46 protein-coding genes (1 of these 46 running past the window's edge) are annotated in these 57,671 nt (G+C 48.2%); 16 read left to right on the top strand and 30 right to left on the bottom strand.

Going from position 1 to position 57,671, the window contains the following annotated elements:
* Both CWB98_RS20155 and CWB98_RS20150 read left to right on the top strand, forming a co-directional pair.
* Positions 1 to 167 carry the 3' portion of a hypothetical protein gene (locus tag CWB98_RS20155; protein ID WP_138546468.1) on the top strand. It extends 106 nt beyond the left edge of the window, so 167 of the gene's 273 nt are visible here — the last part of the coding sequence; its start codon lies beyond the left edge, outside the window; the stop codon is at positions 165 to 167.
* Position 168: 1 nt separating this feature from the next.
* Positions 169 to 942 carry a Zn-ribbon-containing protein gene (locus tag CWB98_RS20150; protein ID WP_138546463.1) on the top strand — a complete coding sequence of 258 codons (774 nt, stop codon included), beginning with the start codon at positions 169 to 171 and terminating at the stop codon, positions 940 to 942.
* Between the two features lie 51 nt (positions 943 to 993).
* Here the strand turns inward: CWB98_RS20150 and syd are convergent, their stop codons facing one another.
* Complete coding sequence (gene syd, locus CWB98_RS20145; protein ID WP_138546462.1) at positions 994 to 1,539, bottom strand: SecY-interacting protein; 546 nt, start codon at positions 1,537 to 1,539, stop codon at positions 994 to 996.
* A 61-nt stretch (positions 1,540 to 1,600) separates the two neighbouring features.
* Between syd and queF the strand changes: the two genes are divergently transcribed.
* Complete coding sequence (gene queF, locus CWB98_RS20140) at positions 1,601 to 2,446, top strand: NADPH-dependent 7-cyano-7-deazaguanine reductase QueF (RefSeq protein WP_138546461.1); 846 nt, start codon at positions 1,601 to 1,603, stop codon at positions 2,444 to 2,446.
* Here queF and CWB98_RS20135 read toward each other — a convergent pair.
* From CWB98_RS20135 to CWB98_RS20120, 4 genes are read right to left on the bottom strand one after another with little or no spacing between them, the layout of a single operon-like run.
* On the bottom strand, positions 2,433 to 3,353 hold the full coding sequence (locus CWB98_RS20135; RefSeq protein ID WP_249364728.1) for a peptidylprolyl isomerase: 921 nt from the start codon (positions 3,351 to 3,353) through the stop codon (positions 2,433 to 2,435). The two genes, queF and CWB98_RS20135, sit on opposite strands and share 14 nt — an antisense overlap.
* A complete protein-coding gene (locus tag CWB98_RS20130; protein ID WP_138546460.1) occupies positions 3,250 to 4,188 on the bottom strand; it encodes a transporter substrate-binding domain-containing protein in 939 nt (312 codons plus the stop codon). The genes CWB98_RS20135 and CWB98_RS20130 overlap by 104 nt, the downstream gene beginning before the upstream one ends.
* Complete coding sequence (gene tamB, locus CWB98_RS20125; RefSeq protein WP_138546459.1) at positions 4,188 to 7,904, bottom strand: autotransporter assembly complex protein TamB; 3,717 nt, start codon at positions 7,902 to 7,904, stop codon at positions 4,188 to 4,190. The genes CWB98_RS20130 and tamB overlap by 1 nt, the downstream gene beginning before the upstream one ends.
* Positions 7,904 to 9,640: an autotransporter assembly complex protein TamA gene (locus tag CWB98_RS20120; protein WP_138546458.1), complete on the bottom strand. Its 1,737-nt coding sequence runs from the start codon at positions 9,638 to 9,640 to the stop codon at positions 7,904 to 7,906. The genes tamB and CWB98_RS20120 overlap by 1 nt, the downstream gene beginning before the upstream one ends.
* A 182-nt stretch (positions 9,641 to 9,822) precedes the next feature.
* On the opposite strand from CWB98_RS20120, the gene CWB98_RS20115 reads away from it, so the two are divergent.
* Positions 9,823 to 10,149 (top strand): ribonuclease E inhibitor RraB, encoded by a 327-nt coding sequence (locus tag CWB98_RS20115; RefSeq protein ID WP_138546457.1) that lies wholly within the window; start codon positions 9,823 to 9,825, stop codon positions 10,147 to 10,149.
* Positions 10,150 to 10,189: 40 nt separating this feature from the next.
* On the opposite strand, the gene CWB98_RS20110 is transcribed toward CWB98_RS20115, so the two are convergent.
* The 16 genes from CWB98_RS20110 to CWB98_RS20035 all read right to left on the bottom strand — a co-directional run bounded on the left by CWB98_RS20110 (position 10,190) and on the right by CWB98_RS20035 (position 28,586).
* Entirely contained in the window at positions 10,190 to 11,926 is a 1,737-nt protein-coding gene (locus tag CWB98_RS20110) for a DEAD/DEAH box helicase (protein WP_138546456.1), read from the bottom strand.
* A 143-nt stretch (positions 11,927 to 12,069) separates the two neighbouring features.
* Positions 12,070 to 12,375 (bottom strand): H-NS family nucleoid-associated regulatory protein, encoded by a 306-nt coding sequence (locus CWB98_RS20105; protein WP_054015450.1) that lies wholly within the window; start codon positions 12,373 to 12,375, stop codon positions 12,070 to 12,072.
* A 189-nt stretch (positions 12,376 to 12,564) separates the two neighbouring features.
* Positions 12,565 to 15,642 (bottom strand): ligand-binding sensor domain-containing diguanylate cyclase, encoded by a 3,078-nt coding sequence (locus CWB98_RS20100; RefSeq protein WP_138546455.1) that lies wholly within the window; start codon positions 15,640 to 15,642, stop codon positions 12,565 to 12,567.
* 28 nt (positions 15,643 to 15,670) lie between these two features.
* Positions 15,671 to 16,156 carry a phosphatidylglycerophosphatase A family protein gene (locus CWB98_RS20095; RefSeq protein ID WP_138546454.1) on the bottom strand — a complete coding sequence of 162 codons (486 nt, stop codon included), beginning with the start codon at positions 16,154 to 16,156 and terminating at the stop codon, positions 15,671 to 15,673.
* A gap of 11 nt (positions 16,157 to 16,167) precedes the next feature.
* Positions 16,168 to 17,127, bottom strand: a complete 960-nt coding sequence (thiL, locus tag CWB98_RS20090) for a thiamine-phosphate kinase (protein ID WP_138546453.1) — start codon at positions 17,125 to 17,127, stop codon at positions 16,168 to 16,170.
* A 44-nt stretch (positions 17,128 to 17,171) separates the two neighbouring features.
* Positions 17,172 to 17,582 carry a transcription antitermination factor NusB gene (gene nusB, locus CWB98_RS20085; protein ID WP_010382792.1) on the bottom strand — a complete coding sequence of 137 codons (411 nt, stop codon included), beginning with the start codon at positions 17,580 to 17,582 and terminating at the stop codon, positions 17,172 to 17,174.
* A gap of 11 nt (positions 17,583 to 17,593) precedes the next feature.
* Positions 17,594 to 18,058, bottom strand: coding sequence for a 6,7-dimethyl-8-ribityllumazine synthase (ribH, locus tag CWB98_RS20080; RefSeq protein ID WP_054015454.1), 465 nt, complete (start codon positions 18,056 to 18,058; stop codon positions 17,594 to 17,596).
* A 116-nt stretch (positions 18,059 to 18,174) separates the two neighbouring features.
* On the bottom strand, positions 18,175 to 19,287 hold the full coding sequence (ribBA, locus tag CWB98_RS20075; protein WP_138546452.1) for a bifunctional 3,4-dihydroxy-2-butanone-4-phosphate synthase/GTP cyclohydrolase II: 1,113 nt from the start codon (positions 19,285 to 19,287) through the stop codon (positions 18,175 to 18,177).
* 33 nt (positions 19,288 to 19,320) lie between these two features.
* Positions 19,321 to 19,977: a riboflavin synthase gene (locus CWB98_RS20070; protein ID WP_138546451.1), complete on the bottom strand. Its 657-nt coding sequence runs from the start codon at positions 19,975 to 19,977 to the stop codon at positions 19,321 to 19,323.
* Between the two features lie 6 nt (positions 19,978 to 19,983).
* Entirely contained in the window at positions 19,984 to 21,102 is a 1,119-nt protein-coding gene (ribD, locus tag CWB98_RS20065) for a bifunctional diaminohydroxyphosphoribosylaminopyrimidine deaminase/5-amino-6-(5-phosphoribosylamino)uracil reductase RibD (RefSeq protein ID WP_138546450.1), read from the bottom strand.
* Positions 21,099 to 21,551: a transcriptional regulator NrdR gene (gene nrdR / locus CWB98_RS20060; RefSeq protein ID WP_010382799.1), complete on the bottom strand. Its 453-nt coding sequence runs from the start codon at positions 21,549 to 21,551 to the stop codon at positions 21,099 to 21,101. Before nrdR ends, ribD begins: the two co-directional genes overlap by 4 nt.
* Before the next feature lie 166 nt (positions 21,552 to 21,717).
* Positions 21,718 to 22,974, bottom strand: a complete 1,257-nt coding sequence (gene glyA / locus CWB98_RS20055) for a serine hydroxymethyltransferase (RefSeq protein ID WP_138546449.1) — start codon at positions 22,972 to 22,974, stop codon at positions 21,718 to 21,720.
* Positions 22,975 to 23,230: 256 nt separating this feature from the next.
* Positions 23,231 to 24,517, bottom strand: a complete 1,287-nt coding sequence (gene thrC, locus CWB98_RS20050; protein ID WP_138546448.1) for a threonine synthase — start codon at positions 24,515 to 24,517, stop codon at positions 23,231 to 23,233.
* A 1-nt stretch (position 24,518) separates the two neighbouring features.
* Complete coding sequence (gene thrB / locus CWB98_RS20045; protein ID WP_138546447.1) at positions 24,519 to 25,457, bottom strand: homoserine kinase; 939 nt, start codon at positions 25,455 to 25,457, stop codon at positions 24,519 to 24,521.
* Positions 25,458 to 25,465: 8 nt separating this feature from the next.
* Positions 25,466 to 27,883, bottom strand: coding sequence for a bifunctional aspartate kinase/homoserine dehydrogenase I (gene thrA / locus CWB98_RS20040; RefSeq protein WP_138546446.1), 2,418 nt, complete (start codon positions 27,881 to 27,883; stop codon positions 25,466 to 25,468).
* Positions 27,884 to 28,220: 337 nt separating this feature from the next.
* Positions 28,221 to 28,586, bottom strand: coding sequence for a response regulator (locus CWB98_RS20035; protein ID WP_138546445.1), 366 nt, complete (start codon positions 28,584 to 28,586; stop codon positions 28,221 to 28,223).
* Between the two features lie 217 nt (positions 28,587 to 28,803).
* On the opposite strand from CWB98_RS20035, the gene CWB98_RS20030 reads away from it, so the two are divergent.
* Together CWB98_RS20030 and rdgC are read left to right on the top strand one after the other, a co-directional pair.
* Positions 28,804 to 30,564, top strand: coding sequence for a sensor histidine kinase (locus CWB98_RS20030; protein ID WP_138546444.1), 1,761 nt, complete (start codon positions 28,804 to 28,806; stop codon positions 30,562 to 30,564).
* 104 nt (positions 30,565 to 30,668) lie between these two features.
* Positions 30,669 to 31,577 carry a recombination-associated protein RdgC gene (rdgC, locus tag CWB98_RS20025; RefSeq protein WP_138546443.1) on the top strand — a complete coding sequence of 303 codons (909 nt, stop codon included), beginning with the start codon at positions 30,669 to 30,671 and terminating at the stop codon, positions 31,575 to 31,577.
* Positions 31,578 to 31,622: 45 nt separating this feature from the next.
* On the opposite strand, the gene CWB98_RS20020 is transcribed toward rdgC, so the two are convergent.
* On the bottom strand, positions 31,623 to 32,462 hold the full coding sequence (locus CWB98_RS20020; RefSeq protein ID WP_054015464.1) for an HDOD domain-containing protein: 840 nt from the start codon (positions 32,460 to 32,462) through the stop codon (positions 31,623 to 31,625).
* A 328-nt stretch (positions 32,463 to 32,790) separates the two neighbouring features.
* Here CWB98_RS20020 and CWB98_RS20015 point away from each other — a divergent pair, with 328 nt between their 5' ends.
* Positions 32,791 to 34,479, top strand: a complete 1,689-nt coding sequence (locus CWB98_RS20015) for a dipeptidyl-peptidase 3 family protein (protein ID WP_138546466.1) — start codon at positions 32,791 to 32,793, stop codon at positions 34,477 to 34,479.
* Positions 34,480 to 34,503: 24 nt separating this feature from the next.
* Here the strand turns inward: CWB98_RS20015 and CWB98_RS20010 are convergent, their stop codons facing one another.
* Positions 34,504 to 34,908: an HIT domain-containing protein gene (locus CWB98_RS20010; RefSeq protein ID WP_138546442.1), complete on the bottom strand. Its 405-nt coding sequence runs from the start codon at positions 34,906 to 34,908 to the stop codon at positions 34,504 to 34,506.
* A 189-nt stretch (positions 34,909 to 35,097) separates the two neighbouring features.
* Between CWB98_RS20010 and CWB98_RS20005 the strand changes: the two genes are divergently transcribed.
* Complete coding sequence (locus CWB98_RS20005; protein WP_249364729.1) at positions 35,098 to 37,314, top strand: S9 family peptidase; 2,217 nt, start codon at positions 35,098 to 35,100, stop codon at positions 37,312 to 37,314.
* 206 nt (positions 37,315 to 37,520) lie between these two features.
* A complete protein-coding gene (locus tag CWB98_RS20000) occupies positions 37,521 to 39,155 on the top strand; it encodes a methyl-accepting chemotaxis protein (protein WP_138546440.1) in 1,635 nt (544 codons plus the stop codon).
* On the opposite strand, the gene CWB98_RS19995 is transcribed toward CWB98_RS20000, so the two are convergent.
* The 3 genes from CWB98_RS19995 to dinB form a co-directional block, all read right to left on the bottom strand.
* On the bottom strand, positions 39,152 to 40,684 hold the full coding sequence (locus tag CWB98_RS19995) for a M17 family metallopeptidase (protein WP_138546439.1): 1,533 nt from the start codon (positions 40,682 to 40,684) through the stop codon (positions 39,152 to 39,154). The genes CWB98_RS20000 and CWB98_RS19995 overlap by 4 nt on opposite strands.
* A gap of 157 nt (positions 40,685 to 40,841) precedes the next feature.
* Complete coding sequence (locus tag CWB98_RS19990) at positions 40,842 to 42,533, bottom strand: carbon starvation CstA family protein (protein WP_138546438.1); 1,692 nt, start codon at positions 42,531 to 42,533, stop codon at positions 40,842 to 40,844.
* A gap of 481 nt (positions 42,534 to 43,014) precedes the next feature.
* The gene (dinB, locus tag CWB98_RS19985; RefSeq protein ID WP_138546437.1) at positions 43,015 to 44,085 is read right to left on the bottom strand and encodes a DNA polymerase IV; all 1,071 of its coding nucleotides are present in this window, start codon (positions 44,083 to 44,085) and stop codon (positions 43,015 to 43,017) included.
* 192 nt (positions 44,086 to 44,277) lie between these two features.
* On the opposite strand from dinB, the gene CWB98_RS19980 reads away from it, so the two are divergent.
* The 5 genes from CWB98_RS19980 to CWB98_RS19960 all read left to right on the top strand — a co-directional run bounded on the left by CWB98_RS19980 (position 44,278) and on the right by CWB98_RS19960 (position 50,561).
* Positions 44,278 to 45,330 carry an aldo/keto reductase gene (locus CWB98_RS19980; RefSeq protein ID WP_138546436.1) on the top strand — a complete coding sequence of 351 codons (1,053 nt, stop codon included), beginning with the start codon at positions 44,278 to 44,280 and terminating at the stop codon, positions 45,328 to 45,330.
* Positions 45,331 to 45,426: 96 nt separating this feature from the next.
* The gene (locus tag CWB98_RS19975) at positions 45,427 to 45,945 is read left to right on the top strand and encodes an NUDIX hydrolase (protein WP_138546435.1); all 519 of its coding nucleotides are present in this window, start codon (positions 45,427 to 45,429) and stop codon (positions 45,943 to 45,945) included.
* A gap of 71 nt (positions 45,946 to 46,016) precedes the next feature.
* Positions 46,017 to 46,742, top strand: coding sequence for a hypothetical protein (locus CWB98_RS19970; RefSeq protein WP_138546434.1), 726 nt, complete (start codon positions 46,017 to 46,019; stop codon positions 46,740 to 46,742).
* Between the two features lie 156 nt (positions 46,743 to 46,898).
* On the top strand, positions 46,899 to 49,574 hold the full coding sequence (locus CWB98_RS19965) for a bifunctional acetate--CoA ligase family protein/GNAT family N-acetyltransferase (RefSeq protein ID WP_138546433.1): 2,676 nt from the start codon (positions 46,899 to 46,901) through the stop codon (positions 49,572 to 49,574).
* A gap of 39 nt (positions 49,575 to 49,613) precedes the next feature.
* Positions 49,614 to 50,561, top strand: a complete 948-nt coding sequence (locus CWB98_RS19960) for an ion transporter (protein WP_138546432.1) — start codon at positions 49,614 to 49,616, stop codon at positions 50,559 to 50,561.
* Positions 50,562 to 50,609: 48 nt separating this feature from the next.
* On the opposite strand, the gene CWB98_RS19955 is transcribed toward CWB98_RS19960, so the two are convergent.
* From CWB98_RS19955 to CWB98_RS19945, 3 genes are read right to left on the bottom strand one after another with little or no spacing between them, the layout of a single operon-like run.
* Positions 50,610 to 55,073: an EAL domain-containing protein gene (locus tag CWB98_RS19955; RefSeq protein ID WP_138546431.1), complete on the bottom strand. Its 4,464-nt coding sequence runs from the start codon at positions 55,071 to 55,073 to the stop codon at positions 50,610 to 50,612.
* Positions 55,074 to 55,075: 2 nt separating this feature from the next.
* The gene (locus tag CWB98_RS19950; RefSeq protein ID WP_138546430.1) at positions 55,076 to 55,504 is read right to left on the bottom strand and encodes a GNAT family N-acetyltransferase; all 429 of its coding nucleotides are present in this window, start codon (positions 55,502 to 55,504) and stop codon (positions 55,076 to 55,078) included.
* Positions 55,505 to 55,506: 2 nt separating this feature from the next.
* Entirely contained in the window at positions 55,507 to 55,710 is a 204-nt protein-coding gene (locus tag CWB98_RS19945; RefSeq protein WP_054015477.1) for a DUF3283 family protein, read from the bottom strand.
* A gap of 158 nt (positions 55,711 to 55,868) precedes the next feature.
* On the opposite strand from CWB98_RS19945, the gene CWB98_RS19940 reads away from it, so the two are divergent.
* Complete coding sequence (locus tag CWB98_RS19940; RefSeq protein WP_138546429.1) at positions 55,869 to 56,552, top strand: substrate-binding periplasmic protein; 684 nt, start codon at positions 55,869 to 55,871, stop codon at positions 56,550 to 56,552.
* On the opposite strand, the gene CWB98_RS19935 is transcribed toward CWB98_RS19940, so the two are convergent.
* Positions 56,536 to 56,805: a DUF1289 domain-containing protein gene (locus CWB98_RS19935; RefSeq protein ID WP_249364727.1), complete on the bottom strand. Its 270-nt coding sequence runs from the start codon at positions 56,803 to 56,805 to the stop codon at positions 56,536 to 56,538. The genes CWB98_RS19940 and CWB98_RS19935 overlap by 17 nt on opposite strands.
* Positions 56,806 to 56,940: 135 nt before the next feature.
* Here CWB98_RS19935 and CWB98_RS19930 point away from each other — a divergent pair, with 135 nt between their 5' ends.
* Positions 56,941 to 57,246, top strand: coding sequence for a hypothetical protein (locus CWB98_RS19930; protein ID WP_138546428.1), 306 nt, complete (start codon positions 56,941 to 56,943; stop codon positions 57,244 to 57,246).
* The last annotated feature ends 425 nt before the right edge of the window (positions 57,247 to 57,671 follow it).

Raw genomic sequence — 57,671 nt, 5'->3', positions numbered from 1 at the left:
TGATCATAGCGGGACTGACGACATATAAGAATAATCCAGACATACTGTCGACATGCGATGACAAACTCAGCCTGCGCGATAATTCTGAACAACCCGGTTCTGAGACACAACTTGATCGTATCGAAGCAAAGCTGGATAAGCTGATTGCCCTGCTGGAGTCTCGTTAATATGTTTGTGGTTGATCTTACGTTTGACTGTTATCAGGACACCACCCTTGAAAAGGCAGAGCAGGCAATCAACAGGCTCGTCAATGCACTGCGTTTTAATGGCCAGATCATCGGAGATGAATTTCCTACGGTATTAAAGGAAGGTTTTTTTATCACTCGGGTAATGTGTCCGCTCGAAGATTCGTTGCACCCGCTCCACCACAGCCCCTTTGTGAAACATGCCATTGAGCAGCTCCAACAAGCGGGATTGCTGGCACCCAAAGTCAAAGTGATAGGCCAGGATATTCATGCTAACGGTGCCGACCAATGCCAATCCCCCTCAAGCTATATCCTCTATACAACCTATGTGCACACATGCAGTCCACTGTATTGTGGGGATGACTTCCAACCAGTTCCTTTGTATACCATTCCAGCCATTGCGAATGGTGATTATAAGGCGTTGATTAAATGGCAAGAAGACTGGCAGGCCTGTGATCAGATCCAGATAAATGGGGCAACCCGGTGCGAATTTGCCGCACTCAATGAACTGACAAGCCTCGACAGCGATCTAACCCGACGTGGGCTGGACCTGAGTAAACGTATTCGTTACCTCACCAAAAAGCCGGTGTATTATTATTTATATCGAGTTGGCGGGGAAAGTCTCGCCCAGGAAAAAGCGCGCACCTGCCCTAGCTGTGGCGCTGACTGGGCATTAGAAGCGCCCTGGTTTGGTATTTTTGATTTTAAATGTGATGCCTGCGAACTGGTGTCTAATATATCCTGGGATTTTCAGTAGCAGAAAAGGTGACGTCCTTGCGCGTCACCTCAAAATGCCTACATCGCACGATTAACACTGTGCCGATAGTTGCTTTAAAAATGCTGTCAGGTTAGGCGCAAGCACTCTGTGCGGCGCTTTACCTACCCGCTCAAGACAGACCTCTCCTGTGCTCAGCTGCACGGTGATCAGTACATCTTCCTGAGCAGCCAGGCCAATAAAGACGGTATCTTCTTGCTTGAGACGTCGCTTCATCAACACATGACCCGTGATATTTTGTTGCAAACGCTCAAAGTCCTCTTCATTCCAGGCTTGCAGCAACTCTACTTCTTCATCGTCCAGTGTGGCCAATATATTGCCCGCGTAAGCCGAACCATAAAATTCATTCAGCTCAGAGCTAAACTGGGTTTCCAGCGCATTGGCTAGTGCATTGAAGTCACCACATGGCGTTCTGGGCACCGCCTGCCACGCTATCAGACCATCACCCCTGGGTTCTCCTGTTTCACACGGGCTGGGCCATTGCGCGTCATGCTGGATCAATGGCCAGTGGCCCTGTGATTGCTGTACCGAGTTGGCAAATTTTTCATGAAGTTCGAGGATCAAAGTGCTCACGCTCATACTGCTATTCTCGCTCATTATTCGCTATAATCGGGGCCATTGTAACTACTAATGGATCAACATGACAGACTACAATAACGCCCCCGAGTTAAAAGCTTCCGTACTGGGCAAGACCACAGAATACGCCAGTCACTACGACCCTAGTCTGCTTCACCCTATTGCGCGCAAGCTCAATCGTGACCAGATAGCCGTAGACGAGCAGGCGTTACCTTTTTTTGGTGAAGATATCTGGCATGGCTATGAACTGTCCTGGCTGAACCTCAAAGGTAAGCCACAGGTTGCTATTGCCCGATTTGTCTTCCCCTGTCAGAGCAGTCATATTATCGAATCCAAATCATTTAAGCTGTATCTGAATAGTTTCAATCAGAGCAAGTTTGCCAGCTTTGATGCGGTGCAAGAGGCATTGAAACAAGACTTATCCGTAGCAGCCCAGTGCGATGTCGACGTCACCCTGTATGGCCCAGACGACCATGATTGTTTACCCTTTTCTGCCCTACCGGGAGAGTGTATCGATGAGCTGGATATTACAGTAGATGATTACAGTCCCCGCGATGGCTTGCTGGCGCAAGAGAGTGACATTCAAGTCACCGAAACCTTGCACAGCCACCTGCTTAAGTCTAACTGTCTGATCACCTCGCAGCCAGACTGGGCAAGTATTGTGATCCGTTATGAAGGGAAGAAGATTTGCCGGGAGTCTCTGTTGCGTTATTTGATCTCATTTCGGGATCATAACGAGTTTCACGAACAATGTGTTGAGCGTATTTATTGTGACCTGTTGCGTGCATTTGAACCTGATAAACTCGAAGTCTATGCAAGATACACCCGCCGAGGCGGCCTGGACATAAATCCATTCCGCTCCAGCGAACAAAATAAGACGACCTTTAACGTCCGGATCAATCGCCAGTAAATGCTTTCACCGGCACGGTGATCGCGCACACATCGGTATGATTGGCCTGGTGTAAAAACCAGGCTTCCGGGCGGTTCTGCCGCGCCGCGATCAGCGCTCGGAATGCCTCGCTCTGTGTGTTAAATACCATAAAGCGTTGCTTGTCTTGTGTGTCTGCCAGTACCTCAACAGCCACTATAGGGTTGAAAACCTGCCCAGCGGTTGGCGTTCGGTGTAGCCGTTGAACGTGCTCCATCCCCGCCAAAACGCGGCCAAACACGGTGGTATTTAAATCCAGATAACGTTGTGCAGTTAACGTAAAGTAGAACTCACTGCCACCACTGTCTGCACTGTTCTGACGTGCCATAGCAAACGTGCCGGGGCAATGTGTTTGCCACGTACGCTTGCCATCTTCACTCTGTGCCACCGCAAACCCATTTAAAAACCCTGTTCGGGGGGCATAGCCATCATCTAGTCCCAGCTCAGTAATAGTAAGGGCCTCACTCGTGGTGTAGAAAAGCTCAGCAGCGATGCTTTTTTTTCCATTAACGGGCTTTCGCTTGCCACCCTGATCGCCACCTTGTGCAACAAAGCCTTCGACAAAACGATACATGTTGAGGCCCTGATAAAAACCTTCCCGGGCCAGCGCTTTAATATTATCAACATGTCCCGGCGCCAGCAGGGGATTCAGCTCTACGTAAACCGGTCCTGTTGGCAAGGTGATTTTTAGAATGTTATCTGCAGCAACCAATCGCCAGTCATCTTTGTGTGCCTGAGCAATGATGTTAGCCGGCGAGCGCTGCTCTGATGCTATCGTGATGCCGTCAGTTTGTGCTTGCTTGTCTGTCGACTGGCAAGCAGTGAGCATGAGCAGTAACAAGGCTGACAGGCTCATCGCTTGATTTGTGTTGCGTGTTATTATTGTCATTGTATTTTCCTGGTTGATACCACAGTTCGCTGCGTGATAAAGGTGTTGCAGCAGACAGTGTAGGATTAGGCATGGTCAGCCTCACACGTTCGGCTAAATCAAGTTTTTCCAGTTGATTAGCAAAGTGGCTACGAAATAATCTCTCGAAACAGCCATCAGCAATGGCCTGTTCCAGGCCTGACTTTAGCAGAGCATGCAGATGTGTATTGTTTTTATCGACAAACAGATAGACGGCCGAGGGATAGTTTATCAACAGATGTGGTTGCACCATGACGTCAGTTCGTGCCGAGAAATCTTCGGCTGCCAGTATATCCAGCGGCACCACATCCAGCCGCCTGTTACTCAGCATGGTCATCGCTTTTTCTGTGTCGTGAAATGCCACCACCTGAAATCCATTACGCTCAAACACTGCTCTGTCAGGCCAGTCATGGCGAAGCCCAAACAGCAGTGGCTTGAGCTGCCCCCAATGCTTAATATCCGAAAACTCAGCAGCGCGGTTGGTATCAACAAACAGAATGCGATACCCCAGTAGCCCTTTTACCAACGGAATACGTATCGCCAGTGCTTGTTGTTCTCGTTCTTTACTGGTTACGGACCAAAATACATCAATGCCCGATTGCTTACCAAGCAGGCGTACAGCCCGCGTTTGCGTTGGAATACCTGCAACAGTTTTTAAGCTAACGGGTCTCGGCTGATAGGACAACGCCAGCTCAATTAGCTGAAGAACATAAGGATTAGCACCTGATGTCACTCGAATTTCTAGCGGTGCTCGTACAGTGTACGCCGCGCTCGAAAAGGTGGTGCCAAGTATCAGTGCCAACAAAAAACGGTGCATTATTCGTCCCAGTCAAATTTGTACAGCAGATCAATACTTTTATACAAACCACTGGTCGCTTCAATATAAAATTTCGAAAAAATCCGGTAGCGCACCGCGACTTCACTCAGCGATGCAAAAACGCCCACCCGATAACTGACCTGGACACTGGGGGTCAGATAACCCGACACTTCCACTTGAGTATCATCACCACTGCCCTTGGCCGACAGGTTTACATCCTGTATCCCTATGGTCTCACCCGCTTTGGCAAAATACCCCTTGCTGCGATCTATACTCTGGGACAACAGAAACTGCGCCAGCATGGTATTGTTATTACTCTGACCATCACCTAACGGCTGACCATTGAGCAGGTAAGCCAGTGCCTGGGCCTGGTCCATCGCTGGCTGTGAATAAATCACCAATTCAGGGCTTCGAATACTGCCTTTGACTTCAACTCCGGCAACAACACCATTGGCCGTTGTCTCAGGATTACGGATTGCTCGTACATTAATGTAGGGCTTGTCCAGCGGACCATTGAAACCCAGCTGACCCGTTTCTATGCTCAGGTCCTGCCCAAATGCTTTGTACCGCCCTTCTCGCAAATTGATCTCACCACTGGCCAGTAAGGCCGAAGCAAGCTGCTTTTCCAAGGACAACTCACCTGTCAGGTAAGCGTCCAAACCCAGGGCCTTAACCCTGACATCATCCAGCAAGCGTACGTCCAGATCGAGCCGGTAATCCATCATCTGGGCCGACCGAGTGGGGCTGGTCTTATCAACGATGACCTGATCGTCGCTTACCGCGACCACTCCCTGGGGTAACTCTTCAATTTCTATGCGACCATAAGGCACAGTAAGCATCCCGGTTACCTCTGCATACTCACCGTTGTAACGCAATGACAAGTCTGGCGTTACATCCAGGGTAACACCCGGTTGCGGTGTCAAAGTTAACTGTTCACCATTGAGATTTAACTTTGCCCTCAGAGCGTTGTGCCAATCAACTTCACCGCTGAGCGCGACCTGACCTCGTGGCGCCGTATTAAGCTGTCCAACTAGCTCAGCCTGCTGGCCATTCAATTGCACATCAAGATCTAAGTCGCTAATGGCCAGAGGAAGCTCACTGGCTTTTAGCTGGATGTCTTGGGCGCTAAGCTGTCCACTTAACTGCGGCAGTGTCAGCGCACCGTCGATGTTGACCTGACCCGCAATGACCCCCGCCAGTTCCAGATCTGGCCACAATAACCGGCGTAGCAAAGGCCGGAATTTACTCAACTCTATACCTGCTATGTTTACATGCCCGCGCACAGATTGAGGCTCGGCCTGCAATGGCATCAGCAGCTCACCATTAAAATGGCCTAACTTTCTGAGCGCCAGTTGCCAATTGGCTTTTGCCTCTCGGGCATCACTGTTCAGTGTCAGAGAAAATTTTTCTATTTCAAGTGGTAAGGTCGGCGCTGCCCCCGCCTCGCTATCATCAAGTTGCTCTTGGGCTGCACCATATAGTGTGACCTTTGCGTCGGCCATAGCCAGTTGCCCATCCAGCGTCTCTAACTGGCCCTGCGACCATTTTGCCCCGACAGTGCCAGAGAGTATACCTTTAAATTCAGCCAGGTTACTCAGCAACGGATTAAAGTGCGTCAGGTCCAGCTGCTGTAATTCAATGCTCGCCTGGCCCCGGGACCCATGCTCTGCCGCTAAGCAGAGCTGTCCGGGTGAGAGTGTCCAGCATTGACGCGCCACGATTATCTGATCCGCTTTCACCGCCAATTCCGCTGGTGACATCAACACCAATTCACTGTTGTCCAAGCGCAACATACCTGCATGCAGCTGACCAACCCAGGCCTGCTTAGCATACTGTCCACTGAATGTCAGATCGCCACTGCTACGTGAGTTCTCAACCTGAATTGTCAGCTGGTGGTGGTTCAGATCTCCCTGGCCTGTTACATTGAGAGCCGTAGCAGGTAAGTCCCCCTGAGTCACGGCAGACAAAGACATGTTCAGGTCAGTCAACCAATCCCTGGCCAAATCAAGAGAAAGTGCCAATGTGCCACTCTCTACTGACGTATCCAGATACACAAGTTTATCCAGCTGGCTGCGTAACGTCAGTTTCGGTGATTTTATTGGTCCGGTGGCGGTGAAGTGTCCTGACAGTTGCACATCCGCCGGCAACACGGCATTTTTTTGGTGCGCCAGTGACAACTCACCACGCACATTCAGTTGCTGATCAGCTGTACCCGACAGGGTGAGCTGGCTATTTCCATAGCTGAGCTGGGCGGTCTGGATCTCACCATGTAAATCACTATTTATGTTACCGCGGGCAACCAGCTGCAATGGAAGGGCGGCCAGCTGTCCGCTGAGTTCCAGTTCATTAACCTGCGCCCGCCACTGCTGACCATGCTGGGAAAAGTCAAGCTGATAAGCCCCTGATAACTGGGTCTCATCCAGCTTCAGCCAGGCACCCAAAGGCAAGGCATGTAACTCGCCCTCTATCTGGCTTCGCAACCCATCTTGCCAGCTCACCTGAGCACTGAGCTGGGTATGCGCGTCACCCAATGTGAGCCCAGCCTTTTGTAACGTCAAGGCAGTGAGTCCGCCAGACGCTGCCAGTTGTATATCCAGCTCACGGTCAGCTAAATCAAGTTGCTCACTCAGTTGCACGCCAGCATGTGCATTGACCAAATAGTCAACTGCAGTCCCTTGCGCGTCGAGTGATAGCTTTTGCAGTGTATTGTCTGAACCCAGAGCAAGTTGTTCGGCGTTTACCGTCAGTGAGAAAGGCCAGTTTGGCACTGCCGGACTCACACTCAACGCGATTTTGCCCTGTGCATTACCAGACAGTGTGGCAGACAGGTCCAGTTGATTAAGATCACCAGTAAATGTAAGTGCGCCTTGGTAGTTGCCATGCTCATAATCTATTCCCCCCGACACAGCCCAGCGACTCAAATCTGCCTGCGCTGCCAGAGCGAGATGATGTGTGAGATAAGACAGTGACAAATGGTGTATCGACAACTCGGACTGCTCGGCAGCGGCACTTAGCCGAAGCTGATTTACGGCCTGCAACTTCCCCTCATAAGGGCGATAGCTAAGCTCAGTGACTGTAAACTGCTCGATACTGACAGCCACAGGAAGTTGTATGGCGGGCAATGATAATGCGGGGATCACTGTCGGCATAACGAAAGGGGCGGCAGGAGCTGGCGCGTCAGTTTGCCTGATCTGTGCACGACTCAGTGTAAACTTATTGATTTGAAGGCCCTGTTCATCAGCTCTGACTGCCACCGCCAGTTTACTGAGCCTTACTTCATGTCCTGCTGCCTTGAGCTCTGCTGCTTCTAAACGAAATTGTTTGATAGCAAAGGAGAATGGTAAGGAGAATGGCTCAGCTTCAGTCGCTTGCACAGGCTCAGCTGTCACCTCGGGCTCGGCGACGGACTTAGCCAGAGCTAATGTTACCTTATCAGCACTGCCTGACAGACATAATGTGGCGCAACTAAACCAATCAAGTGACAGGCTGAGCTTACGGGCATGAAAGGTCACCTGTTCATTCTGTAGTTGTACGTCCAGTACGGCATTGGACAGCAGACGTGCCTGAGGTGAGCTAATTTGCAAACCAGTTACACTGTGATTGGCCACCCAGATCACTAGTTTGTGACCTGGTAACGTAAATAACAAGCAAAATACCATCACACAGAGGCCAATAACGGTGTAACTAATACGGCGCAGCAAGACTTTTAATCCCATTACATCTCCGGTCCAATGACAATACTTAAACGGGTGCTCTTACTGTCTTTACTCAGCCCCCAGGCGTGGTCCAGGCGGATAGGTCCGACCGGGGTCAGATAGCGAAAGCCAAATCCGGCACCTAGTGCCCATTCTTCCTCAAAGTCGTCCGTTGCAGTGCCTGTGTCCATAAACAGCGCAACACGCCAGTTGGGCATAAACTGATAGTTGTATTCTGCACTCGCCGTTGCAAGATATTTGCCGCCCAGTAGCTTACCCTCACCATCCCGCGGTGCTACAGATTGATAAGCAAACCCACGAACGCTCTGATCGCCACCGGCAAAAAAACGCATATTGAAGGGCACGGCTTCAATATCATCGGTCACAATTGCACCCGCCTCCAATCGAGTCAGAAAGAAGTGTTGCTGCGCTATGTTACGCAACCAGGCATTTTTCCAGCGTACTTTGATCAGGGAAGTCGACGAGACCAAAGATTCACTGGCCAGCTCGACAGAAATCAGTCGTTCATTGCCCCAGTACGGCAACATCCCTCCCAGGCTCTGTTTTTTTGCATAACTCACACCGGGGATCAGCATTTCAGTTTTCAGTGTGTCGCCATCCTGTTCACTGGTTTCATGCTCACGTTTTAAAAACGCAGTGCGTATCCAGTTCCCGGGTGTCAACCACTGGCGCTGCACCTGAATATTCCAGGTTTTAGTATCAACTCCTTCGGTGAGGTCGTCCTGTAACTGATATCCCCCCAGAATGCGAAATACATCATTATTCGGATCATTCACCGGAATGGTATAAGCACCACTGATATCTTGTTGACGCTGAGAAATATTGAGATCCGATGTCATGGAGTGCCCCCCGCTCGTTATCCAGGGTTTACTCCATTTGAACCTTGCTTTCGCACCTAAATCAGTACTATAGCCTCCACCGACTTCATAGCTGTTGGCCGGTTTGTCGACCAGCTCAACGCGAATTGGGACAGCGCCTTGGTGCCTGAGTTTGAGCAAAGGGTAAACCCGAACGCTCTGAAAATACGGCGTTTCATTCAAAGTAAGGTTATATTGAGACAGCTTCTGGGCAGCATAAAACTCACCCGGGCTAAATGGACTTAACGCTTGAGCAAACGCAACCGCTTTTGATTTTGCCGACAGACGTAGTTCCCCAAACCGATATCTGGGCCCTGCAGACAACGACAAGATTGCAGAGACCTGTTGTTGCGAGCGATCCACACTGAGCTGTTTTTTGAGCCACTGAAAATCAAAATACCCCAGCTCCAGCAATACACTTTCTATCTGCGCTTTGGTGGCTTCATAACGGTCATGTCTAACCTGCTCACCTATTTGAATGGCACCATCAAGTAATCGTAAGCGCAATGCGTCGTCTTCAATTCCCTGCAGGACAATCTCTACCTGGTGCCACTGTAATGCGACACCAGGGTCCAAAATCAGGGCGACGCGCCGCGTCTTTGGATCAAACGCCATGTTAAGCGTGTGATGATAATACCCAAGCGCCTGTAATGCCTTAGTGATATCTTTATCAATCAGCTTCTGTCTGCGCGGCGTAAACGGCTTACCAACATAGGTGCTCAGAAAACGCATGACATTGTCATGTGCTTCATCTGATAACTCAGCGCCGTCTGGCGCCTGACTTACAGTAAACTCTGTAATACCAGATGAATCGCTTGCCCATACCTGAAATGAAAAGAGAAGAACAACTAGAATGGCAATAAACGCAGATAAACGCACTAAATAACCCTAAAATTTACAGTGACATTATAATACCACAGCAAGATGACGCTGACATGGAGTGGATGTACTTATCACTGTGTTATTTTTGCGCGCTTACATACAAATTTTTGCGGTCAATGCTTTTTATTTTGTGTTGGATAGCGGACAATATCAGCAGCTATATTAACTTGAGTATGATTATGCAATTCCCTGATGATGACAACGGCCAGCTACTATCTGAAATTGCTGCAGCCGGTGTAGATCTCACCCAGATGCACAGCATCGATTTTTTTATTTTGTTCGAACAAAAAGCCGACGCTGAGCGTTTTATGAGCACCATCGCAGAAGATGAGTTGGCACCAAAAACCAAATTGGATACCTGTCCGGATACCGGTGTATGGGAAGTCGTCACTTCAGTGACTATGGTGCCCGAGCACCAGCTGTTAAGTCAGACCGAGCAATACCTTGAGTCTATCGCAAACAGCCACGAGGGCTATGGCGACGGATGGGGAATACTTGCCGAGTAACCCTCGGACCTGAATGATGCAGAGTTTACAACACTCTGCATTAGCTCTTATCTGCAGTTCGATAACTGCCCTGATAATCAAAAATCTTTTCTGTAACCTGCCAGCCATATTTCTTATGCTGCCGGGCAATTACAAAATCTGGCGCCGACAGTAGAGTGGCATCCACCTGAGCAGCCTCAGTCCAAGCGTTTACACGTACACCAGTACGACAGTGTTTTTCAAACTGGCGAACAAAATAGCCGCGGCTCGCAGGCTTAGCAAAGTCAAAGACTTCGCTCACACTGGCCCCGTCCTCATCGAAATAGGTAATTTTCAGCAACTGCGCTTTCACCACTTCCCCGCTCAGACCGCTGCACCTCAACACCATAGCGTTTTTCAGGTTCAATGCAGCCCTCAGTTTATCGTCCGGATCGGTCAGCATCACTGCGCAACTGTGACACTGACGCGCAGCGATATCATTTTCTGCGCCACAGCTATCACATTCTTTGAATTTAAAACGATAGTCACATTGCTGCTCATTGCCGTCATCGTCCTGCAACAACCCCTGACAACGCCGACCAAAGTGTTCAATGACTCGCCCTTGTTCGTCGTATTTGCCCCAAAAGACATTGCCAAACCCGCAGCCGGGACATAGCACTTGTACAGGTTCATTGTCCGAATTCGGCTTCTTACTGCCCACCTCAGGGTGAAACAGGTCAAACTCATTGGCAGCGTAATCAATCACCAGACAATCTTTCTTGCCTTCACTCAAACGCAAGCCCCGCCCCACTATCTGCTGATACAGACTCACCGACTCTGTGGGCCTTAAAATCGCAATGACATCCACATGTGGTGCATCAAAGCCCGTGGTTAGTACCGATACATTGACCAGGTATTTTATCTCTCTGCGCTTAAAGGCCGCGATGATTTCATCTCGCTCGCGGTTATCTGTATCACCGAGCACCAGTGCTGTTTGTCCGTCTGGTAGATACCCCACAATTTCTTTGGCATGCAATACGGTCGCAGCAAATATCATAACACCGTGGCGCCGTTCACTGAGTGACATTACATGTTCGATGATACTCTTGGTTGCCCGGGTGTTGCTTTGCAACAGCTGGTTCATATCTGCTTCGCTGTATCGCCCGAATGCATTACTATCCAACGCTGAAAAATCGTAATTCTCAACCGCAGGGTCAAGCTGCTTAGGTGGCGTCAGATAACCGTGTTTTATCATATAGCGCAGGGGTAATTCGTAAATACAGCGTCGAAAAGGGCTAGTATCACTGCCCCGAACAAAGCCATGATAGTGGCTGTGATACACCCACCCACTGCCAAGACGATAGGGGGTTGCCGTCAGCCCAAGTATCTTTAGCGCCGGATTAAACTGCCGCAAGCGCGCGATCACCGCCATATACTGGCTGTCGTCTTCACCGCTAACTCGGTGACATTCATCGATAATCAGCAAAGAATAAAAAGTATCAATGGCTTCCAAATTTCGAGCTAATGACTGCACACTGGCAAATGTCACCTGATGAGTCAGCTCTTTTTGTTTCAAACCTGCGGAATAAATACTCGCAGATAGACCATAACTTTGATATTTCTGGGCATTTTGCTCAACTAATTCTTTGACATGTGTCATGACCAATATTTTATGTCTTGCTAATCGAGCTAGCTGTGCAATAACCAGACTTTTACCTGCCCCTGTTGGCAGAACAATTACCGCACTGTCATCTGACTTTTTAAAGTGGGCTATGGTATTTGCAACGGCTTCTTCTTGATAAGGTCTTAGTGTGTAAATAGGGACACCTGACTATATTAACAGTGGAGGATTTTTAATTATGGTGTGTACTAATGGGGTATGAAATGTGAACCCAGAAAAGGTATCTTAACCTCATAAGCCAGCCATTTTATATAATATGACTGGCTTACATAGCGCGGTAACTAGATTTTGTAATCTTCTAAGTTAACACCAACAAATGCTTTTGGTGTTTTACCACGACCAGTCCATTCAAATACTTCACCGTCTTTTTCAATACGGTATTTTGGACGTACTTTGCTGCGCTTATCAGTTGCTGATTCGGAAGCAAAATCTTCTAAAGACAATCCTTTTTCTTTAATCAGTGCCAAAACTTCTTTTTTGGCTTCTTCCTGTTTTGCCTGCTCATCAATAGCGGCTTGGATAAGCTCCAGCGCTTTATTCAAATCACTGTAACTTGCAGTCTTAATAAAAGATCTTATTTCACGCATTGGATTACTCTCGTAGATTGTTGAATTTAGAATTTTATGAGTTAATTAAGCTCGGTATATAGAGAGTATATTATATTTATCTCTTTTCAAATTAAAAGTAGTTAAATTTATAATATCCGTTGATAATTACACAATATTAGTCATGATTTAAACTCAGTTTTAGGCTCAGAACCGAACACTAATCTCTGACTAACGCATCCAGACTTTCACCTCTGCCAATCCATTGGACTGCAACAGTTGCAACTGCGATTCAACATTTTGGCTTTGCTCAAATTCAAACGCATCGAGTTGTTCATCAAAAATAATGGTGGCTGCACCATCTCCGCCGCGCTGCTTCACTTCATGTAGTGCGATGTCAGCGAGGTTAACTGACGCTTCCCAGCCAATAACCTGGCCTCCAAGTAACGGCAGAGGATAAAAAGACCAGCCTACCGACACGCTCAGGTTCAGTGATTTTCCATTGGGCAACTTGAACTCAAACCGAGCAATCGCTTTACATAATTCGCTGACATAACGTTCAACTTCAGAACATTTAAAGTCCCTCAACAGTAATAAAAACTCATCACCACTCCAGCGCGCGACATAATCGGACCCCTGGGTGCGAGTATTAAGCAAAGTTGCCAGCTGCTGTAAGCAGCTGTCGCCACCGATGGGACCATAGGCATCATTGATCTTACTGAAACTATCAATATTGAGGATCATCAATACCAGGCTCTTATCCTGCTGCCGCAAAGATTGCGCATTACGCTGATAGTGCTCAATATCCTTCGGAAGTTGATCAAACAAAAAGCGTCGACTTCGTAATCCCGTCAGTTCATCCGAGTGGCTGACCAATTTTAGCTGAGTGTTGACCTGGTTGAGCTTATCATTGGCTTTTCTGAGCTCTGTCGTGCGTTCAGCAACCAGCGCTTCTAGCGCGGCTTGCTTGCGTCGCTCCTGAGTACGAAAGACCCAGAACACAAGATAAAACAAAAACATAAAGCCGCAGGTGATGATTAAACGAAAAAATACGGTTTCATCAAAACGCTGTGGTAATTGCAGGTTAAGCGACAAGTTGTGTGCCTGCTGCCAGTCCTGACCACGCCGCTTTACCTGTAGCAAGAAGGTAAAATCGCCTGGTGGCAAGTTGGTATAAATGGCTTCGCGACGAGATTGTGCATCACGCCACTGGGCATCATGGCCGTCCAACTTGTAGCGAAACTCGATACTCTGCGGCGCATAGAAATCAATAGCAGTATAGCGAATGGTCAGGTCGCGCTCACTCGTATCCAACTCAACCGGGCCTTCTAGCCTGTCTGGCGTCAAATTACGTGTTGCAGTGACGATACTTTCAAATTTTGGAGCCAGTTCTGCGGCGCTGAACAACTGTACTTTTTTAGGGATACGTACGATCCCCTGTAAGCTGGGGTACAAGAGGTAATCGTCTTGCTCCACAACAGCATCATGGCCCAGCCCTGTGCAACACTGACTCGGCACACCATCCAGTTGCCGGTCAAAAGGATTTATTACCTGCTCCACCTGCAGGTTTTGCATAGGCTCACTGAACTGTGCAATCGGCATGCGATACACACCTTTCATGGTGCTGACCCAAACCAACTGCTGCGACTTGTCAAAGTGTAACGATAAGATGGGCCCGTAAGGCAGTCCGTGAGATGCATCAAGCTGATGCCAGTCTCCATCCTGGCTACGATAATACAATCCATCGTAGAATGTGCCGACTAACGTTGCGCTGCCTTCAACATGCAAAATACTGGTGACATAGGCAGACTCAAGCGACGTCTGCCCACCAATTTTTTCTATGCCCCGTTCATTGTATTTGTAGGCGCCCTTGTCCGTGCCAATGAAACCAAAACGCGGAAAGTCTACAACATAGGTAATAAACTGGCTGCCCAGAAAGGCATTGTAAGTAAATGGCGTCAGGCCACTGTAGTCAAGCCGATACAGACCACGTCCAGTACCGAGCCATAACCCACCCTGATTAGAAGGAGTCAAAGTAAATACCTGAGTCTGACGAAACTCACGATTAGGGATTGCAAGTAATTTGTCATCTTCATAAATGACTACACCACGGCCAGTACCGAGAAACAATCGCTCTCCGATGAACTCCATGTCATGAATTTCCACCCCATTGAGCTGAGACGCACTGATCACAGGTTCATAATTATCATTGCTGTCAAGCCGGCCGACCCCTTCTCGAGTAGCAACCCATACATTACCTTGTAAGTCTTGTGTGATAGCAGAAATAGCCTGTTCCCGCTGTGTACCGACAGAGAAGCGCTCTACCCGCCCTGCATGTGCCAACCACAGGCCTTCGTTAATACTGGCCATCCACACATTACCATCATCATCAATAAAAATGTCAGTAAACCAAATCCCCTGATCTAATTGCGCCAACTCAACATATTGCCACTGGCCACCACTTTCTTTGTACAATAGCCGACCATAGGTAGAAACCCACATGCCACCTTGCTGATCGCTCAAAAATTTATAGGTCGCGTTGTTACCAATTTCATCGTAACGCCTGAGCACCTCATCAAAGTCGAGAAAATACGCACCCAACTGGGAAGCGAGGAAAAGTTTACCGTCAATCCAGGTCAGATCATGAATATTGGTTTGCGCCAGCTGGCGTGGTAAAGATATTTTGCTGGAGAGTTCCAACCGCATGTCATTAGAGCCCATAGACTGGGACTCACTGATCCGTAACAAGTGACGTTCGTTAACCAACCAAATGCCTTGCGGAGACGAGGTCATTTTTGTTACTGAGCCGACTATTTGGCTAATATGTGTAAGAGAGAGCTTCTTATTATCGATGTTATTTTGCGCAAGAGTCAGGCGCTTAGCAGATACATAATATAGGCCATTCGCCGCGACCCAGATATTACCATTATGATCTTCAAGAATATCTCTTACTTCACCCTGAACTTCAAAACGTTCTGTTGTAAGGGTTTGCGGATTTAATCGGGTTACCCCTCTGCGAGTGCCAATCCACAGCATACCAAAGCGGTCAACAAAGAGTTTATTCACCGCATTGCTGTCCAGAAACTCACTATTTTGCGTTGTGTAATTACTGAACTGCAACCCGTCGAATCGACTTAGTCCAAACTGTGTACCAAGCCAGATATAGCCTTGTTGATCCTGGACCACACTCTTGATACTTTGCGATGGCAGGCCATTTTGCATACTCCACTGTTTAACAACATAATCATTAATTGCCGCATTCACACCTGTGGTGAATATGCATAGCAACAGTAGAAGTATAAATCGCATAGGCTCCCTCTTCGTACCCGTAATTAAATTAGCCGCCCAGGACACCTGTTTTAAACAAAGCTTGCAAACAAATCAATGAAAATATCCCGGCAAGCAGGTCATCAGCCATAATTCCCAACCCACCATGCAGCTTTCTATCGAGTATTCGAATAGGGCCAGGCTTTGCAATATCAAAAAAGCGAAATAATAAAAAACCGACCAGCAGTGACTGCCAGCTAATTGCGGCCCCTATCATAGTAATATAAAACCCGGCAACTTCATCCCATACAATTGCAGGATGATCATGCACGCCAACATCACGAGCGGTCTTGCCGCAAATCCAAAATCCCGTCAGGCTGATCAAAACGGCTAAAGTGATCTGCATCCATAAAGGTTGCGCCATTGTCAGCAGAATAAACGGCAGTGCAGCTAAAGTACCAAAAGTACCAGGGGCTTTAGGTGCTAACCCTAAACCAAACCCCAGCGCTAAAAAATGATGCGGGCGTTTGAGGTTGAATGATAACGGCTTATTCAAACCTGCTCCTATTAAAAGTGTTGATAACCGCTACGCGGTAATGGGCATTTTTCCCCCGCCTGCAGCAACTCAAGCTTGCCGACCGACGCGGTTATCTGACCGATACAGACAGGGTCCACACCATACTGACGAAGACGTGCCTCTACGGCACCTTTGTTGCTGTCGTTCACGGTAAACAACAGTTCATAGTCATCGCCATACGCCAGCCCCAGTTCATGACGTAAAGATACAGGCTCTAATTGCTGCAGAGTAGGTGACATTGGCACATCTTCAATATTGACCAAAGCGCCGACACCTGACTTATTCAATATGTGCTGCAAATCAGCTAGCAAACCATCTGAAATATCGATGCAGGCAGTTGCCATGCCCCGTAACACTTGTCCAGCCGCTACTCTCGGGGTTGGGAAATGTAATTTTTCTTCGAGGCGCTTTAACTGAGTTGCTTCTATCGGCAGTTGACGCTTACGCGCTTCAATCGCCAATGCCGCATCACCCAGCTCTCCGGTGACATAGATCCAGTCACCCACTTTAGCGCCTGAGCGCGTCAGCGCTTTGTCGTTTGGAATGATCCCTTTGGCACAAATAGTGATGGTCAGCGGCCCCTGAGTGGTATCCCCGCCTATCAGCTGAACATTGTAATACTCAGCAATTTCATGCATACCTTCGGTAAACGCTTCCAGCCAATCCATATCGACCTCAGGCAGTGTTAAACCTATGGAAATCCATGTTGGCTCTGCGCCCATCGCAGCAAGATCGCTGAGATTGACGGCCAGGGCTCGATGACCTAATGCTCTGGGTGGAATGTCTTCGAAAAAGTGTACACCGGCAACCAGGGTGTCTGTGGTAATGGCAAGTTGGTGCTTGTCAGGAACCGTCACTATGGCACAATCATCACCAATGCCAACCTTTACATCACGACGCGAAATGCCACGTCCCTTGAAGTAATGGTTGATTAACTCAAATTCCTTCATACATTAAAAAAGCCGGCCCATGCCGGCTCTCCTCACGGTCTCGATTACTTGCGGATTATCTTAACCGCTTTGTCCAGTACGCCGTTGACAAATTTGTGACTGTCTTCGGCACCAAACATTTTCGCCAGCTCAATCCCTTCGTTAATGGCTACTTTGTAAGGGACGTCTTCGCGGAATTTTAACTCGTAGATGCTGACGCGTAGTACAGCTTTTTCAACCATATCCAGGTCATCAAATGGACGAGACAAATGTGGAGTCATCAACTCATCTAGCTGTTTGCAATTTACTGCAACACCGCGTGCCAGATCCTTGAAGTATTCTACATCAACCTTTGAAACGTCGTTTTCGATCAGCATTTGCTGCTCGATATCAGCAATGGGGTTGCCACTTAGCTGCCAAGAATATACTGCCTGAAGGGCAAGGACACGCGCCTTACGTCTAGCTGCTGGTTTCACTGAGATTCCTCTTAAATTTGCTCTAGCACATTCACCATTTCTAGTGCACCAAGTGCAGCTTCGCCACCCTTGTTGCCCATTTTGGTTCCCGCGCGCTCGATGGCTTGCTCAATACTTTCCGTGGTTAACACACCAAAGGCAACCGGGATATCGTAGTCCATAGACACGCTCGCCAGGCCTTTGTTTGACTCATTTGCCACCAGGTCGAAATGAGGTGTGCCGCCACGAATGATGACACCTAATGCAATGATGGCATCGTGTTCTTTTTTCATTGCAACACGCTTAGCCGCTAAAGGTAATTCTACTGCACCCGGTACATACACGACAGTGATGTCCTCGTCCTTTACGCCACCTGTGCGTTTTAACTCATCAACTGCGCCTTCTAACAGGCTGCTACCAATAAAGTCGTTAAAACGAGAGATGACAATGGCAAATTTCTTGCCCGGTGCGTATTTATTACCTTCGATGATTTTCATTAGATGATTCCTAATCTAGTATAAGCAATTGCCAAATTGAGGCGCATAATAGCATAGAAAAAGACGAAACGCCTACAGGGAAATCCCCGTCAGGCGCTCGTTGTGCTATGAGTAAATTATTGAGGTTCGACGTAATCGACAACTTCCAGGTGGAAGCCAGACAAGGCATGGTATTTTTTCGGCAAGCTCATAAGGCGCATTTTGCTGATCCCCAGGTCGGCAAGAATTTGTGAACCCACTCCTACAGTTCTGGATGTCCCCTGAAACTTACGGTAGTTAGGCTTCTCACCGGCATCCTCCGCCGCAAACGCCTTCACCAATTGCTCCAGGTCCTCTGTTTTCTCTTGTTTACCCAAAATAACCAAAACACCATTGTTGTCGGCAATGTATTTCATCGCACCATGCAGAGTCCAGCTTCGGTCTGCACTGCGGTCAGATAACAAGGTATCGTTAAACGTGCTTTGCAGGTGAACTCGCACTAAGGTGGCGTCATCAGTACTTACTTCACCTTTCAATAATGCGTAGTGCAGCTGATTGTCTATGGTGTCTTTGTAAGTCACCAAATTAAACTCACCGTATTCGGTAGGCAGCTTACATTCTGCAACTTTTTCAATCGTCGTTTCATTGAGGTTACGATATTCGATTAAATCGGCGATGGTGCCAATTTTAATATCGTGCTCTTTAGCAAACACTTCCAGTTCGGGACGTCTGGCCATTGTGCCATCCGGGTTAAGGATCTCAACAATCACTGAGGATGGTTCAAGACCCGCCAGGCGCGCTAAGTCACAACCTGCTTCCGTATGGCCAGCGCGGGTTAACACGCCACCAGGCTGAGCCATGATGGGGAAAATATGGCCGGGCTGCACTATATCTTCTGGTACTGCCCCTTTAGCAACAGCCGCCTGCACTGTACGGGCACGGTCGGCCGCAGAGATACCTGTAGTTACGCCTTTTGCGGCCTCAATCGACATAGTGAAGTTGGTTGAGAACTGGGCGCCGTTATTTTTTACCATCAAGGGCAGGTCTAACTGCTGACAACGCTCTTGCGTCATCGTCAAACAGATCAGGCCGCGGCCATAAGTCGCCATAAAGTTAATAGCTTCTGGCGTAATATGCTCTGCCGCAATGATCAGATCGCCTTCATTTTCCCGGTCTTCATCATCCATCAGAATCACCATTTTACCGGCTTTAATGTCATCGATGATTTCTTGTGCGCTGTTTAAGCTCATAATCTTCCCGTTAGTAAGTGCGTTATTGGCAAGTTATTTAATAAAGCCAGCTTTGGCCAGTAAGCTGGTTGTGAGAGTTGATTGCTGCGTTGCAGCCGGTTCGCCCTGGATCAACCTTTCCAGATAACGTGATATCTGATCCACTTCGAGGTTGATTAAGGTCCCCACCTTAAAGTCGACAATGGTGGTTTCCTGTGCGGTATGCGGCACAATCGTCAACTTAAATTTATCGCCATCCAGGTCATTAACCGTCAGACTGATCCCATCGATGGCTACGGATCCTTTATACGGTATGTACTTCATCAGTTGCACAGGCGCTTTAAGCCAGTACTCAGTGGCACGGGCGTTGGGCTGCACCGCAACCACTTCAGCAATGCCATCAACATGACCCGAGACCAGGTGCCCGCCGAGTCGTGACGTTGGCTGGAGTGCCTTCTCGAGATTGACTTTTTGTCCTACCCGGTACTCCCCGAAGCGGGTCAGTTTCAGTGTTTCATTAGACACATCGGCACGAAAACCGTCGGAAAACTTCTCAACAACGGTCAGGCACACCCCATTGGTTGCAATGCTGTCGCCCAGTTGCACATCATCCATATCCAGTGTTGCGCTGCTAACTTGCACGCTGAGATCACCTTGCTTGAGCGTTAACTCGGTCAATGTGCCCGTTGCTTCAATGATGCCTGTAAACATAATGCCTTACTTACCTTGTTGTTTTTGTGCCGTAATACGAATATCAGTACCAATCGAGGTGACCTCAGTGATCTGTAGCTCAGTGATCTGGCTCATCGACAAAAGCGCTGCACTGTTGAATAAGTCTCTGCCATCCGTGCCAATGATCTTGGGCGCGAGATAAATCAGATACTCATCAATCAGGCCTTGCTGATGCATGGCCCCCGCCAGCGTCGCCCCCGCCTCTAACCAGATCTGATTAATATTGCGCTCAGCCAGCGTATTCAGCGCCGCTTGCAGGTCAATTTTATCAGCCCGGGTGTTAATCTTAATTTGCTCTACGAAATGTGGCCAGTTGTGCTGATTATCAAGGTCTGAACGCAAAATAACGACGGGAGACGGGATTTTAAATAACGCCAGCTCGGGATGCAGGCGATTCTGCGAGTCGATGATCACCCGCACAGGCTGGCGCCACAGCTCTACGGGGCGCTCAATATCCGCCAACTCCTCTGCCCTTACATTGAGACGTGCATCGTCGACCAGCACGGTATCAGCGCCCGTCAGAATTGCGCAACTTTGTGCCCGACCCAGCTGTACATCGCGCCGTGCAGCGGGCCCTGTGATCCATTTGCTTTCGCCATTGCCCAGTGCCGTTTTACCATCCAGACTTGCTGCAAGTTTACAGACCACATACGGACGCCCCTGCTCCATACGTTTCAAAAAGCCCTTATTCAGTGCGCGAGCCTGCTGCTCGAGCAACCCAAAAGCCGTCTCTATCCCGGCCTCATTCAGCATCGCAAGTCCTCGCCCGGCCACTTCCGGGTTGGGATCAACCATAGCGGCAATTACTTTGCTCACGCCAGCCTCAATCAGCCCTTTTGCGCACGGGGGTGTACGACCATAGTGGCTACAGGGCTCCAGGGTGACATAGGCTGTTGCACCACGGGCGCGCGCTTGGGCTTGTCGCAGCGCATGAACTTCTGCATGAGGCTCGCCGGCGCGCAAATGAAAGCCTTCACCAACAATCTCACCGTTTTTGACGATGACGCAGCCGACATTGGGATTTGGGGTAGTGGTAAAGCGGCCCTGTTGCGCCAGTTCAATGGCGCGTGCCATATAAGTCTGATCGGCTTGTGTAAAACTCATTCGTCCCCCAGTCGGGCAATTTCTTCGCCAAACTCTTTCACGTCTTCAAAACAGCGATAGACCGACGCAAAACGAACATAGGCCACTTTATCGAGTTTTTTAAGTGCTTCCATGATACATTCTCCAACCAGCTGACTGGGTACTTCTCGTTCTCCGGTGGCACGTAATTGAGATTTAATTTGGTGAACCACTTCTTCTATCTGCTCTGTGCTTACAGGGCGCTTTTCAAGCGCGCGATGTAAACCATTTTGCAGTTTATCTTCATTAAATGGTTCCCTGGAGCCATCTTGTTTGATCACTCTGGGCATCACCAATTCGGCCCCTTCAAACGTGGTAAAACGCTCGTGACATAAAATACACTCACGTCGCCTGCGCACCTGGTGACCCGAGCCAACTAACCGTGAATCTATCACTTTGGTTTCTTTTGCCGTACAAAAAGGACAGTGCATAAACACTCACTATTAAAAACTGACAAACGCCCCATTCCCGTTGGTAAAGTTGCAACATGGTTTGGGTCAATTGTTGCCAGTATATCAAGATAGTGGCCATGGATGCACATAAAAAAAGGCTGCCCAGATGGCAGCCCTCTTGTGTAAACGGCGCGTTCTTTGTCGTTTAAGCGTATACGGGTAGTTTAGCGCAAATCGCTTTTACTTTTTCTTTCACCTGCGTCTGAACCGCTTCATCTTCGATGTTGTCCAGTACATCACAGATCCAGCCAGCCAGCTCGCTCGCTTCGGCTTCTTTAAAGCCACGGCGCGTAATTGCCGGTGAACCAATACGCAGACCAGACGTCACAAACGGAGAGCGAGGATCGTTTGGTACAGAGTTTTTGTTTACTGTGATGTTGGCACGGCCAAGCGCCGCATCCGCATCTTTACCTGTGATGTCTTTGTCGATCAGGTCAAGTAAGAACAAGTGGTTATCTGTCTTACCAGAAACAACTTTATAGCCACGCTCTTGAAGCACAGCAACCATTGCCTGTGCATTTTTAACCACTTGTGTTTGGTATGTTTTGAAGTCATCCTGAAGAGCTTCTTTGAAGGCAACAGCTTTAGCAGCAATCACGTGACACAGAGGACCACCCTGACCGCCCGGGAATACTGCGCTATTAAGCTTTTTATAGATGTCTGCATCACCGCATGCCGACAGGATCAAACCACCACGAGGACCCGCCAGCGTTTTATGTGTTGTTGTTGTAACAACATGCGCATGTGGGATTGGGCTTGGGTAGATACCTGCCGCAACCAAACCGGCTACGTGTGCCATATCAACTAACAGATAAGCGCCTACTTTATCAGCGATTTCACGGAATTTAGCCCAGTCAACAATACCTGAGTAGGCAGAGAAACCACCGATGATCATTTTTGGTTTGTGCTCCAGCGCCAGCGCTTCAACCTGTGCGTAGTCGATTTCGCCAGTCTCTTCGTTCAGACCATACTGAACCGCATTGTAAGTTTTACCTGAGAAGTTCACGTGTGAACCGTGTGTCAGGTGACCACCGTGTGCCAGGCTCATGCCCAGAACAGTGTCATGTGGCTGAAGTAACGCCTGGAATACCGCAGCATTTGCCTGAGAACCTGCGTGCGGCTGAACGTTTGCATAATCACAGCCAAACAGTTCACATGCACGGTCAATCGCCAGTTGCTCAACCACATCAACGTGTTCACAGCCACCGTAATAACGCTTACCCGGATAACCTTCAGCATATTTGTTTGTTAACTGAGACCCCTGAGCCTCTAGTACGCGCGGGCTACAGTAGTTTTCAGACGCGATAAGCTCAATGTGCTCTTCCTGACGGGTCGTTTCCGACTGGATCGCTTGAAATAGTTCAGGGTCAAAATCTGCAATATTCATGTTACGTTCTAACATGGTGTCTCCTAGGTACACGTAAGATTGGTTTTTGAAGGCTTGATTGTACGCAAATTGCGGCCATTTGCCTATGAATTCAGCGTGAGCCTATTTAATCAAGGATTGAATTTATTTCACAGTGTTTAGGGGATGATATTTTCTTATTTAAACATTTGTATTTTTTATCAGTATCTAAAGATACATTTTAAATTGAAATCTATAAAAGTTCCCCTTTGGTGGCTAAGCCAGCTCACCAAACAGGGGAACTGAGTGTAAATTATTGCTTGAGGCGCGCCAGTACAGCACCTTTTAAAGCACTGTAATCAGCTTGCAAAGGCTCTGCAAGACAAGGCTTCTCAAGGGCGCTCGCTAGCGCCTCAGGCATTTCAATCGCCTGACTTAGCACAGCTTCCACCGTCTCCCTAAATTTCGCTGGGTGCGCTGTCGCAAGAAAAATCCCCGTCTCATCGGGCAGACCATCAAGAGTGAGTCCCTCATAAGCAATAGCTGTATGAGGCTCTGTCAGATACCCCGCTTTTGCTACCTGACGCATCACTTCCTGCGTTCTTTCCTCCGACACTGAACGTGAATAAAACTCATATCTAGGGAAGTACCCCTGATCTAACATCGATTCTACACGAGGCCAATTATTAGGTTTACTCACATCCATAGCATTGGAGATAGACTCCAAAGTCGCGTTAGGCTGCCACTGACCGGACACAATATATCGGGGTACGGTATCATTTTGATTGGTCGTTGCGCTCAGGCGTTTAACTGGCAGCCCCAAAGCAGCGGCTATCATTGCAGCACACACATTGCCGAAATTACCACTTGGTACAGAGACATGAACCTTGTCTCGCTGGGCCGGCGTGAGCTGAGCAAATGCTTCAAAATAGTAGCATACCTGCGCCAGCAAACGGCTGATATTGATTGAATTGGCTGAGTTCAAACCTAAAGTTTGTTTAAGCTCATCATCCAAAAAGGCATGTTTTACCAAAGCCTGACAATCATCAAAGCTGCCCTCTACGGCATAACAATGAATATTCTCACCCAGCGTGGTGAACAGCTTTTGCTGTGCCAGAGAAATTTTACCCTGTGGATAGAGGATCACCACATCAACATTGGGCATTTGATAAAAAGCGTGGGCCACCGCAGCGCCGGTATCACCACTGGTTGCAGTCAAAATAGTCACCCGCTCACCTTGGCTGAAGGCGCCGATACACTGTGCCATAAACCGGCCACCAAAATCCTTAAAAGCCAGCGTCGGGCCGTGAAAGAGTTCCAGACAATATTTATTTTCTTCAACTTGTACTAAGCGAGCAGGAAAATCAAATGCCTGCTCGCACATGCTGTGCAATGAATCCAGGGGTAATTCATCCCCTATTAGATGTTTCAGAATAGTCGCACTGCGTTGTACAAAGGGCTTCATCAGCAAGCCATCGATGTCATCCAGAGGCTTAAGTTCAGTAGGGAAAAATACCCCCTGATTTCGACCCAAACCCGTTTTAACCGCTTCAATAAAGGACACCACCTGAGTATCATCTTTTAAGTTAACCAGTTTCATCCTACTCTCCTTCCTTTATTTCTCTTGTACCTAGTGGGTCTATTCGGCAAATATGGCTGAAGCCATGTTCATTCAAATAATGTTGTTGCAACCATAACTGGCAGCGCTTTGCCTCCTGCTCATTTGCACACAAAGCAAACAGAGTTGGCCCGGCACCAGAAATACTCACAGTGAGTGCGCCCAATTCAGGCAGGCTCAACTTCGCCTCGGCATACCCTTTAATTAAAGGTGCCCGATGTGGCTCGGCAATATCATCGCGCATCAAAGCGAGCGCGTCATCAAAGCGATGCTGTGTCATCAGCAGAGCAAAGGTACTCAAGCGCTGAGCAAACTCTACCGCATTGTGAGTGGCCAGCTGCGACGGTAAAACGGCTCTGGCTGCTGCAGTATTTAAAGCAAACCCCGGGTAAGCCACAACCAGTCGCCAGCTGTCATCAAATGGCAAACTCAGAGCTCTGTCAGGTACCAGCTCGGCTGTTAACTGCAATCCACCCAGATAACAAGGGGTGATATTGTCATAGTGTCGTGCTCCGCTGACCTTACCCTCAAAATCAGCCATTAACTCAATCATCTGAGTTTGAGACAAACGAGTCTGTGCAAATGCATCAAGGGCAGCAAAAGTAGCCACCACAGAGCAGGCACTGGAACCCAACCCGGACCCTATAGGTAAGCGCTTTTCTAGTGTCAGTTTAACGCTGGGCATATCTGCAGCAACATACGCTCTAAAGTGTATCAGACACTGATAAGCCAGATTTTCCTCCGCCGCCGACGGGAGCTTAGCGGCATAAGGCCCGACACATTCGAAACTGTCTTGTTCGGCAGCTTCTGCGCTAACCACATCCCCCAGTAAAGTCCCATCCAGCGGAGCAATCGCAGCGCCTAAAGAGTCAAAGCCGACACAAAAGTTACCAATAGATGCCGGTGCAAAAAATCGTTTCATAGCCCCTCCTAGCGCGTCAAAGTTTTTAAGATATCGGCAAATACGCCAGCCGCGGTGACTTCAGCCCCGGCACCATACCCCCTGATCACAAAGGGTTTTGGCTGATAATACTGACTCAGTATTGCAAGGGCGTTTTCGCCATCACGAATGTCTGACAAAGCGTGCGCTTGATCGACCGCCTCAATGCCAACCCGACAACGACCGCCCTCAATTGTGCCAACATAACGCAGTACTTTTCCTTCACTGGCAGCACTGTCAATACGATCCGCAAACGCTCTATCCAACTCATGCAGCCTGGTCATAAACTCATCGACCGAGCTACCGGCCGCAAAGTCGACGGGCACCACGGGCTCGACTTCGATATCTGACAGCTCCAGCGCCAATCCGGACTCACGGGCAATAATTAGCAGCTTACGCGCCACGTCCGTACCTGACAGGTCATCTCGTGGGTCCGGCTCTGTAAAGCCGCTTTGTTTGGCTTTGGCTGTGGCCTCGGACAGACTCAGCCCATCCTCCAGCTCACCGAAAATGTAGGACAGAGAACCCGACAGAATGCCACTGAAAGACAGCAACTCATCGCCTGCGCCGAAGAGTAGTTGCAGATTGTCCAGTACCGGCAAACCGGCCCCCACATTCGTTTCATATAAAAAGCGTCGGCCCTTGTGCTGTGCCACCTGCTGCAATGCCTGATAGTAACTATAGTCACTGGTGTTGGCTTTTTTGTTCGCCGCCACAACATGGAACCCGGCCGAAAGAAAATCGTGATACTGGTCGGCCAATTGCTGAGACGAACTACAATCTACTATTACAGGGTTGATCAAATGATTACAGCGCACAAACGCTTCCAGATTGGCCAGCTCAAAGCCTTGCTCTGCACCCGCCAGTGCTTGTTGCCAACTATCAAATGGAACGCCCTGCTCATTCAGATAACAGTGCTTTGAATTGGCCACGCCGTAAAGATTCAGTTTAATGTTGCGCTCTGCAAGCCAGGTTTGCTGGCGCTGCAGTTGTGCAATGAGTTCAGTGCCTACCAGGCCGCAGCCCAGTAAAAACACATCGATGGACGGAACATGAGTAAAGAAGTTTTCATGGCATACTTTAACCGCATCCTGACACAACTCCCCCTGGATAACGGCTGAAATAGCACTTTCAGTTGAGTCCTGAGCAATCGCTACAATATTCACCTGGGCCTGTGCCAGTGAGGCAAAAAACTTTGCAGCCAACCCTTTGTGTGACTTCATGTTATCGCCCACCAGGGTGACAATCGCCAACGAGCGGCGTACTTCAATTGGCTCAATCAGTTGCGCCTGCATTTCCAGTTCAAAGGCACTTTGTAGCGCCTGCAATGCTAACGACAAGTCTTGCTCATGAACACAAAAGCTGATGCTAAATTCACAGGAAGATTGAGTGATCAATACAATTGAGACATTGTCTTTGGCCAGTGCCGAAAATACCCTGGCTGCCATCCCCACCTTACCTTTCATGCCCGGGCCAGAGACCGTCAACATAGCCAGTTTATCTAAGCTGGATAACGCTTTAACGGGTTCATCGCCGCCGCCTTGTGACGCTATCACAGAGCCAGGTAACTCGGGGGCATGGGTATTTTTAATCTCACAAGGTACGCCTGCCTTAGCACACGGTAAGATCGTTTTCGGGTGCAAAACTTTGGCGCCAAAATACGACAATTCCATGGCTTCTTTGTATGATAAGCGATTTACTTTAGTGGCTTTCTTAATCAGCCGAGGGTCTGCACTATATACCCCATCTACATCAGTCCAGATTTGGCAGACACTAGCCTGAATACAGGCAGCAGCAATGGCAGCAGAATAGTCAGAGCCGTTGCGCCCCAATGTCGTTAACTCGCCTGCACCATTGCTGCCTGTAAAACCGGGCATAATATAGAAGTTTGCAGAGTGCGCTTTGAGCTGCGCCGCAAAACACGCGCGGCTATCGTCCAGCAAGGCTTCAGCATCCAGGTAGGCTTCATTGGTTACAATGCAATCTGTTGCCTCAAGATAACAGGCTTTGTCCGTACCAAGCATCGCCACCATCAAAGCAACACTCACCCGCTCACCAAAGCTAATCACATAAGCTTCTATCGCATCAGGGCATTGCTTGAGCAATTTAATACCAGCCAGTTTTTCAGCCAGCGCAGCAAAATCAGGCCACTGACTCACCTGACTAAACTCAGCTTCTACCTGCTCTTTCAGTCCACCCAGACGTTCTGTCAGGGCGAGCCATTGTGCTTCATAATCTTGCCCCTGACGAGCCAAGTCACATAGCTCAACCAACTTGTCAGTAACACCACCTGGCGCAGATAAAACCACTAACGCCTCATTTTTACCCTGACTCAGGATCAGCTCCCGTACCCGTTGCAGACAGGCGTAATCGGCCAGCGATGACCCTCCAAACTTCAATACTTGCATGTTTATTTTCCTCATTCCAAAAACAAAAAAAAGGCCTGTGCTCGAAGTGAGCACAGGCCTTTTCTAAAACGCACCGACCTATGCCACTATCCCGTAAGGATGGTGGTGGTAATAATGGTCGTGGTGTTAACAATCTTTTTCATAGACTTTAGACTGCCTGAATAGCCAACAAGCTGTCAAGCACAAAAATCTAATTTGTGGGGTGAAAATCTATGCAAAAAACTCAAGTTGCGAACAGCATTGTGCAAAATCTATGTTGTAATGAGTCGGACACTGATGTGGTTAGCGAACAGAGGAGTGTAAACAAATACATTAAATGTTTACAACTGAGCGGAGGTTAGCGGATCCCGAAGCGACTAAGGGTTGCCTGCAAGGCTTCCGGTTTAACCGGTTTTTCTAAAAATTCGAGTGCACCCAGTTTGGCCACCCGCGCCTTCATTTCGCCCTGAATATCGGCAGAAATAACCACCACATAGGTTTCTATCACCTGCCGTTTAATGGCCTCCAGCACCGCAATACCATCCATTTCCGGCATGGTCAGGTCAAGACAGACTAAATCAATGTGGCGTGTCGCCAGCACATCGAGTGCTTCACGCCCGTTAGTGGCCTGACAAATATCGGCATCCAGCATACCGCTTAGACAGCGGATCACTTGTTTGCGGGCAACGACTGAATCGTCACAAACTAATACAGAGTAGCTCATAGGGTGAATTGTCAAATAATCTTTATTGTTCTGATCTGGGATAAAGGTTATTGTTGTGATTAAACTTATAACACAATAATCCTCGTCCAGTAAGTGGCAGAGGAACAAATTCCTTGCGATATCAGATTGAGATTAATATTTATTTTTAGCATTTTATTGGCTAACTTTAAGTGTATTAAACGCGCACAAACCCGTTGTTAGGAGCAAAGAACACTTCATGCTGCAAAAAAGTCTGTCAAAGAAGCTGCTCACAAACGTCTTGTCGGTTTACTTTTTGCTTACCTTCGTCGTTACCTGTGGACAGGTGGTCGCCGAGTATGTCAATACCAAGGACTATATTCGCAACGAGTTAACCATGCTGCAAAAAACCTTTAGTCGCAGTCTGACTCGAGCAATATGGGAGCTCAACACCAAACAAACCGTCACGACCGCGGAAGGTTTATTGGCGATCCCGATGATCGAAGGGATCATAGTGCGTGATGACAGTGGCGAAATTATCTCCCAACTGGGCCGCTCACTGAATATCCATGAGTTATACAGCCAGCAATTGGTGCAAGAGGAAGCATTGATTGAAGACACTCCTTCAGGTTTATTTGGCTACACCTTTCCCCTGATTTTTGAGTTTTCCGGACGCGCTACGCAGGTAGGTGACGTCACCTTGTTTTCGAGTCGGGAAGTGGTATTCAGCCGTATCATGATTTCCATTTATTTTCTGATCGGGAATGCCATGGTCAAGACCACCTTTTTGATCATCTTGTTTTTACTCGCATTCAGAAAATTACTCACCGAACCACTGACCGATCTGACTGAGCAAATCGATGACTTTGAAATAGATAATGTTGATGGCCATAAAATTGATATAGATACCACGGAGCGCAACGAACTCAAAGTTATGGAAGAGGCCTTTAACAAACTCATTGACCGAATTGCTGATTACCGAAAAAAATTAGACCAAGCCCAGAAAGAGCTTTTGATCAGTAACGAAAAACTAGACCAGCACAATATCCAGCTGGAACAGGAAGTGGCGCGCAAAACCTCAAACCTGTCTCAGGCAATGATGGATCTTCAGCAACAAAAGTATGAGCTGGAAAAACAAAAGCTTACGCTCACCGAAGAGATTGATCTGAGACGCCAAACCGAAGAAGAGTTACTCACCAAACAAAAAGAATTAGAAAAGTATGTTGATGAGCTCAATATGGCACAAGAGCGACTGGTCGGCTCAGAGAAAATGGCTGCGCTCGGTGGTCTCGTGGCTGGTATTACCCACGACATAAATACGCCTGTGGGGATTGGGGTAACCGCAACGTCATTCTTACAGGAGCGATTAGAGCGTCTGGAGTCAGCCTATCGGGATAAAACCCTGTCACCTAAAGCGTTGGAAGAGTTTATCAATGAAGCCAAACAAAGTACCAGCCTGCTCACAACTAACCTCGACCGGGCCTCAGAGCTGGTGGCCAGCTTTAAGCAGATTGCCGTTGACCAGGCCAGTGAAGCCGTTCGCACCATTAATTTTAAACAGTATCTGGGCGAGGTGATCCGCTCTTTACATCCCAAACTCAAGAAAACCGCCCACATAGTTAACGTTGATTGTCCGGAAGAGCTTACTCTGCACCTCCCGGCTGGTGCTATCAGTCAGATTTTCACCAACCTGATCATGAATTCCCTGATCCATGGTTTCGAAGGTATCGCTCAGGGCACCATAGACATAGAGATCAGAGAAGAAAACAACGACGTGTTTATTGTTTACAAAGACAATGGTAAAGGTGTCAGCAAAGCACAGCTGGAGCAACTCTTCGACCCCTTCTTTACCACCAAGCGAGAACAAGGCGGCAGTGGTTTAGGCACTCATATCACTTTCAATCTGGTGAAGCAGACGCTCAATGGAGACATTGAAGTCAATTCTGAAGAAGGCAACGGCCTGACCTACTATATCCGCTTCCCAAAAGAGCTACAAAAGAGCGTCGCGATGTTCAGTTAATACCCACGTAAACAGGCACGGCAAATTATCTGCCAAGAGCCTTTGCCCGAGGGCGTGTCGGTTTGCTATGATGCGGGTCGATTTTACTCTTCGGAACCTGTTCTATGTGGTTTAGCAATCTTATCTGTTACCGATTTAAACAAGACGTCTCCTACGCTCAGGAAGACTTTGAAGCAGCACTGGAGCACGACGTATTTCGTCCGTGCGGTAGCCAGGACATGAGCACTTTTGGCTGGACCAAAGCACTGGGCAAACATGGCCAGACATTGAGTCATTTCTCTCAGCATTGTATTTTGGTGTGTGCAAAACGAGAAGAAAAAGTACTGCCCGCTTCCGTCATTAATGAAATGGTCGCTGAGAAAATCGAGTCGATTGAGCAAGAAGAGAATCGCCCGGTCAAGAAAAAAGAAAAAGACGAAATTAAAGAGAACATCACTGCAACGCTGCTACCTCAGGCATTCAAAAAGTCCAGTTTGCAGTTTGCCTTTATTGACCAGAAAAACGGTTGGCTAATCGTCAACAGCGGCAGCTTTAACAAAGCGGAAGAGCTGACGGCCCTGCTACGTAAATCTCTGGGTACTCTGCCCATTGTTCCGGCATTCGCCAATTACGATCTGGATCTGTTCCTGACTGACTGGCTGACTCAGTTTGAAGTGCCTGAAGGCTTCGCTATCGGCTCCGACGCTGAACTGCAAGAAGCCGATGACAATGGCGCACAAGTCAAACTGAAACAGCATGATCTGGCCAGTGATGAAATTAAACTGCACCTGGAACACGGTAAGCGCGTGACAAAGCTGGGATTGGACTGGCGCGAGCGTGTGCAATTTACCTTACAAAATGATGGCTCTCTCAAGCGCTTAAGCTTTAGCGATACATTAAAAGAGCAAAATGCGGATATCCCCAAAGAAGATATGGCGGTTAAACTGGACGCCGACTTTATTTTGGTCTCTGAAGAAATCAAAGAGCTGCTGGAAGAGTTATCCCAGGGCCTGGGTGATGAGGAAGATCTGTAAATGAAAGCAGGATGCGACAGCCTCCTGCCCTGCTCACTCAAGCGGCTATGAAAACGCCGCTTTGATGTCGTTCAGCATGTCCTGATATTCATCATCATAAAACATGTCGACTGAGCCCAGCACACCTTTTTCCTCATACACATGTAGTGCCGCCGCTTTGTCGGATACCTGCAGTATCCCCTCAACAATCGCGCCAACCCGAATAAAGTCCACATAGCATACATGCCCTGGTTTATAGTTTGGATTCGCCCAACTTTCTGCCACTTCGACAAACTCTTCCGTGAAACCCCACTCACGCATAATGGCACCACCAATTCGGCCACCGAGCTTTTGAATTGCATGAGCCAGAAAGCTCGGATTCGCAAAGACTTCCGGGTGATGCTCTGCTTCTGTCAGGATAGGTAATACCCCAATGTTAAAGACCAAAGAAGCCAGCGTGATGGTGTCTTTGTTAAGTGATGTATGTTTGTTAACCCGCAGATAAAAATCCATTGTGGTGATCGCCTGACAGGCGACTTTCAGGGTCTTTTGCCAGGCTTTATCCATATAGGTTTTGATCAGTTTGTTCTGCGACACAAATAATTGTTCCATCGCCATAGCCGTCGCCACATTTTTAACTTGGCGCAGGCCGATGCGAGTGACCGCCTGATTAAGCGTATTCACCTTCACAGTACGACCTAAGAATGCACTGTTCGCAACTTTAATCATGCGTGCAGCCAACGCCGGGTCATGAGAGATCACCTCTGCCATTTGCATAAGATTAACTTCAGGGTCATCCGCAGCCTGACGGACCCGAACGGCAATTTCGGGCAGAGTAGGCAAAACCAGGGTATCGTTATTTATTTTATCAATCAGAATCGTCAATAAGGCATTTTCAGTAGACATATTAGTTCAATCCTCGAATTTATTGGCCTCTGGTGCGCAACAGCAGCCTCATACGCCGGGCAATATACTGTTCATGCTATTAGTATTGTCTAACTTAAAGAGTAAGTTAAGGAAAGTATAAAAATTATTCGTGACATGGGACAAATATCCGGCATTTCACCTGAGATAAAATATTCCCTCACTTTGTATTTTGAGGGCAGCAAGTTGTGCAGAATTCATGTAATGTATACGCCCGACATAATAATACGGACAATCTATGCGTCACTAATGCGCTTATGTTGTGGCACCGCAGAAGACAGTCCGAGATACCCTCAATGAAGGAAAAATGATGAAACGCGCAATGTTATCCACAGCCATCATGCTGGCTTGTGGCGTTATGCTCAGTGCATGTTCTGAGCCACAAAAGCCGTCAAGTACCGCAGTTCAGCAACAGGCAAATAACTCAGACACAGGATATCAACTGAAAGACTTGTCACCTGCACGACTGGATATCTATACCGAAGTTACACTCAATAGCGATCTCTCACACCTCAATGATAACCAGAAAAAAATGCTGGGCCTGCTGATCGAAGCCTCCAAAATCATGGACGATCTGTTCTGGCTGCAAGCCTTCGGCATGAACAAAGCCGAGTTTCTGGCAAATATCAAAGATCCGAAAGTGCGCCAGTTCGCCGACATTAACTATGGCCCCTGGGATCGTCTCAATGGCGACAAGGTCTTCCTGGAGGGCTTTGCAGACAAAGCCCCCGGTGCTCAATTCTACCCAAGCGATATCAGCAAAGACGAGTTAAATCAGGCTGATGTGAAAGATAAGGCCGGTTTATATTCCCTGATTAAACGTGATGCACAGGGTCAGCTTTACAGCGTTCCTTACTCAGAAGCTTATCAGGCTGAGTTGAATACAGCGGCTCAGCTGCTTCGCGATGCCAGTAAGTTAGCAGTCGACAAACAGTTTTCCAAATATCTTAACCTCAGAGCAGATGCACTGGTTAACAACAGCTACCAGAGTTCAGACTTCGCCTGGATGGATATGAAAAACAATCCCATCGACGTGGTGATTGGTCCAATCGAAACCTACGAAGATCAGCTGTTTGGCTATCGTACAGCATTTGAGTCTTATGTTCTGGTCAAAGACATGGCCTGGAGCGAACGCTTAGCTAAATTTGCTGCATTCCTGCCCGAACTGCAGCAAGGGTTGCCGGTTGATGCGAAATATAAGCAAGAAGTGCCTGGTTCAGATGCCGATCTTAATGCGTACGATGTAATTTACTATGCCGGCCACTCCAATGCGGGCAGTAAAACAATTGCTATCAACTTGCCAAACGACGAAGAAGTACAGTTGCAAAAAGGCACGCGTCGCCTGCAGCTGAAAAATGCCATGCAAGCCAAATTTGACAAAATCCTGGTGCCTATCGCAGACCAGTTGATAGTGCCGGAACAACGCAAACACATTACCTTCGATGCATTCTTTGCAAATACGATGTTCCATGAAGTTGCCCATGGTCTGGGTATCAAAAACACCATTACTGGTAAAGGCACAGTTCGTCAGTCACTTCAGGAGCATGCCAGTGCACTAGAAGAAGGTAAGGCCGATATCCTGGGTCTCTACATGGTTGAGCAGCTATTGAAAAAAGGCGAAATCAGCGAAGGGACACTGGAAGATTATTATGTGACCTTTATGGCGGGTATTTTCCGGTCTGTGCGCTTTGGTGCCTCCAGCGCCCATGGTAAAGCGAACATGATCCGCTTTAACTTCTTTAAGCAAGAAGGGGCATTTTCGAAAAACGCCGATGGTCTGTACCTGGTCGATATGGCCAAAATGGGGGCTGCGATGGAAAAGCTATCTAATTTGATCCTGACCCTGCAGGGTGATGGTGATTATCAGAAGGTCGATCAATTGCTGGCCACTCATGGTGACATCAAGGCAGAATTGCAAGCGGATCTCGATAAGCTGGCAGCTGCCAATATTCCGGTCGATGTGACTTTCAAGCAAGGCAAGGCGGTGCTAGGACTGTAGTCCTAACACCACACACCTATCGGATCAGGCGTTCACTTCGAGCGCCTTTTTTATTTCGCTAATCTGTTGTTCACTGTATGGCACCGCTGGCAAAACACCCCATACCGGTTTTGGCCAGGCAGCATCGTGTTCAAAGCGCGCAATGTGATGCACGTGCAGCTGAGGCACCATATTACCCAGCGCAGCTACATTCAATTTATGCGGGTTAAACACAGCTTTAATTAAGTGGCTTAGTTTGGCTGATTCCTGCCAAAATTGCAGTTGCTGTTCTGTCGACAAGTCAATGATTTCTCGCATGCCCGATACTCGCGGTACCAGTACAAACCAAGGGTATTGGCTGTCGTTTAATAGCAATAACTTACATAAAGGCCAGTCTGCTAATTCTATGCAGTCACGTTCAAGTTCCGGCGCCAGTTGAAAAATGCTCATCGTATTTTATCGGGTCTGTGATCTGTGACCTCACTGTAGCGAACTTCCAAAACAAAATCGACCAGATAAAAGGGATTCGCTTCGCCATGCCTCGTCTGTCGGATTTTATTGCCTTCCAGAAACACAGTCTTTACCATCAACACTCATAAACCAAATCAACACAACAAAAAAGGTGACTCTGTGCGCAATCTGTTATCTTACGCAGCGTTAGCCACTGGCTTACTGGCCACCAGCCAGTTGACTGTGGCTCAACCACTGACACTGGAACGTATCTTTGATGACCCAACTTTAGCGGGAAAGGCGCCCGTTAAACTGAAGTTTTCGCCCGATGGTACGCGGGTGACTTACCTGCAAGGGAAAGTAGATGACTACAACCGGTATGACCTGTGGGAATACAATATTAAAGCTGACACCAATCGACTACTGGTGGATTCTCAGGCACTGTTTTCAGGCCCGGAAACATTGTCTGATGAAGAAAAAGCGCGCCGTGAACGACAGCGCATCTTTGGCCGCGGGATCCTGGAATACAAGTGGTCAAAAGATGGTCAGGCATTGCTTTTCCCACTCAATGGGGATCTTTACTACTACGAGCTAAGTACGGGCAAGAGCCGTAAGCTTACCAATACCGAGGCTTTTGAAACCGATGCCCGCTTTTCACCTAAGGGCAATTATGTTTCCTTTATTCGTGAACAAGACTTGTATGCACTGGAGTTGGCAACGGGTAAAGAGATCCGTCTAAGCAAAGATGGCGGCGGCGTCATCAAAAACGGCATGGCTGAGTTTGTCGCACAGGAAGAAATGGGGCGGATGACGGGCTACTGGTGGGCTGGAGATGAAAGCAAGATTGCCTTTACCCGCATTGATGAAAGCCCGGTACAAGAAGCCATTCGCAATGAGATCTATGCGGACGAAGTTAAGCTTTTTAACCAGCGCTACCCTTTCACCGGCACAGATAATGTTCGTATCGATCTGGGGGTTGTGACACTGAACAACCAAAAAATTGATTGGGTCGACCTTGGTAAAGACAAAGATATCTACATCGCACGCGCAAAATGGTTGGAAGATGACACGACATTATCTTATCAATGGCAAAACCGTTCTCAACAAAAGTTGGAACTCAGATTCTACAACGCCAGTAATAAACAGCAGCGCGTTGCTCTGACAGAGACCAGTGATACCTGGCTCAACCTGCATTTTGACTTGCATTTTCTCAAAGATAAAAAGCATTTTGTCTGGGCGTCGGAGCGTGATGGCTACAAGCACCTCTATTTGTATCGCACCAGTGGCCAGCTGGTTCGCCAGCTGACCAAAGGAGACTGGGTCATCGATAAGCTACAGGGCATCGACGAGAAAAAAGGCCTGGTGTACTTCTCAGGTCGTAAAGACACCCCACTGGAAAGCCATTTATATTCAGTCCCCCTGTTCAAAAAGGGCAACATTAAGCGGATCACAGAAGCAGGCGCCTACCATAAAGTAGTGATGGCCGAGGATAACCGCACCTTCATCGACAGTAAGTCCTCTGTGAACCAGCCTACGTCTGTATCGCTGCGTAAATCCAATGGTGAATTCATTACCTGGCTGGAACAGAACAAACTGGATGACCAGCACCCACTAACGCCTTTCCTAAACGATCTGGCGACCCCGGAATATGGTACTCTCAAAGCTGAAGACGGTCAGGTGATGCATTACCGCCTGTTCAAGCCAAAACATCTGGAAAAAGACAAGAAGTACCCGGTGATCGTTAATGTCTATGGGGGTCCACATGCTCAGCGTGTAACCAACAGTTGGCGCAGTAAAAACCTGTATTTCCAGTACATGGTGCAGCAGGGTTACATTGTCTTCCAGTTAGACAACCGAGGCTCGTATAACCGGGGTAAGCGCTTTGAAGACCCTATCTATAAACACTTAGGGGAAGTGGAAGTCGCCGACCAGATCCGTGGTGTAGAGTTTTTACGTACACTGGATTATGTCGACTCAGCTCGAATTGGTATTTATGGACACAGCTACGGTGGTTATATGGCACTGATGACCATGTTCAAAGCTGGCGACTACTTCGCAGCCGGCGTATCTGGTGCACCGGTGACTGACTGGGCCCTATACGATACACACTACACAGAGCGTTACCTTGGGCATCCTAAAGCCAATGCTGAAGGTTATGAGCAAAGTGCCGTCTTCCCCTATGCTGACGGCCTTAAAGGACCTCTGATGATCTATCATGGTATGGCAGACGACAATGTACTGTTTACACACGCTACCAAACTGTTCAAACAGTTACAGGATGACGCCAAGCCATTTGAGATGATGACTTACCCGGGCGCCAAACATAGTCTGCGCGGTAAGAAGGTGCAAACCCATTTACATCAGACGATTACCAATTTTTTCAATCGTCACTTCGAAGTAAAATAATCCAACATGCGGGCCTGCGCTGGCCCGCACGCCCCCCATTTACAGCCCGTTGTGGTATTCGACAAATAGCTAATTGCCTAAATCTTTCCTCGCTAAATATATTATTTACTTGATTTAGAACAAATTTCACCCGCACTTTTATTGCAGTATAGACAATGAAAGGCCGTTCAGCGCACAACCTCGTGCCTTCAAGAGGAGCCACAGATATGGCATTTCTGAGACAGTTCACCATTTTTGGCCGCCTTGCAATGCTGGTGGGAGTCGTCGTTCTGGGTTTGGCTGCACTGGGCGTAATGAATCTACAACAGCAGTATCAGGCACTGAGCGAACAGCAATATGAAAAAACAAAAAACCTGGTGGAAACCGCGCACAGCCTGGTTACTCACTTTCATCAGGCTCAGCGTCAGGGCGCACTCAGCGAAGATGAAGCCAAAGCCGCTGCCCTGGATGCGTTGAAAAACCTCAGATACGATGAAAACAATTATTTCTGGGTCAATGATCATTATCCTCGCATGGTGATGCACCCTTTTAAGCCGCAGCTCAATGGGCAGTCGGTCAGAGACAGTAAAGATCCCGACGGTGTAGCACTATTTCAGGAAATGGTTTCAGTTGTACGTGCGCAGGAAGCTGGCTTTGTTCCCTATAAATGGCCAAAGCCTGGTAAATCCGACCCGGTCGATAAGATCTCCTATGTAAAAGGCTTTGCGCCCTGGCAATGGATCATCGGCTCCGGCGTTTATCTGGATAATATTGACGTGCAATTTGCGCAGCTGCGTAATCAAATGCTTTTCAATATTCTTGCTCTCCTGGTCGTGCTCATTGCACTTAACTTCTTTATCAGCAATAGTATTTTACAACCCATTCGTACCGCCTCGGACATGATGCGTGATATTTCTCAGGGTGAAGGGGATTTGACTCAGCAACTTGATGAACATGGCCGAGACGAAATCTCCCGCCTGTCGCGTTTTTTCAATGCCTATACCGAAAAAATGCGCAGCTCGATTGCCTCTGTTGCCAATAATGCAACCGAAGTAGAAGCCCTTGCTAACCGGGTCGACAATACAGGCGAAGTCAACCTTGAGTATATAGAAAGGCAGAATGACAGTAGCCGTCAGGTTGCCACAGCTGTCGAGCAAATGAGTGCTCAGATACAAGAGATAAGCCAGCATGCCGAAGCCGCTGAACAGGCTGCAGGAGAAGCGATGCATACCAGTGAAACGGGCAAAGCCACGATTGCTACAACCATTGATGCCATAGGTACGCTCTCTGATACCATTGAGGAAGTCAGCGTTGTGACACAGGCGCTGGCCGAAGAAAGCCAGCATATTGGCTCAGTACTGGACGTGATCCGAGGTATTTCAGAGCAAACTAATCTGCTGGCGCTCAATGCTGCAATTGAGGCCGCTCGTGCCGGGGAGCAAGGTCGCGGGTTTGCGGTAGTCGCCGATGAAGTGCGTACACTGGCGAGTCGTACCGGACAGAGTACCGATGAAATTCAGGCCATGATAGAGAAGCTACAAAAAGGTGCTCAGGCAGCCGTGGATGCAGTACAAAACAGCCAGCGCCTGTCAAACAATACGGTCAGCCAGGTACATGATGCCGAACAGGCACTGAATGAAATTGAGCGGCTGATCACCGTGATCCTGGACATGAATGGCCTGATAGCCCGTGCAACGGAGGAGCAAAGCAGTGCAGCAGCCGACGTCAATGTGCGCATTGGCGATTTGTCGGACGCCACCCACCACTCACTGGACACTACACAGCACTTGTCTGAGGCCAGCAAGGAGCTGAAGCAGGCAAGCCATCAGCTTGCCCTGATTGTGGAACGCTTTAAGGTTTAGCGGCAGTAACGCGCAAACAAACTACTCACGGTTGCGGCTGTCGGCTTACCATGCTGCCAGTCACCGCCTTCAACACCACTGCCGGCAATGTCCATGTGAACATACGGCAAAGGTAGCTCAGCATCACAGCCATGTTTGTCCAGACCGCCAACAATTGCCAAAAAGGCCATTGGAAACTGGTGACCACGGGCAGTAACCGCTGACGGTGCGTTGTTACTCGACAGTACGTCATCTGCCAAAGTGCGAGGCTGAACAAAGTCGTAGTCCTCGCGGCGACTGCGCGACACTTCAGCACAGTCAGCCCATAAATCACCTAAATCGGCAAGCTGACGAGACACCTGCTGGGCGCGTGCCGGACCATTTTCAACATAGGCACTGTATGGGCCCATTGCGCGTGCTGCGTGACCGGTCAGTGTTGCCACGGTAAAGAGTTCCGGGTTCACTTCATGCTTGGCCATATCTTTTAGCTCGCTCAGCAGATCCCCCATTGCCAGACGTCCTTCCGCATCGGTATTGCCAATCCGTACTTTAACCCCTTCACGGCAGGTGATTATCTCATCCGGAACAAAGCAGTCAGAGCCAATTGAGTTACGTACCACTGCCAGGTAGGCAATCACTTTGACACCTTTAGGCTGGAAATCTGCCACAGACTTCATAAAGCCCGCCACAGAAGCCGCTCCGCCTTTATCACGGCTCATCCCGGCCATAAAGCCACCGACTTTGAGGTCAGCACCACCCGTATCATACACCAGGCCTTTACCTACAAACATCAGTGTACGCTCTATCTCACCTTCTGGTGTGTATACCAGCTTCACCACTCGCGGGTGATGGCGCTCTACTGCATACGATGCGCGGGCAACGGTACCCAGCATAGGGTATTCCTGATCGATAGTTGCGGGATCTGCCACAACTTCAACGCTGACACTGGTGCCCTTGAACAGCTCAACACAGTAATCTGCAAACTTAGGGGGAGCCATACGCTCAGGCTCTGTACCACACAAATCACGGGCCGCATATTGACCTGCCGCAATGGCATTAAGCTGTCGGCACTGCTCTTCACTTGCTCCTAGTAAGGCAATTGATTCGACGGGTTCAATAGAAGGTCCCCGATACTCACGCGCCTCCAGAGGCTGCCACAACGCCTGACACGCTCCCAGATAGGTCACTTCAAGCGCATTCTGATATCGTGCTTCATTGGGTACCCCTGCAACAACCAGAACAGGTTTGACAGCGCCTGCTGCTTTGGCTTCCTGGATACCCGCTTTGCCCGCCTCAAAAAAGCGACGTACATCGTCATAGTCACGGTTCAGTGGGCCAGTCGGCGATACAATAAGGCGCTTGCCAGGCACACCTTCAGCCAGTAGCACACTCGCTTTGGTACGTAGTCGTGCATCAACAGCCAGGTAAGGTGCCGCGGCGCTATTTAGTTCAGAAAAAGCGAGTTCAGACACATCGGAAGTGACGACGATGACGGCATCGGCGTCCTGAATTTGCCAGTCATTGACCGACAGAGCAAGAGGGAAAGACATATAATCAGCCCTTGGTTATTTTAATCCTGGGCTGATTATCGGTTATTTGCTAGCAAGAACCAAGACCATCAAGGTAAATACGCGCTTAAGTACAGGATAATGCGCTATCACATTGAATAGCGCTGACACTCAATACCTTCTCACCTGGCCCTGACATTTAGTCGGGCTGCGATGTCGTCTCAGTGTCTTTTTGTAACTTGAGTTTACTGACCACAGACCAGGCTTCAAGCATGACCAGTACACTGACAACAAGTACCACAATATCGAGGCCAACCAATAGCCAGTTACCCTGTTCATAGTATTCACCCAGCTTGATCACCCCGGCGAAAAAAGCCATCAGAATCACAAAAGTCATGGGGATCAGGGTAAACTTGGCAGGGCGACCCAGTTTAATCAGATACACAGAAATCACCAGTAAAGTCAGACTTGCGAGGATCTGGTTGGTGGAGCCAAACAGTGGCCAGATAATCATACCGCCGCTACCCGAGGCCCCACCAGCACCAAATGCCAGTAACAAGCAACACCCGACAGCAACCAAAGTTGCAAGTACGCCATTTTTCAGTGCGTTCAGTTGGTAGATCTCTCCCCACTCCTGAATGATATAGCGCTGCAGACGTACACCAGAGTCCATCGTGGTACCCGCAAATAACACCACCATCACAGCCAGCAGGGTCGAAGCGATTTCCACCGATAACCCCCAACCATTGCTGATCAGATTCGCGCCCCCCTGAATAAAGGCGCCCACACTACCAGCGCCAAGATGACTGTATATTTCATGCCACTCTTCAGGCGATACCGCCAGCATAACACCACTTACGGCCACCAAAGTGATCAGAGCCAGCGACCCCTCACCCACCGCACCCAGATACCCTACAAAACGACCATCTGTCTCTTTGTCGAGCTGTTTGGAACTGGTGCCAGAGGAAACAATTCCGTGAAATCCGGATACGGCTCCACACGCAATGGTTACAAACAACAAAGGAATGATACTCGGTGTATCCACCGCCGTCTGAGTATTAAATGCCGGCGCCGTAATATCTGGCATCACCACAAATACCGCACCATAAAGCAATACCAGACCGACCAGCAGTTGCATGCCATTAATGAAGTCTCTCGGCTGCAGCAACATCCAGACAGGTAACAAGGATGCGACGGCGGCATAAATAAACAAAATAATGATCCAGTTTGCTTTGTCTGCCAGGCCAAACAACTCGCTGGGCAGTGCCAGCGGCATACCCGACCCCACATAAATACTGGCATACAAGATGGCTACCCCGATCACGCACAAGGGCACCAACGGCACCTGACGTTTGAGCAACTGACCAATGATCAGTGCAACCAGAATTGCAGCCCACGCGGGGAATACGGCACTGGGGTTGGCTACAAAAGAGTTGGCAATCACTACCCCGAATACCGCATTGACCATCAATAGGACCAAAAAGACCACAATCATAAATAATGACCGGGTGCGCTTGCCTATCACTGTTTCAGACAGGGCACCCATAGACTTGCCCTTGTGACGGGCACTGGCCCAAAGGGCACCCATATCGTGCACACCAGCAAAAAAAATGGTGCCAAACACCACCCACAAAACGGCTGGCACCCAGCCCCAATATACTGCTATGGCTGGGCCAACAATAGGCGCCGCCCCGGCTACAGACGTGAAGTGGTGTCCCCAGAGTACGACTTTGTTGGTTGGCACATAGTCTACTCCGTCGTTTAACTCATGCGCCGGTGTCACGAACTTATCGTCCATTTTAAATATTTTTTCGGCGATGAACTTTGAATAGACAAACCAGCCAAACAGCATACCCAGTATGCCAAACAGCACGATCATGATTGACTGCATTGTATTCCCCCTGTTGTTGTCCTGTTGTTGTTATTACTAGTCTCTTTATATCTGTTCGTTATTGCTCAGCAAACAACCCGCTCAGTCATACAACAGACAAAAGTCACTAAAGCACAGTTATACCAATTTGTTTAATTAAGTGTTCTATTTTGAAGCGAGAAAATATCGTCAATAACACCGCTCTCGGGTCCTGCTATCGCTGAGGCACCTACATCCATATAGGCGAGGCAAAAATTTCGCTATTTAGTTGTTCTAAATGAGAAATTTTAAACACCGTTAGCGGCATATTTGCTCCTTCAAATTGAACAGGTATTAAGTGAAATTGGTATTATTATCGTCTCACCATCGGGTTTAGCCTTGCCAGTGAGATTAAACACATCTGGCAACGGCCATCACCCACGAAACGACGTTTCTGTTAAATCGGTTTGCTAATACCCTAGCATACAGGCGTATAATCGCAGAGTAGTGACACAGTTATCTTTTAGTCTAAGGTAGGAACGTCAAACAGACCTAACTGGGCCTGCCCGGATGAACTCTCACCTAAGCCCAACTGAATGCCAATCAACCTGACCGGTTTACTACCAAAGCGTTCTACGGCCTGCTCCAGCAAGGTAAATAGTACGCCCTCATCTATTTCATGATACTGGCATTCTTTGGTGGTTTGCGAAAAGTCATAGAACTTTACTTTAACGCCCAGTTTATTGAAGGTTCTCGCCCCGCGATAGGGCTCGGAACGCCTTTGCAATTCAGGTAACAACCGCCGGCGAAGAATATCTTTGAGCGCATCCAGACTTTGAATGTCTTTTTCAAAAGTAGTCTCCACCCCTACGGATTTACGAACACGCTCAGTCTCTACTTTTCGCTCATCTATGCCCTGACAACGCCGCCACAGTACATCGCCAAATTTACCAAAGCGCTCCGTCATCTGGGCCCGGCTAATGGCTTTAACATCTCGGCCATATTGTAGCCCCATAGCCAACAGTTTTTCATGGGTGACTTTACCCACGCCAGGGATTTTTTTCAGTGGCAGTGTATCAATAAAGGCAGCCACGTCATTGGGAGTGATCACATACTGGCCATTGGGCTTGTTCTCGTCACTGGCAATTTTGGCCAGGAATTTAATGGGGGCAATGCCGGCGGAGGCCGTTAAACCAGTTTCGTGAAAAATGTCACTGCGGATCTGCTGGGCAATTAACGTGGCACTGCCCTGACACAAAGCGCATTCCGTTACATCCAGGTAGGCTTCATCCAGGGACAATGGCTCAATCAACTCGGTATAGCGAGCAAAAATTGCTCGTATTTGCGCCGATACTGCTTTGTAAACCGACATCCGGCCAGGCACAATCACCAGCTCTGGGCACAGCTGTTTGGCCTTATAGTTAGACATGGCTGAGCGTACCCCGTATTGCCGGGCAATATAATTAGCTGTCGACAGTACACCACGGTGGCTGTTCCCCCCAATTGCAATGGGAACGTCCGCAAGCGCAGGGTTATCGCGCATTTCTACGGCGGCATAAAAGCAGTCCATATCAACATGGATAAACTTACGCATGATCTCTAACACTGATTATTTATACAGTTATTATGTGCAAAGAATCTCACTATGGCAATACGATTGAATATTTTTTGTCACCGCATACGATCTGTATTTTATCGGGAAATACTCTAAACTGGTCAGACAATGCCTGCGTATCTATAACTCTCTCCGTCGATACGCAAGACCTATTAAACACAAGGAGCATTTATGAAGTACAGCCGCCTGGGTCATTCCAATTTAGAGGTGTCACGTGTCTGTCTGGGCAGCATGACATGGGGTGTGCAGAACAATCAGCACGACGCCGATGAGCAAATCAACTATGCGCTTGCACAGGGTATCAATTTTATCGATACCGCAGAGATGTATGCCGTTCCTCCCTCGCCAGATACCTATGGCAAAACCGAGGAAATCATCGGAGACTGGTTGCGTCGTCATCCGGAAAAACGCCAGGATATTGTCATCGCGACCAAAATTGCGGGCTCGGGATTAGCCTGGATCCGCGGTGGTGCACCTATCTCGGCAGCGGCCATAGTCCAGGCCGTGGATGCCTCACTCAAACGCTTGCAAACTGACTACATAGATGTGTACCAGCTGCATTGGCCAAATAGAACATCCCCGCACTTTTCCAAGCACTGGCCGGGGATGATCACGTTCAGTGATGTGTCTACAGAGCAGCACAAAGCAGACATGCTGGAGATCTTGAAGGCCCTGAAACAGTGCATCGATGCAGGCAAAATTCGCCACTGGGGACTGTCTAATGACACACCATGGGGGATCAACACTTACCTGCAGTTGGCAGAGCAATATCAATTACCCCGGCCTGTTTCCATTCAAAATGAATTCAACCTGCTACACGCCAAAGACTGGCCATATATTATTGAAAATTGCGTGCATGAAGACATTGCATATCTGCCCTGGTCACCCATTGCAGGCGGTGCATTGTCAGGCAAGTATCTGGGCGGCGCAAGACCGGAAGGCTCACGTTGGACACTGATCCAGCGCAATGGCCTCTTCCGTGATACCCAGTTTTCCCAGGAAGCCACCGCCGCCTATCTGGAGATTGCCAAAGAGCATCAAATTAGCGCCGCACAGCTCGCACTTGCCTGGTGTGATCAAGTCGATGGCGTCACGTCGACTATCATAGGCGCAACCACCATGGCGCAGCTAAAAGAAAATATCAAAGCATTTGATATGACTCTGCCACCTGAGGCATTAGCTGAGATTGATACGGTACTTAAAACTTACCCTCTGCCCTATTAACACATACCTGAAAAAACACATGCCCGGCTGAGCCAGCTGGGCATGTTTGCCTTCTCCAAACTGTGCTAAAATCGACGCTTTTTGTGGACTCAAAAAATGCGTGTTCTTAATCCAACCCCTGCGACGCCTTTGCCGGGCAGTTGCTTTACCCGCCCGGCAACACGAGCAATCATCACCAGTCAGTCACGAATATTACTCCTCTATACACAAAGGTATGACGACTACTCTTTGCCAGGTGGTGGGGTTGATGAAGGTGAATCCCTGACTGATGCGTTAGTACGTGAAGTCAAAGAGGAAACTGGCGCCCGTACCGTTACTAACGTGGTTCCATTTGGTGTGTACGAAGAGTATCAACGCTGGCACAAACCGGACTATGATACTGTCCACATTGTTTCTCATTGCTACGTATGTGATATTTGCGGTGAATTTGATGAGCCCGAGATGGAGCACTACGAAGTAAATAATGGTATGCAGCCGCAATGGATTGAAATTTCTGAGGCAATTGCGCACAACGAAGCTGTGCTGGCCAACAGCGATAAACAAGGGCAGTCATTACTGCGTGAAACTCGGCTACTGCGGCGGATAGCAACGGAGCTGATGCAACTGAACTTTTAGCAAAGGACAAGGTCATATCTGTGTTTTGAATATAAACCAGAGTCATAAAAATAACACACTAAGGAAAAGTGATGCGTTCGTGGGTCGTTGCAATTGTTGTGTCTGTTGCCAGCCATCTGGGCTTGTTGTGGCTACTGGCTCAACACACTGCGTTTGTCCCCACAGTCACCCCTGCAAAAAGTATTAAAACGTATCTGGTGGTCGAGCAACCAGAGAAACGCACACCAATGGCTGTTTCAGAACCTGAAACTGAAGAAACGAAGCCCGTTAGTGACTCAGCGGAGCCTACAAAGCAATTAGTGGCACCAAAAGAGCCATCCTCTACTGTGAAAGCAGTAGCTGCAAGCCCCATCAAATCAGTTATAGAGAATAAAGCAATGGAGTCGGCACAGTCACAGCAGCCGAGCGAGGTGTCGGACAATACAAATAAAAACAATCCGTACAAACGCATCGATCCCGTACTGGGGTTATCTCGTCTGCGTTTGAAACAACAACAGCTCAACCAGCAAATGGCGGGGGATGCCCCCACAGGAAAGCCTCAACCACAGCGACTGGGTGTACCTAAGTCACATCAGCCCAGAAATCAAACACTACGCCAAGTCGAATCTCAGAACCAAATTTTTACAGAATATCGCGAGGGAGACCGATGCTACAAAGAAGTTCATGGAGACCCCAATAACCCGCCTCCTGAGGGGTTTGCCAAAAACTGGCTCACGATGGGCAGCACCTGTGACAAAAATGCCATCACGGATGCCTATGATGCGGCCATGGAGAAATGGTTGAACAACAACCGCTAATTTTGGCTTTCTTAAATCCAACGCTTTTATTTCGTCATTTTTGATTGGCGAATGCACTCAGATCAAAACAATGCCTGCTTTAACTCGCAACCTGTCCATAAAGCGATTAATATTTAGCAGATAACCCGCCATCATTAGGCAAGTCAAGGAGTTAGTATGAGCATTAAGCGGATAAACCAGTTCTTTAACCCCCGCTCGGTGGCTGTGATTGGCGCTTCCAGCAACCCAGATAGAGCAGGTAACGTCGTGATGCGCAACTTGCTGCATGGCGGCTTCAAAGGGCCCATCATGCCCGTCACGCCAAAGTACTCAGCCGTTCAGGGGGTGCTCGCCTACCCGACGATCGCCGACTTGCCGAAGGTACCGGATCTGGCTGTGATCTGTACTAACAAATCTACTCTTATACAGGTACTGACAGACCTTGCAGAACGAGGGTGTAAAAATGTCATCATTGTGGCAGCCGGGCTTGATGGCGACCAGAAGGCACGAGTGCAAGCGCTTGCAAGAGATAAACAGATCACCCTGCTTGGCTCTAACAGCCTTGGGATGCTGGTTCCTCACCTGGGGCTGAATGCCAGCTTTTCTCACACCACCGCTGATGCAGGTAAACTGGCCTTTATCTCTCAGTCTGCTGCGGTGTGCTCAACCATACTGGACTGGGCTAAAAGCAAGCATATCGGGTTTTCTTATTTTATTTCTTTAGGGGACAGCCTGGATATTGATTTTGACGAATTGCTCGATTTGTTTGGCCGGGACGCAAAAACCAAAGCTATCTTACTCTATATAGACAACATCAAGGATGTCCGTCGCTTTATTTCTGCCGCACGGGCCGCCGCCTTCAGTAAACCTGTGATTGCAATAAAGACTGGCCGTACCCAGGCAGGTGCGCAAGCAGCGATGATCCATACAGGCGGGTCAACCTCGGACGACGCCGTATACGACGCGATGTTTCAGCGCGCGGGCATGCTCAGGGTCACCGACCTGAGGGAATTGTTTGCCGCTACACAAACTTTGGCATTGCACCCTAAACTATTACAAATCGAGCATCTGACCATTCTCACCAATGGTGGTGGTCCGGGTATCATGGCAGTGGACACCTTATTACAGCGTAGCGGTAAACTCGCGGAACTCAGTGACAAAACCATCGCAGCACTCAATGCCGTGATCCCTCAATCCAACCATACCGCAAATCCCATTGATATTTTTGGTGATTCAGCACCTCATCGCTATAAACAGGCACTGGAAATTTTACTCAAGGCCGATGAGGTTAAAAACCTTTTGATCATTCACACACCGTCAGCCCTAGCGCCAAGCGAAGCCTACGCAGAGATCATTGCCCAAACCCTCAGTACCTTGCCTAAAATGGCCCGTCCTTTTGTCATGACCAACTTTATGGGTGAAGAAGCAGCGTATGAAGCGCGTGACGTCTGCGTCCGACACGGGATCCCAACCTACCGCACGCCGGAGGGGGCAGTAGGCGCGTTTATGCACTTAATCAGCTATCGTCGCAACCAAAAGCACCTCACTCAAACACCGGAATCTGTGAGTCAGGATGAACTGATTAACAGTGCTCGTGCCAAAGTACAGATTGATGCCTTCCTAAAACAAGATCTTACTCAGCTTTCAACTCATCAGGCTGGCAAAATACTCTGTCACTACGGTATGGAGTGCATAGATACAGACATTGCGTTAACACCGAGTGAAGCCAAAGAACAAGCACAAATACTGGGATTTCCAGTTGCACTCAAGCTAATTAGTCCAAGTATCCCTTCTAAATCAGAGGTGGGTGGCGTGGTTCTGAATCTGAACGATGCAGATGAAGTAGAGCAAAGTGCGTTTGCTATTTTGCTACGTATCAAGCAAGCCTATCCAGATGCCATCATAGAGGGCTTCTCGTTACAAAAAATGGCGCCCCGAGCTGGCAGCCAGGAGTTGCGCATCGCCGTCAAAACTGAACCGGATGTCGGCCCCGTTATTTTGCTGGGCGAAGCGGGTACCGGATTCAATTTTAATCAGGCTGCCGTCGCACTTCCCCCTCTGAATATGAACCTGGCCAAATATTTGATAGCTGCGGCCTATGATAAAGGCGTATTAAAAGAACGCCTGTTACCAGAAAAAGTCGACAAATACCGTCTCTGTGCCTTGCTGACTCGCGTTTCCCAACTGGTGGTTGATCAGCCGGATATTCAGGCGGTGGAGCTCAACCCAATCCTGGCGACGGATGGACACTTTTTAATTCTGGACGCCAACATTGATTTGCAACGATATGAGCCCCTTCCCGGACGCAAACGACTGGCCATCAAACCTTATCCCAAAGAGTGGGAGCGCGCAGTTACTCTGAAAAATGGGGTCGAAGCACAGCTGAGGCCGATCCGCCCGGAAGACGAACGTAACCACCAAGAGTTCGATCAATCCCTTAGCAAGGAGGACAGATATCGACGGTTTTTTGGCGAGCTACCTCAGTTTACCCACGAACAATTGGCTAAAATGACTCAGATAGATTACGACCGTGAAATGGCGTTTATCATTACCGAGCCATACAAAAGTGCCCAGCGCACTCTGGGTGTTTCCCGGGTGCTCATGGACCCGGACAACTTACTTGCGGAGTTTGCCGTAGTGGTGCGCTCCGATTGCCAGGGCCTTGGCCTCGGTAAATTACTGATGGAAGCCGCTATTGCCTATTGTAAGCGTCAACGGGTGGGATGTATTGAAGGGATCACTTTACCGGAAAACACAGGTATGATCGGGCTGGCTAAAAAGCTGGGGTTCGCTGTCAGCCGGGATTTTGAAGAAGGGACCGTAATGATGAAAATGCCACTGACAGCGCAATAACACCAGACAACCGACTATCACAAGGTGAACAGTACATTTATGGATCTGACACTCAGACAAAAAACTGCAGGACTACTGGAAGCCAGTGGTCGATTCAGAAAAGCCGGACATGCGATTGATGTATTTTTGATCACCTTGATCATTGCCAACGTGATAGCCATTGTACTTGAATCCGTGCCAGCTCTGGCCACTCGCTATCACAGTTTATTCTTCTACATAGAAGTGATCTCAGTCGCCATTTTTACCATTGAATACCTGCTGAGGTTATGGTGTTGTGTAGACAAGCTCGAATTTAAACACACCTCCGGCAGCAATATTAAAAAGCGCCTGCGTTATGTGTTCTCCCCTTTAGCCATTATCGATCTGCTGGCAATTCTTCCTACCCTGCTAATGGTGTTCTTCTCTTTTGACCTACGCTTTTTACGGGTATTCCGGTTGCTACGTATCTTTAAACTTACTCGGTATTCCCGCGCAATGCAGTTACTGCTGGCAGCATTCAGAGAAGAAAGCAGTTCACTCCTTGCCGCTTTTTTTATTATGTCACTGGTACTGATTGTGGCCTCGTGTGGTATTTATCTGATCGAGCACGATGTGCAGCCCGATAAGTTTGGTTCTATTCCCGCCGCTATGTGGTGGGCAATGGCCACCCTCACAACGGTGGGTTATGGTGACGTCGTGCCCATTACGCCATTAGGCCGCTTTTTTGGTGGCGTGATCACTCTGCTGAGTATGGGTATGGTCGCTATTCCCACAGGTCTGCTGGCATCGAGTTTTGCGGATCAACTCAGAAAGCGCCGGGATGCATTCAACGAAGCCGTTCTACACTCCCTGAGCGACGGTAAAGTCGATGAACAAGAAAAAGAGCACTTAGAAGCGCTGCGAATTGAGCTGGGGCTCAGTGCCGTAGAAGCGAATCAGGCCATTAAAATAATGACCAGCCAGCGTGTGCATGACCACTATTGTCGCCATTGCGGTGGCAAGTTATAAACGTAATCTGGCCCGCTTTATGCGGGCCACTGCATATCACTACTGTGGTTAACTGGCGCGAGTAAATACCTGATGCCAGTTGCGCATTAATAATTCGCCAGCCTCAGGTGCAGGTAGTGCTTTACTGAATAAATAGCCCTGGAATCGCTCACATCCCAGCATCCTTAAGAAAGACAACTGCTCCATATGTTCAACCCCCTCCGCAACGCAGTACTTGCCCAAGCTATGCGCCAGTGACAGAGTCGAGTGGATAATCACCTCATGTTCTTTATCTTTGCCAATATCACTGACAAAACTGCGATCAATTTTCAGTGCATCAACCGGATACTGTTTGAGATAAGTTAGAGATGAATAGCCTGTGCCAAAGTCATCCATATATAGACGGCACCCTAAAGCCCTGAGTTCATGCATCCGCGAAATAGCCTGCTGAGCATCCGCCATCATCACAGATTCTGTAATTTCAAAGACCAGATAACGGCCATCAACCTGGTTACGTATCAGGATTTCCTTTATACGAACCAGTAAATCATCGTACTGAAAATCCAACGCCGATAGATTGACTGAAATATACAGTTCAGGATGAGAAGTATGCCATTGTTTCAGATCAGCAAGTGCACGCTCAAGAGTTTGTAGCATGACCCGGGTAATAATCCCTGTCTGCTCAGCTGTATGAGCAAGCTCTTCAATACTGTAGCTAGGATCCTGTGGCCAGCGTAACAACACTTCAAACCCTTCTACTGACATATTGCTGGCGTTAATGATCGGCTGATAATGATTGCGAAATGCTTCTTCCTGATAGGCCTTTAACAAAGCTTGCTCTATCGCCAAGGCTCGCTGCACCTGCTCATTGATCTCTCGATGATAAAACTGATAGTCGGTCACCAAAGACTGTCTTGCATGATTCAGAGCCGTCTCCGCAGCCTGATTCAGGTCAAACGCATCGCAGGCATCTTCGGGGAACATTGCAATACCCAGTTTCGCTTTGACATGCACCTGCTGCTGTTCAATCTCAAAGCCTTTTTCGAATCGCTCGAGCAAACAATGAATGTAGCGCATAACCTGTTCCACACCCGCAAGTTGTTCCATCAAAATATAGAAATCTCGCTCATTACCAATTGCAAGACTATCCACTTCACGGAAACAGCACTGAAGATTAGTTGCCAGCTTCTGTGTCACTAACGCGAGAAAATCGTTGCCGTAGGTGTCAGCAAAACGCTGTAATCGACTAAATTTAATGGCAATGATGGCCAACGGTTGCCGTGACAGATGCGCTTGTTCAATCGCATGCTGTACACGGTCCATAAATAACACCTTATTTGGCAGCTTTGTCAGGGCATCATAATTAGCTAACTGGTATAGCTCTTTCTCTGTACGTTTTTGCTTACTAATGTCAGTCAGTACCAATATATAATGTTTGTCCCCTGTGGCACTAATTTTAAGCAGTACTTGCCGCTTTTCTCCACTTGGCAATCGCAATGTTTCTTCCGCAACATATAACTCGCCCACTTTCAGCTTACTAATCTCGCGTAAATACTTCATTCTGACATGACGTTCAAGGCCTAATGTAACACTCGTACTTGAGGAAGGAGCCTCACTGACACAGAAGGCACTTTGCAGGGCTTTGTTACAGGCCAGGATCCGCAAACGCTTATCAAAAATCATCACCCAGTCTCTTGTCTGCTCAAACGCCGCTCCAAATAGAGTTGCACGCTCCTCAAATACCCGCTCTCGCGTCAGGTTGGTATAGGTTCCGGCAACTTGTACCGGCACCCCATCCTGCCAGGCCATCACTTTGCCGTAGTCTTTATACCAGCGCCACTGCCCATTGACATGCCGTAGACGGTAGGTGCAATCAATAAAGCCTTTTTCTGTCGACACAAATTCCAGCCATTCAATACGAAACAAGGCACGATCCTGAGGATGGATCAGCTCAAGATACTCATCCAACACGATACTGTCGTTGCTGTAACCCAGATCACTAACCAGTCGTGGCTGATAGACAAGATGGCTGCCGGATTGCCAGTCCCATACCCCTGAGTTACTACCTTCCAATGCCATCTTAAGGCGAGTTTCACTGTTTTGTGTTTCGCGGTGAGCAGCCAGGATCATGCCTGCCACTTTATTTTTCCTGTGTACCCAAAATGCGAATAATGCAGCCCCCAATAGCACATAACAAAACAGCGCCCACGGTGCGCGCCACACGGGGTAATGTACGGCAATTTCTAACTGCGCTGGCGGGGTATAATCACCTGTGAGCGGATCTTTAGCCCATACTTTCAGGCGATAATGACCTGGGCTAAGTTTAGGAAACACCACTCGATTGCTGTTGCGGCTGAGAATACGCTGCTCCCCTGAAAGTTGATACTCATAGACGATGCGCTCTTGCAACGTGAACGCCATAGCAGAAAACGACACCTCCAAACCAATATCGTCGTGATTAAGTTCAATGTAGGAAAATGATTTGAGTCCGGCAGGCAGAATGTCACGCGACATTAAGTCAACATCTGTAATGTTAACTTTGCTTAACAAAGATTTCGTTGGTCGGTGTACTTTGGGGTCAAACAAAGTGAAGCCCTGCAATGAGCCGTAACCTATACGACCATCCGCAAGCTTTACAGAGGCCCCACCGTTAAATTCGTTGCTCATCAACCCATCAGCCGTTGTAAAGCCCTGGAGGTGAAAGTTATCCGGGTCCAGCCGCCAAATCCCCTGATGCGACGACATCCAGATCATGCCCACATCATCCTGTACCATTTCGTACAAGATATTGTTGGTCACTGTATGCTGCTCATTGGGTAAAGGCAGCAACTCATAGCCATCAGCGGTCAAGCGCACCAGGCCATGCCTGGCAAAAGACAACCATAAAACATTGTGTTTATCTATGGTGTAGCTCAACAAGTCGACTGCACTTTGCTTATGCGCTTTGGGTACCTGGTAAATCTCAATCAGCTTATGTGCCTGGGTATCATAACGAAATAACCGACCCTCGCTGTAAAAGACCGGATCTCGCGGGTGCGTACTGAGGGGCTTATAAAAGCCATAACTCAGAAAAGGGTCAAACCGATCAAATTCATTGCCCAACTTAGTCAACCTGGCTGTATTAATATCAAACACATAAAAACCAGTTTTTTCATCGACCAAATAAAGCTGCCCGTCGCCGACAATTACAGCCCCTTTGACAAACCCAGACAATACCGAGGTAGCAGCTTCATCCTGAGCCTGAGGCCGATAAATCTCTTCGGAGTGTGGTTCAAACACAAATAAGCCGCGGTTGCTGCTGAGCCAAAGCTTATCCTGATAATTCAGTAACCCAAAAATAGTGAATTCGGGATAAAAACCATCTCCCAGAAACCCTGCCAGATACTGCTCAGACTGACGAGTCTGAGGGTCATAGCGGGTTAAACCGTCTCGGGTCCCTGCCCAGATATAGCCATCATACTCGACCAACCCCCAGACCGTGCCTTTAGAAAAGCGCCCCTGTACAGTACCCGAGTGGACGTTGTCAAACCCTTGGGACTCTGCAGGCAAGTAAAAGGCACCGTCTTTTTTCGTCGCAATCCAAATCCCTCCAAAGTCATCCCGAATAAAGTAGATCACACTGCTATCCGAAACGGCATACCGGCTGTCAGTTAGGCGCGTATCACGATGAACCTGACCACTGGCAATATCATAGTGCATTAACCCCAAATCTGTACCAAGCAAAAGCTGCGTACCGCTGCGCTCTATTTGCCAGATATTGAGCTCTTCAATGAGGGTTTTATAAGGAACCTCAGCTTCAAAATCGTGACGTAAAGCGGCAATATCTAATTGGTACATGCCTATGACTGCACCTAATATCAAGGTATTATCATCCAGCAAATGCAGTGATTTGGTATTGGTTTGAAATGGGTGAGTGATCTGGTCCCTGTGCTTAAGCGCGCGCAGTTGGTCCGTTTTAATATTATAAACAAACAAGCGCTCTGCGGATGCGATAAATAGTAACTCCTCGTGCTTTAGCAGAGCACGTACCGCCAGTTGTGGATCTTCTACCGACAACTTTATTTCTTTGGTAATTTCACCAGTTCGAGTATCCATGACTGCGACATTTTGAGCTCTCCCCAACCAAAGTTCATGCTTACTTTTACTAAGCATTTGAAAAACACTATTTTCAAAATAATCCTCTTCTGATTCAGGTGCAGACGTATAACGACGGTAGCTATCTTGCTCAGGATCATAGCTAAATAGGCCTGCTCGCCCAGATGCAATCCAGATGAGGCCGCTTTCATCCTGATATATCCGATCTATTTGCATCTTATTCAGGTCTTGATTAGGCCCACCGACCTCCAGTACCTGGTAACCATCATATCGATTCAGTCCACCTTCCGTCGCCAGCCAAAGATAACCATTGTCATCTACTAGCAACGTATTAACATAGCTTTGAGACAACCCCTCCGCGGGAGACAAGCGCGCTACCTGTGCCAATGACACAGAAGCAAATACAAGAAGGGTAAAGCTGAGGATTATTCGCAACATAGTCAATTCTGATTGAGTGTTATACGTTGCATTGCCAGGATCTGACGACCTTGTGCAACATAATTGTGATATTTATCTGCCAGCGCCAGAGGCAACCCCTCAGGCGGGATTACTTCAAAACCAAGCTTGGCGTAAAAGGTAGCCAGATGACGATAAGCAAAAGTATACAAAGGAGTATGTTGCTGGGTCAGCACGGCCTTCAACAACTGTCGCGCGAACCCTTTGCCTCGCAGTTTGGGGTCAACCAAAACCGTAGATAAAAAATCACTGCCCGCAACGCATTGTATTCTGCACGCCGCAACAATTTCTGTACTCTTCAACACCCAGTTCTGGTCGTGGCGGGTCGCCCTTCCCCGCGCCCTATGAGCTTGGTAGAACTTATTTACCAGTGGCGTCTGAATAGCAGGTAAAACTCCAGCAGTTATGTCCATGACTATGCCAGCATCAACCCCAGGTAGAATTCAAACTTTTCTTTTAATACCGCTTGCTCAGAGATAGGACGTTGATTAATGGCGTCATAAATCGCCTCTCGACTATTCTTACCACGTTTTATTTGATAGGCCCAGAACGACGCTTCGTATTCTAACTGAATTTGATACTTATCTTGTCGTGATAAATTACACAGGTTATAGCTCATAGTAAATTTGGTTACAGCAATCTCTTTAAAAAGTGTATCATAATTACGCTAAGGTGTATCCAGTCATGCAAAATGTGTCACCATCGAGTAAGCTAAGTTGCTTCATCTCGCAAGCAGAACGCATGACAGGATGGTTCGATTTTCAATAAGGAGATCCATTGCGAATTTTCAGCTTGATATTGCTTTACTGCCTGAGTTTGAAAAGTATGGCATCAGATAACCGGACACTCTACTTTAACCGCCCAGCCGATACACCTCAGGCGAGGTACGTAATCGAATTACTGCAAACCGCTTATCAGCAATTGGGGTACGAATTAGAACTGGTCGATTTCAACCGGCAAAGTGCGTTAATTGCAGCCAATGACGGTGCTTTGGATGGGCAACTTGGTCGAATACATGGTGTGACTCAGGCTTACCCAAACCTACTTAAGGTGCGTTTTCCTCTATACACGTTTAACCTGCAGTTGCTCAGCCGTTGCTTGAGTTGCACATTCCAGCAACTTGACTCTTTGGTCATCCAAAGTGGCTATTTGGTAGCTAACCGCTATCTGGAAACTACTCCGTTTAATGGCCATCTAGTAGAAGTAAAAAACAACATTACTCAACTTAATCTGGTTACACAGGGAAAAGTACAGGCCGCGCTGGTTGTTGATTTTCACTTGCGTGAGCACCTTGCTGACATCGATTTAGAATCTTTGAAGATAGAAACCTTGCTGACCATAGAGACTTATCACTACCTGCACCGAAAACATAAAGCGTTGCTCCCACAACTGGAAGAAACATTGAATCAACTGGCTGAGAAAGGGACGGTTGCGATGTTAAAAGCTAAGTATCAGATTTAAAGAAATCGTCCTGCTCTGCCGAATGCTGTATATCTTCTGGCTGAACGTCACCAGCGCGTTTTTTCGCTGCCATCACACGCTTCTGCCGCTGCGCGCACAACTCAATTACTTTGCGTTTTTGTTGTTCGGTCAGGGCGTGCCAGTGAAAACGCTCTTCGCGACTGCGAAAGCACCCTTTGCAATAACCCCGGTTATTCACTTCACAGATCCCACGGCACGGGCTGGGGATCTCAAAAATCTCAATCTGTTCCATATGGACTCAAAAACGTGCGCTTAATTCGGTATATGGCCAAATTGACGCTTTGCGCTCTAGTCATAGCTAAGCAAATTCATTTTTGATTATAATACATACTGCAAACCGCATTGTATAACTAGGATGGAACAACTCATGAAAAAATGGCTTTCCGTTTGCCTGATTTTGCCTTGTTTTGCTTACGCAGACTGGCATAGTGGCCGTATTGAAATGATTGCAATAGGATATGATGGCAAAACAATCTCTATTGGCATGGAGGGGACCGCAAAAACAGACTGTAAATGTTACCCTGCCTGGCCAAACCGCTTTTGCCTCGACAGAAACAGGGCCTCTTTCAATGAAGAGTTTGCATTACTTCTGTCAGCCAAAGCACAAGGAAAGCCCGTTGCAATTCAAATAGACGAAACCACCTGCTTTGTAAATGCGATGTATGAAAAGTAAGTAAAGCAGAAAGTAATAAGCCCCGCTAGTGCGAGACTTTTCAATAATGGTGCCCAGAGGCGGACAAAGTGGTCTGGAACCACTTTGAACAGCTTTAGCTGGCCGCTTGCGGTGAAATACCAAGACGGTTTTCATCATCGAACCACCCGCAGGCGTGTTCGATTACGCCAACTCATTTAATTTAGAGCAGAAAGTAAAAAGCCCCGCTAATGCGAGGCTTTTCAATAATGGTGCCCAGAGGCGGACAAAGTGGTCTGGAACCACTTTGAACAGCTTTAGCTGGCCGCTTGCGGTGAAATACCAGGACGGTTTTCATCATCGAACCACCCGCAGGCGTGTTCGATTACGCCAACTCATTTAATTTGGAGCAGAAAGTAAAAAGCCCCGCTAATGCGAGGCTTTTCAATAATGGTGCCCAGAGGCGG

It is taken from the genome of Pseudoalteromonas rubra, assembly GCF_005887115.1.
Lineage (GTDB): Bacteria > Pseudomonadota > Gammaproteobacteria > Enterobacterales > Alteromonadaceae > Pseudoalteromonas > Pseudoalteromonas rubra_F.
This window is presented reverse-complemented; position numbering and strand designations above follow the sequence as displayed.

Bases quoted from the DNA above. Each gene is read 5' to 3' on its own strand.
- CWB98_RS20150 (WP_138546463.1), top strand. From the start codon at position 169: ATGTTTGTGGTTGATCTTACGTTTGACTGTTATCAGGACACCACCCTT.
- syd (WP_138546462.1), bottom strand. From the start codon at position 1,539: ATGAGCGTGAGCACTTTGATCCTCGAACTTCATGAAAAATTTGCCAAC.
- queF (WP_138546461.1), top strand. From the start codon at position 1,601: ATGACAGACTACAATAACGCCCCCGAGTTAAAAGCTTCCGTACTGGGC.
- CWB98_RS20135 (WP_249364728.1), bottom strand. From the start codon at position 3,353: ATGACAATAATAACACGCAACACAAATCAAGCGATGAGCCTGTCAGCC.
- CWB98_RS20130 (WP_138546460.1), bottom strand. From the start codon at position 4,188: ATGCACCGTTTTTTGTTGGCACTGATACTTGGCACCACCTTTTCGAGC.
- tamB (WP_138546459.1), bottom strand. From the start codon at position 7,904: ATGGGATTAAAAGTCTTGCTGCGCCGTATTAGTTACACCGTTATTGGC.
- CWB98_RS20115 (WP_138546457.1), top strand. From the start codon at position 9,823: ATGCAATTCCCTGATGATGACAACGGCCAGCTACTATCTGAAATTGCT.
- CWB98_RS20105 (WP_054015450.1), bottom strand. From the start codon at position 12,375: ATGCGTGAAATAAGATCTTTTATTAAGACTGCAAGTTACAGTGATTTG.
- CWB98_RS20100 (WP_138546455.1), bottom strand. From the start codon at position 15,642: ATGCGATTTATACTTCTACTGTTGCTATGCATATTCACCACAGGTGTG.
- thiL (WP_138546453.1), bottom strand. From the start codon at position 17,127: ATGAAGGAATTTGAGTTAATCAACCATTACTTCAAGGGACGTGGCATT.
- ribH (WP_054015454.1), bottom strand. From the start codon at position 18,058: ATGAAAATCATCGAAGGTAATAAATACGCACCGGGCAAGAAATTTGCC.
- ribBA (WP_138546452.1), bottom strand. From the start codon at position 19,287: ATGAGCTTAAACAGCGCACAAGAAATCATCGATGACATTAAAGCCGGT.
- CWB98_RS20070 (WP_138546451.1), bottom strand. From the start codon at position 19,977: ATGTTTACAGGCATCATTGAAGCAACGGGCACATTGACCGAGTTAACG.
- ribD (WP_138546450.1), bottom strand. From the start codon at position 21,102: ATGAGTTTTACACAAGCCGATCAGACTTATATGGCACGCGCCATTGAA.
- nrdR (WP_010382799.1), bottom strand. From the start codon at position 21,551: ATGCACTGTCCTTTTTGTACGGCAAAAGAAACCAAAGTGATAGATTCA.
- glyA (WP_138546449.1), bottom strand. From the start codon at position 22,974: ATGTTAGAACGTAACATGAATATTGCAGATTTTGACCCTGAACTATTT.
- thrC (WP_138546448.1), bottom strand. From the start codon at position 24,517: ATGAAACTGGTTAACTTAAAAGATGATACTCAGGTGGTGTCCTTTATT.
- thrB (WP_138546447.1), bottom strand. From the start codon at position 25,457: ATGAAACGATTTTTTGCACCGGCATCTATTGGTAACTTTTGTGTCGGC.
- thrA (WP_138546446.1), bottom strand. From the start codon at position 27,883: ATGCAAGTATTGAAGTTTGGAGGGTCATCGCTGGCCGATTACGCCTGT.
- CWB98_RS20035 (WP_138546445.1), bottom strand. From the start codon at position 28,586: ATGAGCTACTCTGTATTAGTTTGTGACGATTCAGTCGTTGCCCGCAAA.
- CWB98_RS20030 (WP_138546444.1), top strand. From the start codon at position 28,804: ATGCTGCAAAAAAGTCTGTCAAAGAAGCTGCTCACAAACGTCTTGTCG.
- rdgC (WP_138546443.1), top strand. From the start codon at position 30,669: ATGTGGTTTAGCAATCTTATCTGTTACCGATTTAAACAAGACGTCTCC.
- CWB98_RS20020 (WP_054015464.1), bottom strand. From the start codon at position 32,462: ATGTCTACTGAAAATGCCTTATTGACGATTCTGATTGATAAAATAAAT.
- CWB98_RS20015 (WP_138546466.1), top strand. From the start codon at position 32,791: ATGAAACGCGCAATGTTATCCACAGCCATCATGCTGGCTTGTGGCGTT.
- CWB98_RS20010 (WP_138546442.1), bottom strand. From the start codon at position 34,908: ATGAGCATTTTTCAACTGGCGCCGGAACTTGAACGTGACTGCATAGAA.
- CWB98_RS20000 (WP_138546440.1), top strand. From the start codon at position 37,521: ATGGCATTTCTGAGACAGTTCACCATTTTTGGCCGCCTTGCAATGCTG.
- CWB98_RS19995 (WP_138546439.1), bottom strand. From the start codon at position 40,684: ATGTCTTTCCCTCTTGCTCTGTCGGTCAATGACTGGCAAATTCAGGAC.
- CWB98_RS19990 (WP_138546438.1), bottom strand. From the start codon at position 42,533: ATGCAGTCAATCATGATCGTGCTGTTTGGCATACTGGGTATGCTGTTT.
- dinB (WP_138546437.1), bottom strand. From the start codon at position 44,085: ATGCGTAAGTTTATCCATGTTGATATGGACTGCTTTTATGCCGCCGTA.
- CWB98_RS19980 (WP_138546436.1), top strand. From the start codon at position 44,278: ATGAAGTACAGCCGCCTGGGTCATTCCAATTTAGAGGTGTCACGTGTC.
- CWB98_RS19975 (WP_138546435.1), top strand. From the start codon at position 45,427: ATGCGTGTTCTTAATCCAACCCCTGCGACGCCTTTGCCGGGCAGTTGC.
- CWB98_RS19970 (WP_138546434.1), top strand. From the start codon at position 46,017: ATGCGTTCGTGGGTCGTTGCAATTGTTGTGTCTGTTGCCAGCCATCTG.
- CWB98_RS19965 (WP_138546433.1), top strand. From the start codon at position 46,899: ATGAGCATTAAGCGGATAAACCAGTTCTTTAACCCCCGCTCGGTGGCT.
- CWB98_RS19960 (WP_138546432.1), top strand. From the start codon at position 49,614: ATGGATCTGACACTCAGACAAAAAACTGCAGGACTACTGGAAGCCAGT.
- CWB98_RS19955 (WP_138546431.1), bottom strand. From the start codon at position 55,073: ATGTTGCGAATAATCCTCAGCTTTACCCTTCTTGTATTTGCTTCTGTG.
- CWB98_RS19950 (WP_138546430.1), bottom strand. From the start codon at position 55,504: ATGGACATAACTGCTGGAGTTTTACCTGCTATTCAGACGCCACTGGTA.
- CWB98_RS19945 (WP_054015477.1), bottom strand. From the start codon at position 55,710: ATGAGCTATAACCTGTGTAATTTATCACGACAAGATAAGTATCAAATT.
- CWB98_RS19935 (WP_249364727.1), bottom strand. From the start codon at position 56,805: ATGGAACAGATTGAGATTTTTGAGATCCCCAGCCCGTGCCGTGGGATC.
- CWB98_RS19930 (WP_138546428.1), top strand. From the start codon at position 56,941: ATGAAAAAATGGCTTTCCGTTTGCCTGATTTTGCCTTGTTTTGCTTAC.